Genomic DNA, 46,091 nt, shown 5'->3' on the forward strand with positions numbered 1-46,091 from the left:
AATAAAACAATCGGTATCAACAAACTTGGCACACTATTGAGTTCTCAAACAACAGACACAACCGGCACCACCCACACCCCACAGGGTCCAGGATCGCTCCGGAGCAACTTTTCAAACTTACCCGAACCAGCCGCACAAAGCAAACCAGAACCCGGGCCTCCCACACCAACCAGCAGCGCACCAAAGCACCACCGAAACCGGCAATTTGAAGGGAGATTGTCACCATCAATCCGCAACAGCGGCGGCGACTCGAATAACTTTACACGCGCCCCACCCCCACACCAAATCCACCCCAACACCACCCAAAAACCCCGCAAACACAAGGAAAACAACCCCAAAAAGACGCCAACCAGCCCAAAAACCGACCAGGTGAAGCCCGTCACACCTGCGAATCCCGGCCAGCAGGCCCCAATCCAAGCCCAACCCCAAACGCCAACCACCGCCGTCGGGCCCTCAACCGAACTAGGCAGCCGGCACTCAGCCGTTAAACAACAACGCTCCCCCAGCAAAGTGAGAGAGCGTTGTTCATATCCAGCGGATAGGTGAGAGAACGGTGCTTGAAAACGGCGAAAAGGTGAGAGAGCGTCGGAAGGAGGAGGCTGGCGACTAATGCCAACCAACAGAAGCTCAGTGACCTCCGTGGCCTCCGGCGCCGTCGGTCTTGCGCATCATGGCGCCGAGGACAACCGCGGCAACCGCAATGACAGTCGCAGCCAGGAACGCAGCCTGCATACCGGCCACCAGGCCGGACGAGGCAGAGACCACCGCGTAAATGGACACGAGCAGCGCTGTGCCGGCTGCACCTGAAACCTGCTGCGCGGTGCTGATGATCGCCGAGCCATGTGAGTAGAGGTGCGGCGGCAGCGGGTTCAGGCCCGTGGTGAAGGCGGGGGTGAACAACAGCGCCAAGCCGAGGCTCAGGGTGACGTGAAGCGCGATCACCCATCCAAGCGCACTGGCCTCGTCAAGCCGTGAGAACTGCCAGAGGGTCAGGACCATGAGCACCGAGCCGGACACGGTCAGCGGCAGGGGACCCACCTTGTCGAAGATCCTGCCGATAACCGGACCCAACAAACCCATGGCCAAGCCACCGGGCAACAACGCCAACCCGGTTTCCAGCGGCTGCAGGTGCAGGGTGTTCTGCAGGTACAGAGGCAACAGGATCACGCCACCGAACAGGGCCATCATGGCGACGACCATCAGCAGCGTGGACACCGTGAACATGCGGAACTTGAACGCGCGCAGGTCCAGCAACGGGGAGTCGGACTTCTGGAGCTTCAGCTGCCGGAAAACGAATAATGCCAGGCTGACGAGACCAACAACCAGGGCGATCACTGGAACAACTCCGGCGTCGGCGCCACCAATTTGGCTCAGGCCGTACACCAGGCCACCGAAGGCGGGCACCGTGAGGATCACGGATGCGACGTCAAGGGTAGTCTTCTCGCGCTCCCCCACGTTGGTCAGGTACTTCGCACCAATCGCGAAGGCTGCCAAGGCTACCGGCAGGACGAACACGAACATGAAGCGCCACGAGAAGTTGTCAAGGATGATGCCGGAAACGGTGGGTCCCATGGCAGGTGCAACGGAAATTGCAATGCTGACGTTGCCCATGACGGCCCCGCGCTTGGACATCGGCACCAGCGTAAGGATGGTGGTCATCAGCAGCGGCAGCATGATGGCGGTACCACCAGCTTGGACGATTCGTGCCAGCAGCAGCACCAGGAACCCTGGCGCCAGTGCGGCCAGCAACGTTCCGCCGCTGAAGAGTCCCATCGCAAGCATGAAGGCCCCGCGCGTGCTCATCCTCTGCAGGATGAAACCGGTGGTAGGGATGACGACAGCCATGGTCAACATGAATCCAGTGGCCAGCCACTGCACAGTGGAAGCACTCACCTGAAGATCCGTCATGAGCCGCTGCAGGGCGACGTTCATGATGGTTTCGTTCAGGATCACCACGAACGTGGCCACCAGCAACGTGACAATGACAGTCACGGATTCACGTGACATCTTCCCGGACACAGGCGTCTGGTGCACCCGCGGTGCCGCCTCTGTGGAGGCGGCAGTGCCGGAAGCGCCGGATTCGGGCTTGCCGTTGGCGTCGGACGTGACGTCGGTAGACATGAGGGTTCCCCAAGGTTTGGATTTGGTGTCCGGCGAGCTGTGCCGGTGAAGACTAAAACAGTCTAAACGCCCATCCAATTCCCGTCAGCAGAAAAATTCCAAACGTTAGGAGAACAACGGAACGTTGTCGATGAGGCGCACCGGCCCCACCTTGGCCGCGATGATCGCCAGCCCTTCGCCGCGGAACGGCGTCTCCTTGCAGTTCTCCGCCAGCGGCTCCAGCGTGGCGGGATCCACGACGTCGAAATAGTCCAGCTCCACCAGTGGCTGGGATTCGACAAGCGCGACGGCGGAATCAAGGTCGAGCGGTTCGTTCGCGTTTGCGCGGGACTCAATAAGGCGCAAAGCCCGCGACAGCACCAACGCCGCTTCGCGTTCCTCATCGGAAAGGAAGCGGTTGCGGCTCGAGAGTGCCAGGCCGTCCTCACTGCGGACGGTGGTCACTGGAACAATCTCCACGGGGAAGTTCAGGTCCGAGACCATCCGCTTCACCAAGGCCAACTGCTGCGCATCTTTCTGGCCGAAGTAAGCACGGTAGGTTGCGGTCGTGCCGTCCGCTGCAGCACCTCCGGGGAGTCCGTAGTGCAACAGCTTGGCCACTACGGTGAGGGCGCCATCGAAGTGGCCAGGGCGCGAGGCGCCTTCCCACTTCTCGCCAAGCGCGCCGGATGTCACCCGCACCAAGGGCTGGCCGCCGGGATATACCTCCTCCACGGACGGGGCGAAAACCAGGTCGACGCCTTCGGCATCAAGCAAGGCCATGTCCGCGTCGAGCGTGCGTGGGTAGCGGTCGAGGTCCACAGCATCGCCGAACTGCAGCGGGTTCACGAAGATGGTGGCCACAACGACGTCGTTCCCGGCCACGGCAGTCCGGGCCAGTGCGGCGTGGCCCGAGTGCAGCGCGCCCATGGTGGGCACCAAGCCTTGGGAGTGTCCGCCTTTCATGGCCAGGAGCCGGGCGCTTTCGGCGCGCAGGTCCGCCGCAGTGGTCACGAGTTTGATGGCCATGCTGTTCAGTTTCCTTCCGGCGCCTTGGGCTCGGCGCCCAAAGCCTCGTCAATCTCGTTCAGTTGTTCCGGGCGCAGCAGTCCGCGGTTTACCGCCCGGCGGGCAGTTGCCTGCGCCATGGCCCGGTAGGCCGCGAGGACATCGCCGCCCGCACCGCCGTCGTATTCCGCCAGCGCCTGGGCGTGGGCAGAAACGGTGCCTACGTCCCCGCGCGCCACGGGACCCGTCAACGCCGATTCGCCGGAGGCGAGGGCGTTTTCAAGCGTTGCGCGCAGCAGCGGACCGAGCATGGACTCCGGGGTTTCGACGCCGATCTCCCGCAGCATCTGCGACGCCTGCGCCACCAAGGTCACCATGTGGTTCGAGCTGTGCGCGAGGGACGCGTGATAAAGCGTGCGGTCGGCTTCGGCAATAGCCACCGGTTCGGCGCCCATCTCCACCACCAACGCTTGGGCGATCGGCAGCATCGCAGCATCGGCTGTGACCCCGAACGTGCAGTCCATGAGCCGGGTCAGGTCCAGGCTCATGCCGGTGAAGGTCATGGCCGGGTGCAGTGCCAGCGGGATCGCCCCAGCCGCGCGGACCGGATTGAGGATTCCGACGCCGAACCGGCCTGACGTATGCGCCACCAATTGGCCGGGCTGCCAGGCTCCCAGCTTGGCCAGTCCCGCCACGAGCTCGCCAAGGGCGTCGTCGGGAACTGCCAACAGCACCAGTTCCGAGCGCTCCACGATGTCCTGGATTTCAAGGATGGGAACACCGGGCAGCAGGGTCCCGGCCCGCTCACGGCTGGCCTCGGACACAGCAGAAACCCCGACGACGGCGTGCTCGGCCGCACGCAATGCGGCACCCAGCACGGCACCCACCTTGCCGGCGCCGATGATCCCGACTCCGAGTCGTCCTGGCCTAGCCATCGTGGCGGTCCTCCTGTTGTGGTGAAATTTGGGGTTGTTCCGGTCGTTCCGGCGGGGTTGGTCCTACCGCTGGAGTTGCTTCTTCCGGGCTGGCCCCGGCCGCGGGTTCCGGAGCCTGCGGGGCTACCTGTGCCAGCCATTGCTCGCTGGTTTGCCTCTTCCTTGCTTCCCGGGCACGGGCTGCCTGCTGGTCGAAGAGCTCCACTGCCTGCTCCACTCCCGCTTGGAACACCCGGGGCGAAACCGGTCCGGCCGTGGTGTGGAGGACCAGATCAGCCACGCCGAAACGCCTGGCCAACGGACCCTGGTGGAGCGCCATGGATTGCGTCCGCTGGTGCGGAACGAGGACCAGCGTGTGCCACCACCGGCCTGATCGGATCAGCAAAGCAGTGCGGGTGGCGAAGAATCCGTTGCGCCTCCGGCCAAGCGGCGCCAGCAGCCGTGCGCGGCGGGGAGTGGTGATGAAGCCATCGTCCGGGGCGGATTCAGGCCCGGCCGGCGCCAACCCGTCCAGCCCCGCCGTGAATACCCGCTCCGGATCCTCAGTTCCCGGATCGGGCAGTACCAATGACATCATCCGCATGACATCCGATTTCAAGCCAACGGGCAGAAGCATGGTGCGGGCAGCACCCTCGGAGCTCGCAGAAACACCGTAGCCTGCGACATTGACGTGCATCCGGTACCAACCGAAGATCCTCCACAGGGGCGGCTGGGTGACCATGAGGGCCTGGATACGTCCCGGCGGCACCGTCTGGGCCTGGGTATCCAGGAGGCCATAGCGAAGGCGGATGCCATCCGGGGAGATGGCAGCGGTGAAGTTGTAGCCCTTGTTGAACGAACTCCAATAAGCGGCGCCAATACCCAGGATGCCGGGGATCAGGGCCAGGAAGATCGCATTGTTTTCGAAGATGACGGAGGTGGCGACAACTACTGCAGCACCGATCAGAATTCCGATGGTTTGCTCGCTCAGCAGCAGCGAACCGATGAGCCGCGCCGGGGGCACGGACAGCACCACATGCTCCGGAGCCTCTGGAATATCTTCTGTCGTCCCGGACTCGCTGACCACCCCGGCCGCCCGCGCCAGGATGGTGGCCCGCAGCTGCTTGGCTTGGCCGAGCGGAAGGTAAGCCAACCGCACTGCCGACTCTCCGGCGTCGGCCACTTCAAACTTGAGTTCAGCAAGCCCGAAAATCCGGGCCAACAGCGGCTGCACAATGTCGATGGCCTGAACGCGGTCCAAACGTGCCTGCCGTTGCTGCTTGAACAGGAATCCGGTGTTGACGCGGACATACCCCTCAGCAACCTGGTAGCGCGTGAAGTACCAGCTGAGGATGAACCCGCCGACGGTCAGAAGCAGCACCACGGCACCGCCGGCCAAAAGCCACAGCACCCTGCCGTTAAGGTTTGCGTCCAGGAAATCCCGGCCCTGCAGCATCCGCTCGAAAGCGTCGCGGCCAAAGAAGAATCCGACGGCGGCAAGCGCCACCCAGCCGCGAACGAACGGTGACGCTGGATGGACGCGCTTCCATTCGCTGTCCACCGATGCTTCGGGTTTGTCCGGCAGGCTCACCGCAGCACTATCCGCCGGGCTCACAGCCCGGCCAGCCTGGCTTCTCCACGGGCCGACAGTTGTTCGCGCAACCGTGCGCCTTCCTCGGCGGGAAGTCCTGGGAGGTGCGCGTTGGTTCCGGCGGACGCCGTGTGCAGTTTCAAGGTGCAAAGTCCCAGGCCACGTTCCACGGGCCCAACGGCAACGTCCACGTACTGCATGCGGCCGTACGGAACCACCATGGTGCGCTGGAAGAAGATGCCGCGGCGGATGAGGAGGTCGTCGTCGCGTTCTGCGTATCCGATGGCGCGTACCTGCCGCGGGATCAGCACCAGCCGCCATAGTGCAAGGACGAACATCACTGCGGGAACGGTGATGGCAAGCCACAACGGCGGCCAACGCCACCAACCCAGAAGCACGAAAATGAGCGGCAAACTCAGGACCACCAGCATCAAGACGTTGCCGATTGCCCACTCCACCAAGCGGACCGTGACGTATTTCGGGGAAACCCGCAGCCACTGAACGCCGGGAGGATCAATCGCCTCGGTACGCATATTCGCCTTCACCTTTAGTTTCGCCGCGGCGGGTTTCCGGTCCGGCGGTGCCACCTTCAAGATCTTCGGGTGGGATACGGCAGAAGCGCTCAACCACGAGCCCGACGACCACCATCACCACGCCACCGCCGCCCATCAGCAGGGCGTTCCACAGGATTCCTTCGCCGCTCCGCAAGCTGCCGATGCGGAGGAGGTCAACCGAGATTCCGGCATGCCAGCCAAGGAGCAGTGTCCCTGCGTAGGCGCAGGCCTGGGCCAGGATCAGGGTCCTTGCCGCCAGGATGGGGTTGAGCATGTTCTTCTTCTTGCCATTGCGCCAGCGCAGGACGCGCACGCCCATGACGAGTGTGAGCCCGACGATGACGCCCATGGTCACCAGCGCAGACACCGGCAAAACAGGCGTCGGCATACTGAAGCGGTTGGTGGTGGCAGTGGCCAACCAACCGATGATGGCAGCGATGACTGCGATGAGCACCAGAACCACGGGGCGCATTGCTTTCATGGTTGCTCCACTGCCCCTGTCGCGGGCACTCCGGCGACGTCGCCGTAGCCGTCAAATCGCCGGATGTCCGGCATATCAGCGGCGACGGCAGCCAGATCGGCAACGCTCTGCCCGTTCAACTGCGCGTGCGGTTCCAGCAGGGACCACGGGTAAAGCACAAAAGCCCGCTCAGCAGCCCGGGGGTGCGGAATGGTGAGGATGGGATCGTCACTGACGGTGTCGCCAAACACAATAACGTCAACGTCCAGAGTCCTGGGCCCCCAGCGCACCTCACGGGTGCGGTGGTGTTGCTGTTCAACCTCGTGGCAATGCTTCAAGAGCTCCAACGGCGACAACATGGTTTCGATGGCCATGACCATGTTCAGGAAGTCCGGCTGTCCTTCCGGACCGCCGACTGCCTTCGTTTGCACCACAGGCGAGACGCCCAGGAGCCGCACCTCGGGAGGGTCCACCAGGGCGGCCACGGCCGTGGAAAGTGTGTCGTTGCGTTCGCCCAGGTTGCTGCCAAGCGCCAGGATGGCTTTGGTATAGCCGGACGTCATGATCGCTCCCGGTGGACGCTGACCGTGACGTCGCCGAACGGTACCTCGATAGGAGCCTTGGGCTTGTGGATGGTGACATCGACGGCGGCCACGCTGTAGTTCGCCAGGATGCCCTCGGCAATCCTGACAGCCAGGGCCTCGATGAGGTTCAAGGGCTCACCCTCGATGTGCTTGGTGATCAGTTCAGCGACTTCGCCGTAATGCGCTGTGTACTGCAGGTCATCGGTCTCGGCAGCCTTGGTGAAATCCGTGTGCAGCACGGCGTCCACCACAAAAGGCTGGCCGTCACGGCGTTCGAAATCGAACACTCCGTGATAACCGACGGCGGTGACGCCGGTCAGCGTGATCCTGTCCACAGCGTTTTCCTATCAGCGGGCGATACGGGCGGCGACCTTGACGGCGTCAAGGCTGGGTCCGACGTCGTGGACGCGAACAGCCCAGGCGCCCTTGGTGGCGCTCAAAGCGGTGATGGCTGCAGTAGCGGCATCGCGTTCCAAAGGCGCGGCCGACTTCCCGGACACGGTCAGGAGTGAGCCGAGGAACCTCTTGCGGGAAGCAGCCACCATCACCTTGTGGCCCAGCGTGAAGAGCTGGTCCAGGTTCTTGAGGATCTCCCAGTTCTGGTCCTCGTTCTTGGAGAACCCCACGCCGGGATCGATGATGATCTGCTCAGGAGCCACGCCCGCTGCGTAGAGCTTGTCGCGGACTCCGCTGAGCTCAGCCACGACGTCCTCAGTGACATTGTTGTAGTCCGTGAGGCTGTCCATGGTCAGGGCGTCCCCGCGGCGGTGCGTGAGGATGTACGGGACCTTGGTGCGGGCTACGAGCTCGGGCATGTCCGGCTCGATGGTCAGGCCGGACACATCGTTGATGATGGCTGCCCCGGCCTCTACCGCTGCGGCGGCTGTGGACGTGTGCATCGTGTCGATGCTGACCAGCGCACCGGCTTTGACCAGGGCCTGGATCACCGGAATGACCCGGCGCTGTTCTTCCTCGGGGGAAACCGGTTCGGCACCTGAACGCGTGGACTCGCCTCCGACGTCGATGATGTCCGCGCCGGCGTAGAACATACGCAGGCCAAGCGCGATTGCTGTGTCCGGCGTACGGTGGGTGCCGCCGTCGCTGAAGGAATCCGGGGTGACGTTGAGGATTCCCATGACCAGCGTGCGGTCCGTTGGCAGGTCCTCGAACCTGGCCGCGGGCCGCGGCTTGCGGAGAACCGGCAGCGGGCTTGTGGCCGGGCCGGTTCCGGGTGCTGCAGCGAGGGAGTCCATAATGCTTACCTTCCGAGTATGAGGCTCATGGCCTCGGCGCGGGTGGCCGGGTCATGGAGTTGACCGCGCACCGCACTGGTGACGGTCTTCGCGCCGGGCTTGCGGATGCCACGCATGGACATACACATGTGTTCACATTCGACGACGACAATCGCCCCACGCGGGTTGAGGTGCTTCACGAGCGCCTCCACGATCTGGGTGGTGAGGCGTTCCTGCACCTGGGGCCGCCGCGCATAAATATCCACCAACCTGGCCAGCTTGCTGAGCCCGGTCACCTTGCCGTCATGTGACGGAATGTAACCGACATGCGCGACGCCGTGGAACGGCACCAAATGGTGTTCGCACGTTGAGTAGAAGGGGATGTCCTTCACGAGGACAAGCTCTTCATGGTCGAGGTCAAACGTAGTGGACAGGACGTCTGCCGGGTGCTGGTGAAGTCCCGCAAAAACCTCGGCGTAGGCCTTGGCCACGCGCTTGGGCGTGTCCAGGAGGCCGCCACGGTCAGGGTCCTCACCGATAGCCAGGAGGATCTCACGGACGGCCGCTTCAATACGCGGGCGATCCACTTTATGGCCGTGCTTGGCGCCCGCGGCGGAACCGTGGGCGGCGGCGAGGTCGTCGTCGTCGTCGAAATGAGTCACGGCAGATAGCTTAGCCGTGATGCGGGTGGTCGTTGCCGCCGTCAGGTCGCGGGGCCTGGAACGAATCCTGGCTGCTTACTCCTTGGGCATGCGGGGCTACGACGTCCAGCGGCTCGTCCAAACGGGCCTTCTTGGCCTCTTCCTGGGCCTGGCGCTCAGCCTTTTCGGCGCGGCTCTCCACGGGCGGAATCGACTGGACCGGACGCGATTCCTTGGACAGCCAGATCTCGCGGAAATCGCGCTTCCGGATGTCATGGAAAATCTCGGCGATCTCGGCCTGGTTCAGGGTTTCCCGTTCCAGCAGTTCCAGCGCCAGTCGATCCAGGACGTCGCGGTTTTCCGTAAGGATGGCGTAGGCCTCGTCATGTGCCTGATCGATCAGGCGGCGTACTTCCTCGTCCACGACGTAGGCAATCTGGTCAGAGAAGTTGCGCTCCTGCGCGGCGTCGCGGCCGAGGAACGGCTCGCCGCCACCCTGGCCCAGCTTCACAGCGCCGACGCGTTCGCTCATGCCGTACTGCGTGACCATCTTGCGGGCCGTGGAGGTGGCCTTCTCGATGTCATTGGAAGCGCCGGTGGAGGGGTCGTGGAACACGATTTCCTCCGCCACGCGGCCGCCCATGGCGTAGGCCATCTGGTCCAGCAGTTCGTTGCGGGTGACCGAGTACTTGTCGTCCTCGGGAATCACCATGGTGTAGCCGAGGGCACGGCCGCGGGGCAGGATGGTGATCTTGGTGACCGGTGCCGAGTTGCGCAGGGCAGCGGCGACCAATGCGTGGCCGCCTTCGTGGTACGCGGTGATCTTGCGCTCAAGTTCCTTCATGACACGGCTGCGCTTCTGCGGGCCGGCCATGACACGGTCGATTGCCTCGTCCAGCGCACGGTCGTCAATGAGGTTGGCGTTGGAACGAGCGGTCAGCAGCGCGGCCTCGTTCAGGACGTTTGCCAGGTCGGCACCCGTGTAACCTGGCGTCTTCTTGGCCACGGCCTTGAGGTCGATGCCCTGGGCCATCGGCTTGCCTTTGGCGTGGACGTTCAGGATCTGTTCGCGGCCGATCATGTCCGGGGCTTCCACGGTGATCTGGCGGTCGAAACGTCCCGGGCGCAGCAGGGCGGGATCCAGGACGTCCGGGCGGTTGGTTGCGGCGATAAGGATGACGTTGGTCTTGACGTCGAAGCCGTCCATCTCCACGAGGAGCTGGTTCAAAGTCTGCTCGCGCTCGTCATTACCGCCGCCGATGCCGGCGCCACGGTGACGGCCCACGGCGTCGATTTCATCCACGAAGATGATGGCCGGGGAACTTGCCTTGGCCTGTTCGAAAAGGTCGCGGACACGGGAAGCACCAACACCGACGAACATTTCAACGAAGTCCGAGCCGGAGATGGAGAAGAAGGGTACGCCGGCTTCACCGGCAACAGCACGGGCAAGCAGCGTCTTACCGGTACCTGGAGGGCCGTAAAGCAGCACGCCCTTGGGAATCTTGGCACCGACGGCCTGGAACTTTGCGGGTTCCTGGAGGAATTCCTTGATTTCCTGGAGCTCTTCCACAGCTTCGTCCGCACCGGCGACATCGGAGAAGGTCACCTGCGGCATGTCCTTGTTGACCAGCTTGGCCTTGGACTTGCCGAACTGCATCACCTTGGAACCGCCGCCCTGCATGCGGGAAAGCAGGAACCAGAAGAGGACACCGAGGAGCAGTACCGGGATAAGCAGCGAGAACAGGCCGGAGAACCAGTTGTTCTCGACCGGCTGGTCAGTGAAGCCCTTGTCCGGGTTGGCGTTGGTGACAGCCTTCACTACATCCGGACCGCGGTCCGTGACGTAGAAGAACTGAACGTTCTTGCCTTTGTCCTGGCCGTCCAGGTTCAGGTTGTCCTTGAGCACCAGGTCAACGCGATTCTCGGCGTCGAAAATCTTGGCCTGCTCAACCTTCCCGCTCTGGGAAAGGAGTTCGAGGCCATCCTTGGTGTCAATGCGCGTTGAACCGCCCGGAGCCAGTGTTGCGAATGCCACCAGGAGCAAGCCAACGACGACAACAATCCAGATGCCCGGGCCCTTGAAGAAACTCTTAGCTTTCATCTGATCGGGGTTTTGCCCCGTCCCTCCTGGTAGTGCTGCAAGGCGCAACTTCTGCGCGCGAGTGGTGCTGCTTCAGTTTCAAGCTATACACCGTTCCCAGTAATTCACGCATCGGAAAGTCCAAAAGTTCCCTCTGGGCGTACACAGGATACTCGCGTCGGGAGCGCTGGAACAGGGTTTATTGCTCTTGCGGTGCGTCAGGCCGCGACCGGGAGCACCAGCAAGTAACCGGTGGGCAGGTCCGTGCTCCAACGCCGGGGCTCACGGACCACGAACTGCGTGGCCAACTGCTCGGGAGTAAGCAGGCTGTTGGGCTCCGGCGAGGGACCCCACTGCCCGCTGCCGTGAGGATAGAGCGGATCCAGAACGCGAACCCCCGTTACCTGGAACTCCTGGAACTGGGCGGGATCACCCACGGATTCAAAGCCGCTCATGACCCAGGCATGTCGTCCGCTCCACATAACCAACCCCACCGGCCGGCCGGTCTCGGCGATGGCACGCGCCGCCGTCTGCAGCGTGTCCTCGTAGTTTGCGACGCTGACTACCGCGTATGGGCCCATTCCAACCTCGGTCAGCACCTGCGCCCAGCCCCGGGGGTTGGCACCGTTGAATGAATTCGATGACCGCGCACGGGCCATCTCCCACAGCTCGCTTTGCTGTGCGGAGGATGCCCAGGTTCCGCCTCCGGTGTCATCGATGAGGTTGTGTGCCATTTGGATGCTCGCGGCCACACACCAGTCAAAGGTGTACTGGGGGACGAAGTCCCCGTCTTGGTAGAGGTTCAGGGCGAAAGCCTGAGGCACAGCGGGCAGAGGTGCGGGCTGCGGTGGCTCGGGAGCCTGCGTGGCGTTCGCGGACGGAACCGCTTCAAGGTCACCCGTCGTTGGCGCAGCAGATGCGGACGCCATTGGTTGACCGGAACCGGGCTCAGTGGGATCGACCGCAGGAGTGCAGGCCGTGAGAAAGGTCGCCATGACGGCGAGCCACGCCAGAAGACGGGCAGGAGCACCGGTCATGGTCCAGTTTAGCGCGAGGGTTTGGCGCGGCGGCAGGTTCAGGGCCCGATATCTGCACCCACGACCGCCCATCGCACCCCTTAAGCACCAACGCCGCGTTATACACGAACGCTGCACCCACACCCGCCACACGCACCTGAGGTTACGGGCGCGAACGGCGGAAAAGGGCGCGGCGGCGTGGAGTTAAGAAGGGCGCTTACTCGTAGACGTGCGGGGCAAGGGTGCCCACGAAGTCCAGGTTGCGGTACTTCTCGGCGTAGTCGAGGCCATAGCCAACCACGAATTCGTTGGGGATGTCATAGCCGACGTACTTGACGTCGATTTCCACCTTGGCAGCGGTCGGCTTGCGGAAGGCCGTGCAGATCTCGACGCTGGCCGTGCCGCGGGACTCGAGGTTGGACTTAAGCCAGGAAAGGGTCAGCCCGGAATCGATGATGTCCTCAACAATGAGCACGTCTTTGCCCATGAGGTCGGTATCGAGGTCCTTGAGGATCCGGACAACGCCGGAGGACTGGGTACCCGAGCCATAGGACGAGACGGCCATCCAGTCCATGCTCACGTGGCTGTGCAGCGCACGGGCAAGGTCCGCCATGACCATGACGGCGCCCTTGAGGACGCCGACGACCAAGATATCGCGGCCCTCGTAGTCCTTGTCGATCTGCGCCGCGAGTTCTGCGATACGCGTTTGGATCTGCTCTTTGGTGTAAAGAACGTGCTTGAGATCTGCCTGGACGTCGTTTGAATCCACCAATGGCTCCTGTTTTGATGCTCGGGTGCGGCTACTGTTGGGACGGTTTCTGATGCCGGAATACTAGCTTCCCACAGCGCGCGGCTTCGCGGGGACCGGCGTCGGCAGGGTCACCCGCCGCACCGGTGGTCGAAGCATGCGTCAGAGCAGCCCGTTCCTGCTCCAAATCGCTGAGGGACAAACGGTACACACTGACGTGACCGGGAAGCTCCACGGGTCCGGCCGAACCCTGGCGCCGGAGCAACGCTTCCGCGGCTTGGAGGCGGCCGTAGCCGGGTTGTTGACCCCCGACGTCGGCCGCTGCCTTGGCGATCACGCGAAACCTGAGCGCTGCGGGCAACTCACGGACGGCATCTTCAGGAAGCCACGCATCTCCGTCTTCCCGCTGGACCAGTGAGAGATAGGTCTCGTTGGCCAAGTCCTCAAGGAAATCGGCGTCCTGCTGCAGGATTGCGGCGGTCCGGGCGAGGGATTCAGCGACACCCGGGCCGAGCTTTTCTTCCAGGACGGGCATGACTTCCACACGGGTCCGGGATCTCGCGAAAGCAGGATCGGCGTTACTCGGGTCGTGCCAAGGATCCAGTTCCTCAACCTCGCAGATTTCGTGGGTCTCATCGCGGCGCAGGCCCAGGAAAGGGCGGAGCAGGCGTCCGCGGGCAGGCCTCATTCCAGCCAAGGACCGTGTTCCGGAGCCGCGGGCCAGGCCGAGGAGGACCTGTTCGGCCTGATCGTCCAACGTGTGTCCCAGCAGGATCGCCTCACAGTCGAGGTCATCTGCAGCGGACTCCAACGCGGAATGGCGGGCGTCCCTTGCAGCGGCTTCGGGGCCAAACCCTGTGGCCGCAACGTCCACAGCGCGCACTTGCACCGGCGACAGTCCCAGCTCACGCAGAACGGCGGCAGTCCTGGCTGCGACCTCCGCGGAGCCGGGCTGCAGCTGGTGATCCACCACCACGGCGGCAACGGTTACTGGATGTCCATCAACGTGCCCGCGCCTGCCAAAGTAAGCCGCAATGGCTGCGAGCGCCAAGGAATCCGGCCCTCCACTGCAGGCGACAAGCACACGCTGCGGGTAGCCCGCGGCGGCCAATGCGTTCTGCAACTGCTTCCGCGCCTTGCCTACGACAGGAGCCAAACGCCCAGGCCGCCGTCGACCCTTACCGGCGGACCCACCAGCGGAACCGACACCGGACCCGGCAGCGGAACCCGAGGGAACGCTCAAAGCCCCATCCGCTCAAGCCACAGCTTGGAGTTGTGGATCTCTTCTTCGGTGGGGAGATATTCGGCGGCCTCCCAAACCTTGTTGAAGCCCTCCATGCCCGCTACGGCAACCACTTCGCGCACGAATTTGGCGCCATCGGTGTACTGGCGCATCTTGGCATCGAGGCCCAGGAGGTTGCGGATGAACTTCTCCACCACGCCGCGGTCCTTGCCGCGCTCGTTGAAGCGCTGGCGGATGGTCCTTACCGAAGGGACGATGCTGGCATCCACGGCGTCCATGACCACGTTGGCGTGGCCCTCAAGGAGGCTCATGACCGCTGTGATGTGGGACAGCGATGCCTTTTCTTCGGGGTTCTGCAGGAGATCCAGGATGGCGCCGCGGCCTGGGGCTTTCTCGGAGGGGTTGCGGTCGCGCAGGGACTTGGCCACCGCGCCGGCGCGTTCCACCAAGGAATCCATATTGCCCAGGAGGTTGCCGCTGAGCTTCTCGATTTCATCCAGCATGTGGTGCCTGAGCCATGGCGCGGCGGCGAACTGCACCCGGTGCGTTTGCTCGTGCAGGCAGACCCAGAGGCGGAAGTCGTCCGGGTGGACGTTGAGTTCGCGCTCCACGGACATGATGTTCGGGGCCACGAGCAGCAGCCTGCCGCCCGGTGGAACGTTGGAGTCTGGGGCCAGGGCAGCAAAGGGGTCGTACTGGCCAAGGACTTTGCTGGAAAGGAACGCGAGAACAGCGCCGAGCTGCGTCCCCGTGATGGCACCGCTGGCGGCGGCCGCGGCAGGGGTCATGGCCACGCCGCTGCGGCTCTCCAGCATCTTCTTCAGCGCGGGTTGGAGCATCACCGAGAAGCTCTGCGTATTTGCCTTGGACCACGAGGCACGGTCCACCACCAGGACGTGCGAATCCCGCAGGTCCCGGGCAGCGTCCAGGCCGGTGATGTCGTGGACGTGCGGGACGGAGATATCCGCGTTGAAGCGCAGGTTCTCCACCGCCTTGCCGATCTCCCCGGCACTAAGCTCCGGACCGGGAGGGGCAAGCCGGGCAGCCGTAGAGGCGGCCAGGTCCCAATTGATCAGGGACGGGGCCCCTGCTGACGAATCGCGGGCAGATGACACCATACGGACCATCACACCACACCAGACTGACAGTGGGCTCTTAAGTTCGCTCCACGCGGAGCACCTAGCCCTGGCATCCGCATGATGCCAGCACCGACGCTGAACGGTCCATTGCCACCTTGTTTGCGGCGGCACCGGGTTCAAGGCCGTTGCCGATGAAGGAGAACACCAACAGCCGTCCGTCGGCGTCCACAACGTAGCCACTCAATGCGATCACCGTATTCAGCGTTCCGGTCTTGGCCCGGACCAGTCCGGCTCCCTCGGCGGTGCTGGCGTCCACGTACCTGTCATCCAGGGTGCCGGTCAGCCCGGCTACCGGGAAGCCATCGAGCGCCGTCCGAAGCGCCAGGTCCGGTCCGCTGGTGATGGCTCGGACGACCTCGGCAAACTGGCGGGCGCTGACCTGGTTTTCCAAGGCAAGCCCGGAAACATCGGCCAACTGCATCGAATCCGTGGTGATCCCCAACTCCCCCAGCCGTTGCCGCACGGCTGCGGTGGCGCCGTCGTACGTGGCCTTTTGACCGGAGGCCAAGGCAGTCATCCGTCCCAATGCCTCGGCCAGGAAGTTGTCCGAGGACTCAAGCATGAGGTCCACCTGCTCGCTGACTGTGGCCGATTCCGCGGCCGCCAGCACCTTGGCGGGGATGCCTTTGCCGCGTTCGACGCCGGGACTTACCGCCACGCCGGCCGCCGCCAACTGCTCGGCGAAGGCCTGGGCCGTAGTGGCGGTGGAATCCTGGGGCCTCGGCCCCGTCAGGACATCGGCCGAGTAGCGCCCCGAGTTCAACGCAAGGGAGAACAACGGAGCGGTCTCGCCGGCGGCCACGTCATCCAGGCTCCAGGCCGGGTTGAGGGGCGCACCGGTGAAGAGGGAGTCGTCCACCTGGACAGTAACAGGGCCCTTGACTCCGGCTTCAGCCAAGGCAGCGGCGGTATCGGCGGCCAGGGAAGCCAAGCCGGCGCGGCCCATGACTGCAGACGGATCGGACGCGGAGGCACCCAGCAGGACGTCCCCTCCCCCGGTCAGCACCACTGTTGAGGGATCCTCACCGGCGAGCACGCGCGTGGTGAAGCGGGATTCCGGACCGAGCGCCTTCAAAGCAGCGACGGCGGTCAGCAACTTCATGTTGGAGGCCGGAATCCGGTTGGCGTCGGCGTCGCGGTCGAAAAGGACCTGGCCGGTGGAGGCGTCCATCACCACACCGCTGATGCTGCCGCCGCCAGCGGGTTTCAGCGTGGCGTCCAGCAAGCGGGCAACTTCAGCGGGCACCGGAACAGGGGCGTCAGCGTTCAAGGGAAGCACACCGCTGGCGTCGGCCAGGCGGTCAGGCTCCTGCTGCCATGCTGGGACCGAAGGTGACGGCTTGGGCGCGGCGAGCAGGCCCGGCACCATGCCAACCACCACCACCGCACCGAGGCACAGCAGGACCGTGGCCAACAGCACCGGCCATTTCAAGCGCCCCCACGCCGAAGATACCCAGCGGGCACCCCCGTTTTTAACGCCCTTCATGCAGTTGCTTGGTCCTGTCAGTCCTGAAATGTCCCCGCCGGTTCAAGAAACCCGGGCCTCTCGCTATATCCTCAATAGTAGTCGGCGGCACCGGCTGTCCTTTTGCCTGCCGCCAGCCCCGGGTTTAGCAGCCTGCCTGAGGCACCGTCACCCGTGACGGCCGCTTCGGCGGGGCGACGCCCCACCCACACCCGTCAAGGAGCATTCCATGAAGCACGACGTGACCATCGAGATCCCCAAGGGATCGCGCGTCAAGTACGAAGTTGACCACGAAACCGGCCGTGTCCGCCTGGACCGCGTCCTGTTCACCTCCATGCAGTACCCCACGCACTACGGTTTCTTCGAGAACACCCTGGGCGAGGACGGCGACCCGCTGGACGCACTGGTGCTCCTGCAGGATTTCGACCTCCACCCGGGCGTCATTGTTGAATCCCGCCCCATCGGCGTCTTCAACATGACCGACGACGGCGGCGGAGATGCCAAGGTCCTCTGCGTCCCCGTTGACGCCCGCTTCGACCACATCCAGGAAGTCAGCGACGTCAGCGAATTCCTGATCAAGGAAATCGAGCACTTCTTCACTCGCTACAAGGACCTGGAGCCCGGCAAGTGGGTCAAGGCCGAAGGCTGGGGCGACCGCGCCGCCGCCGAAGCAGAGCTGGAAGCTTCCATCAAGCGCTACGTTCCGGCAGCACACTAGTCCGCCCGAGGGGGGGGGGGGGGGGGTCTCCCCCCCCCCCCCCCCCCCCCCGTCGTGCTTTAACGTCCTGATTTTGTGCACATGGGCATGTCTCCCCATCGCGGCAGCTTGCAGGTCGGCCTAGGCTGGGACGAGACTTTTCGACGCTTGTACACAGGGGGTTCCACATGGCTGGGTTCTACGGCGCAGACATCGCGCAGCTTCGCAGTCTGGCCGGCGTGATGGGCAAGGCTGCCGATGCCATCAATCTGGAGAGCTCGCAGCTGTCCAACGCCATTAATTCGACGACGGCGTGGCAGGGCAGGGACGCCACTGTGTTCAAGGGCGATTGGAATTCACAGCACCGGCAAAGCCTGGTGAAGGCCGCCAACATGTTGCGCGAAAACGCGAGCCAACTGAAGAAGCACGCCAACCAGCAGGAGTTCGCCAGCCACAATGACGGCTCGGGGACATCGGTGGGCGTCCTGAAGGACGTCTACGACACCGGAATGGGCGTCAAGGAACTCGGCGCCCAGCTATGGACCGCTTACAAGTACGGCAAGCTCGGCCATGCGGAATGGGTCAAGACCCGTGAGGTGCTCACCAACTGGCGCGCCGGCGGCACCGTGGTCCGCGATGCCCTGACCGCGCTCCGCAACGGCGAGAAGGTCACCGACGTCATCACAGACCTCAAGGCCAATATCCCCTACAGCCAGGCATTCCAGGATGCCAGCAAATTCTCCAAGGGACTGCGCATTGCCGGAGCCGTGGCCGCTCCTTTGAACATTGTTGGTGGCATCAGCGACATGATCAACCCCGAGCACGACGGCTGGCGCGGCACCGGCGACCGCGTTGCCGGTGGGTTGTCCGTGGTGGGTGGCGTGGGCAGCATCATGCTCATGACAGCCGGTGGCGCCGCGCTGCTTGGACCCATTGGGGCGCCGATCGTCATCGGCGCCGGACTGGTTGCCGGGGCTTGGGCCTTGGGCAACCTCGTGGCCGATAACTGGGACTCCATCAGCAACTTCGCCCGCAACCCGGGCAGCTACATCGCCGATGGCGCCAAGGAGGTGGCGGGCTTCGCCAAGGACGTAGGCAGTAAGGTGGCAGACGGGGTCAGTGACGCCGCCAAGTCAGTCGGAAACTTTGTCGGAGGGATATTCGGATGACCACCAGCACCATGAAATTGACCCAGCGGGACATCGAGGCCGCGGCCAAGGTCCTGGCATCAGCCAGCGCAACAGGGGCCGCGCTGCCCACGCTGACTGATGAAGAAGTGGTGGCGCTGGACGGCGTCCAACACGAACAGTTGGTGGCCCTGCCTTGGCTTTCGGCCCAGGACGGAAGCAAGGAACTGATGTGCGCCGTCGCCTTGCGCGGACTACTCGCCAAAGAGCTGGTGTATCCGGTGGTTTTCGTGGGTGAAACCGAACCTTCCCGTCTGCACGCCACCGAAGAAATAACCGGTGCGCTCACCCTGCGCCGCAGCGGAAGCAGCGTTGTTTCCGTGGAACGCACAGTCTCCACTGGCAAGCGCTGGCTCTACGGCTACGTCCACGACGACGGTGTTCTTTTGGAGGAAGTGGACGAAGGCGGCCTGCACGGCTTCACCGTGGTCACCCGGGATCAGCTGGTTCCCCGCCTGGCCGACTTCGTAGATCCTGAGAAGGCTGCCGCCAAGGACACCGACCCCGCACTCTACACAGAGGCCCAATTCGAGGCACACGCCGCCACAGCACTTGCCGACACCCAGGCCGCCAGCAACGTGGTGGCTTTCAACTCCGACACCGATGAATTCCCGACGGTCACCGTGTACACCGGCCCGTCCGGCGTTAGCGTGCTGACGCCTCAGGTAGCCGGCGATTCCGTGTCGTTTGAGCTCCAGGAAACCTCCGCAGCTTCCTTGGCCCGGATCCTGGGCGGGTTGGCCGGACTGGGCTGACGTCCGCTCGCAAAGCCCCCCCATCGCCGTCGAGCTGAAAGCCACTCATGAGCACTCCTAAATCCACAACCTCCACCGGCTTGGTCGATCCAGTCACCGGACGCGCTGTTCGCCGCCACACCGACACCGGCGCGTACTTCGTCAAGGCATCCGGAACCGCCCACTTCTGGGGCCGCGTATTGGATGCAGTGGTGTTCCTGGTGGGCTACGTCATCCTGGCAGCGATCGCCGCAGTGGTGCGTGAGTCGATGATGTCCAACGGATCCCTGCTGGGATACAACGACGGTTTCTGGCTGACTCTCTACATTGTCCTGTGGTTTGCGGGCCTGTTGGTCTACGGCATGATCTGGGGCACCGCCGGCAGCGTTGGAGACGCGGCCGCGGGCATGCGCTCCGTGCGGATCAAGGACGGCACGACGGCGGGAGCCTGGTTGGGCGGATGGCGCTCCATCTGCTGGTCCTTCTTCCCGTTCTTCGTGGTGATGGTCATCGCCTCAGCGCTCAGCGGTGGGGGCGGCGACACTTGGGACCCGAAGTTTGCTGCCATTGATCGTCGTTCAGGCATTGCCCGCGGCCAGCAGCCGGTTCCCGATCCCAAAGTTGTGGCAGCTGAAAACGCCGCGGCCGGGGAGCGTCAGGACCTGCCCAACCTCTATGGCCGGCGTCCGGATGCGCGGCCGTAATTGGCTGGTTCGCCGCGTTGAGCGCGAGTTGGGTCCCCAGCTGGGGCAGCTCCGCTATGTAGCATTTTCCCGGCGCATCTATTGGAACGTCCTGGCCCCCTGCTTGCTAATCGGCTTCGCCTTCGGGGCCATTGCAGAGTTTGTCAGCCCCATCCGTTCCACCAGGGAAGCCGGACACTTCAACGATCCCGCTTTCTTTGTGATCACCAGCATGCTGACGGGCCTCGTACTGTGGGCAATGACCTTCCTGGGCAGCTTCCGGAAACTCTTGGTCCTCGATGGCGGAATCGTGGCCAAGTACTCGCAGAAACACACCCGTTTGGTAATCCCCTGGGCCGAGATTGTCCCCGGGACCCTCAAAGCTGTGACCACTGCCGACGGCACCGATCCCGAGCGCCGGCTGGTGGCACGTCGAAAAGTTTCCTTGGGTGCCGGAGGCAGTAACGCAGTGGTTTTCCAGGCCCGCGACACTTTCTGGATATTCGCGTCAAACCAGGATCCCGCCCCTTTGGTCACAGCCATCCACGGGGCCATGAACGACGCCGGAACACCGGGCGCCGCGCAGGCAGCGGCAGGTGCGCTGCCCGCCGTCGTACTGACCGGGCGAATGACGCTCGACTGACCAGCTTTGCCCGGCAAAGGGCAAATTTGGCCCTTGCAGACCGTCTACCAGCCGGTAGCATGTGATCCACTATGTTCACTCTCACCATCAACCAACGCGACAGTCGCCGCGACGGCGATCTTGTGCCGCAGCTGCTCAAGGACCTGCGGCATATTCCTGCCCGGCTCGACTTTGACCGCTCCGTTGAGGATGAGGTGCAGGGAATCGTAGAGTCCGGCCACCAGGCCGTGGAGACTGCGTTGATCGCCCTCAGGTCCAGCCAGTGGTACGTGGGAATCGGCGTGGGACCCATCAATGAGCCGCTGCCCAACCTGGTCAAGGATGCCTCGGGCCACGGCTTGGTGTACGCGCGCCGGGCCGTCGACAGGCTGCGCAACGGCAAAGAGCGGATCCCCGTCGCCGTGGACGGGCCGTTGTCCGCGTTGGCCTCGGAAGCCGAGGCTGTACTGCGGCTCCTGGGACACATTGTCCAACACCGCAGCGCGGCGGAATGGCGGGTCCTTGACCTGCTCACACCCGGGGTCCGGGGCCAGCAAAAGACGGTGGCGCAGGAGCTCGGCATCACCACCCAGGCCGTCAGCAAGGCGCTGGCACGGGCTCAGTGGGCGGAAGAACACGCCGCCCGTCCGGCCGCAGCGCGCCTCCTGCAGCTGATCCTCGAAGTACGCTGAATCATTTCCGTGCCTGACCGCACCCCAACCGGAGGGCTTATGCCGTACACCGTTGACTTCGAGGCAGTTTCGACCGTCGGTTTGGAATCGTCCCCCGTGGCGGAGACCGCCGCAGGATTGCGCGCCAACGAAGCCCGCTATTTCCGGACCAAATACAAGCACATCTTCACGGTAAGCCCCGCGGAGGAAGTCCCCGCGGTGGTGGAGCGCGTAAGCCGGATCCTTCGGGAAGAGCGCGACATCGTCATTGAGTCCCGTCCGCTGGAAGCCACCGCCTTCCAGGTCGAAGACCTGCACATGGCTTACGTGTTCTACGAATCAGGGCTGTCGATCAACGTGATGTACAGCCTCGACGACGGGAAGCGGGCCGTTGGTCTGAAGTTGGCCGAGGGGATGGACATCCCGGCCGAGTTGGAAGCCAAGTTCAAGTTTGCCCGACAGAAATCCAAGCTGGCCGGGGTTATCCGCGGCTCCTTCTTCCTGATCAAGGGCGAGTACCCGCCCAACTGAGTCGCAGTTAATGCCGCTTTAAGGGCTCAAAAGGGCATCTGCTGCGACTCAGCTGGGTCAGCGGGACACTCTACTGGTTGCTGACGTTGTCCCTGGCCGTCTGCACGCGGTCCTGGACGTCGGCGGCTGCTGCCTGGCCCTCGTCCTTGACGTTGGCTGCGGCGTCCGTGGCGCTGTCTTTGACGTTCTGCATCGCATCCTGCGCGGGCTCGCGCAGGTGCTCGGCAACTTCCTGGGCAGCGTGGCTCAGCTCATCGGTCAGCGGCTGGGCAGCGTCCTTAACTGCTTGGGCAGCTTCGCGTTCCTTCTCTGAGGCCGGGAACAGGGAGGCCACCAACAAGCCCGCTCCGAACGCGATCAGGCCAGCTGCGATCGGGCTGCCTTGTGCCTTGCGGGTGATTGCCTGCGGTGCGTCGCCAATGTCGGAAACAACCCCGGAAACGGCATCATGTGCTTGGTGCGCGGCGTCGCCGGCCCTGTCCTGCACGTCATCGCGAGCGCCGAAGACTGCAGTCTTGACCTTGTCCACACGGCGGTTGACGATGTGCGACGGCGTGACCTTGTCAGCCACCGCATCAACGTTGGTGCTCAGCCGCCGGCGTGTTTCTTCGATGTCGGCGCGCAGGGCGTCGGGGTTCTGCGTCATCGTGACTCCTCAATGTTCGGTTTCAAAGCCGGGGGTATTTCCTTGACCGTCTGGGCGGTCCGGGGCATGCCCTTGATGGTGTTCAGTTCCTTGCGGCCCAGCGTGGCCAGGACCGCAGCGATGATTCCCCAGATGACCCCAACAATGACGGCGGACCACCCAAGGCCAACAAGCTGGCCCAAGGCCCACCAAAGGGCGATGGACAGGAACAGCACGGTGATGTGGCCCGCATAGGCCGCTCCGCCCAGCATTCCCGCGCCTTTGCCTGCTTTGGTGGCAGACTCCTTGAGTTCGACCTTGGCCAGTTCCACTTCCTGGCGCATCAACGTTGAAACGTCCCGCGTCAGGTCGCCCAACAGCTCGCCAAGGGGAAGGGTTTCCGCCTTCACATGGGCCTCTGTGGGTGGCAGATTGGCGTGACTGCCTGCTGGACCAAGTCCGTTGCGACGCCGCCGTCCTCCGTTGAATTGGCCATGGTGGACAGCTCATCAGAGATTGACCGCAAACCCTCGGCAACCCTTTGCTGCTGGGCTTGGGCTTGCTCGGACAGCTCGCCTTTGGTTTGAGTGAGCAGCTGGCGGGCGTTCACCTTGACCTCGTGGGCCACGTGACCAGTTCAACGTCCGGCGAGTCCAGGTAGCTTCCGGTGAAGGGCTGGGTCCCGGCGTGGGCCCCACCCCTTGGCGCTGCGAAGCTTCCGTCCTGCGGAGATTGGCTCTCAGCCATTGTCGCTCTCTTTCCACAGTTGGCAGGCTGCGGACAGCAGCCGGGATAGTAAGTATCGTTACTATCAATGGTTGTGTACCCGCTTGCGGCGGTTCCAATCACAATCACAGAGGAAATTGATGCTTCGCTCACGTTCAACACTTTCGGCTCGACAGGTGACGACATACCTGCGAACGTTGGCTTGATGAGCCAACTGCCAAGCAGGCGGCGGCTGATCCCCGCGCTTCGAAAAACCGTCACACGCCACCGACTCCTCTTCGCGGCCAAAACGGCCGTTGCAGCCGGACTCGCCTGGTACCTCGCACCCTTCATGCCCGGGTCCGCGGCCGCCTATCCGTACTACGCCCCGCTGGGCGCCTTGGTCAGCATGCACCCCACCGTGGCGGACTCCGCCAAGCATGGGCTGCAAAGCCTGGCCGGATTGGTCCTGGGCATCGGCATGGCCTTTGCCATCACCACCGTGGCAGCACCAACGGCCCTCGCTGTCGCTTTGGTGGTGGGACTAGGCGTTCTGATCGGCGGTCTTCCCCGGCTGGGCACTGCGTCCGAATGGATTCCCATGGCAGCCCTGTTCGTGCTGGTGTTGGGAGACTCAAATGCCGAAGGCTTCTCCTTTGCGTACGTCCTCCAGATGGCCCTGGGCGTTGCCGTAGGCTTCGCCGTGAACTGGCTGGTTTTCCCGCCTTTGCACCTCGACGACATCGACCCCGCAATCGCCGGCCACCAAGGCGCGTTGTCCCGCCAGCTCAAGGACATGGCCAAGGCAATGCAGGAGTCATGGCCGCCCAACCATGAGGCATGGGCCACCCGCAGCGACGAGCTGTCCCTCACGGCCGCAGCCGTGCGGACTGCGGTGCACCAAGCTGAGCTGAGCGCCAAAGCGAACCCCAGGTCCCGCCGTCGAGCCACCCGCCTTCCGGGCGATTTGGCTGAACTGCGGACGCTTGAGCGGCTCACGTTCCATGTCCAGGACATCACCGACGTCCTTGCGAGCGCCATCTGGGAGGAAGGCGCCGGGACAGTCGTCCCCGATGCCGTGGTGGGCAATCTGGCCGAGTCCCTGAATGCCGTTGCGGCCGTCATTGACCACTGGCGGGATGCGGAATCCGGCGAATTGGCCAGCCGCTTGGCGGAGGCCAAGGACGGCATCACCGCCCTCAGCGATGCCGTGGCCGAGGCCGCTGCAAATCAGTCCCCTGTCAACGCACCGGCGTCAGTGGCCATGAGCCTGCGCCGGATCCTTACGGTTGTCTTGTCCGTGGACTAATGCCGTCACCGAGGTTCGAGCGCCGGGGAGGAACCCCGGCCCCTCCGGCACCCATTCCGTCCAGCAACCGGGCCTGGAGGTCCCCGAGGATTCTCGAGAGCCTGCGTGAGACCTGCATTTGGGACATCCCGAGAGCTCCGGCGATGGTGGACTGCGTTTCCTCGCGGTAGTAACGCCGATAGAGCAGGTGCCTGTCCTCTGCGCTCAATTCCCGCATGGCATTTCGCAGTGCCAACACATCCTCAATCCGGTCAGTCGGGCACCCCAGGGCCGAAAGGGTGCCCTGAAGGCCTTCACGCCCCTCGGATGCCGGGGCATCCAGGGAGTCGGGCCGCTTGCTGGTACCAGCCATCAGGGCTTCACGAACCTGACCGGGATCCAGACGCAGGTCTGCCGCAACTTCGTCCGGCGTAGGAGTCCTCTGGAGAGTCTGCGTCAGCTCTTCGGTCCGCGCCAGCACTTGGCGCCTAAGGTCCTGGATGGTCCGCGGCGGGCGTACTACCCAGCAGTGATCACGAAGGTATCTCTTGACCTCCCCTGCGATAGCGGGCGCCGCGTAAGCAGGGAAGCTTGCGCCCTTTGACTCGTCATAGACTCCACCAAAAGGAAAGCATACTTACTATTGGCATACAACCGGGTTAGGCTCACAAGGTAGCCATGTCCACCGGATCGGAGATCTCCATGGAAGACCCACAGCTCGCAGAGCCGACTACGGTGCTGTCCGATATTCAGGATCTGTTGCTCAGCACTCCGGATGTCGAAGCGTTTCTTGAAGAGCTGGCCCGCCACTCGGCAACCATGTTCAGCAGCCCTGACGCAGAGGTTTACTGCGGGATCACACTGATGCGCCACCGCACAGCCGGCACCGTGGCGAGCAGCAGCGAACGTGCACGGCAATTGGACGAGGTCCAGTACGCTTACCCGGACGGTCCTTGCCTCCATGCTTGCCGCGAAGGCACCCAGGTCCACATCCCCGACTTTGAGAAAGACAACACGTGGCCGGACTACAACGAGGCCATCACAGGCCATGGGCTCCGTTCCGTGTTGGCGGTTCCTTTCCCGCTTCCGGACAACGCCTCGATGGCCGGCCTCAATCTGTACTCAGACCGTCCCAACGCCTTTGACCAAGCAGCCGTGCAGCGCGCCAACGACTACGTGGAGCAGGCGTCCAAGGGTCTTCAGCTGGCAGTCCTGATCGCACAGCACAGCCAAACCGCCGCCAATCTGCGGGCTGCCATGGAGTCCAGGACGGTGATCGACGTAGCCACAGGCATCATCATCGCCCAGAACCGGTGCACCCAGGTGGAGGCCATCGAGCTTATTAAAAGGGCCTCCAGCAACCGCAACGTCAAACTGCGGGTGGTGGCGCAGGCCATCGTTGAGTCGGCCGGCGGAGGGCCGATCCAGACTGTCTTCAAGTAGGTCGCTACCCCTGCATGGCACCGATGATGGCGCCCATGGCCGTGAAAGTGACCACGTTGTAGCTGCCATTGATGGCAAACAGCGTCAAGCTGCGGCGCTCGAACAGATAGTTCACGCCAAGCGCCGTGGCCACCCATCCCAAACCGGCAGCCAACCCTGCAAAGGTCCCGAACGCGAAGCCGCCACGGCCAATGAACGCCGCCAGGAAGACGGCCATCACCACGGCGAGGATGAATGAACCCACAAAAACCCGCGCAGTTCCGGACTTCAACTGCTCATCGCTCACGCCGGCGGCTTTCTGCCACGGCTTGGCGAAGAGCAACGAATACCAGAGCCCACCCACCACGAATGTCGCCAAGGCAGCCAACAGCACCGCAAGCCAATTGATCTGAATCTCCATGGGGGTCCTCTCCAAGGTGTGCAGTTCCTGAATGCACAGTACGCCCGGGAAGGTGAGGGGGCTTGTATAAAACCCGCACGTTATCGGGAGACTTCCTCCAGCGGAACAAAAGTGGCGTATTCAGCGCCGTAACTCCGCACCACCTCAAGGTACTCGGTGGGCGTAAAGCCGCTGAAGCGCCTAAAGGCCCGGATCAGGTGCGGCTGATCGTAGTAATCGGCCAGGTGCAGAAGTTCACGGCCCGGCACCGAGCCTTGGGGCAGCGCTGCCGCCTGGTTGACGATCCGGTTGAATCTGCACACGTCCGAGTAGGCCTTGGCGGTGGTCCCGCAGTCCCGCATCATGACCCGCTCCAAGGTGGAGGAGCTGACCCCCAACCTTGCCGCAAGGACGCTGATCTCCACGTCTTCCCTGGCGAGGGTTTCGACAGCCTGCACGGTTCTCGGGTCCGCTCGGTAGCCGGGCCTGATCTGTTGTTGCAAGAACCCTGCCAGGGCCGCGAATGCTTGCCCGGGCTCGGCTCCCCCAAGATGCGAGCGCAGTTCCGTAAAGCCCGGGAAGATGATCTCGGCATCCACCACGCGGTTCTGAAACCCCGACGGCGGTTGGCTGGTGAACGCCGCAAGGCCGTAGGGAGTCAGGCGGGCACCAACGTTGAAGAGCTGATCCGGGTTCTCGCTGATGACGTAGCTGCGCTGCAGGCCGGCATAGAAACCTGTGGCAACTTCCGTTGCCGTGGGTTCGCTGGCGTTTCCGGACGGCCTGATCAGACGGTACGGCTCCGAGAGGTTGAGAATCAGGTGCGATTCCGGCCCGGGGAGGATTTTCTCGTACCGGGCCTGAGGCTGGGCGCGGACAAACCAAAGGGAGGTGACGAACGGCTGCAAACCCGGCGGCGCGGGACACTCTTCGTAGAACACAGCCCCAGTCTAGGTAGCTCCGCGACAAATCCCGCCGGGGCCCGCGACAGTTACAGCAGGCTGCGCAACACCTGCGCCGCGCCGTCGTCGAGCACTGACGCAGTGACCTCATCCGCAACGGCGAGTACCTCGTCCGGAGCCTGACCCATGGCGACACCGCGACCCGCCCAGGTGAGCATCTCAATGTCGTTGCGCCCATCACCCACGGCTACTGTGTTGGCTTGGTCAGTACCCAGTTTCCGCCGCAGTGCCTCCAGGGCGCTGGCCTTGGTGACTCCCTCAGCGGCAATGTCCAGCCATGCCGTCCAGCCCACCGAGTAGGTCACGCCGGAAAGCCCGATGTGCTTAATGGCCTCGTTGAATTCGTCAGAGGTGTTCTCGCTGCTGAAGACCACCACGCGTACCGCCGTAGCATCCAGCATGGTCTGGAAATCGACGCCGATGGACTCCACGCCAAAGCTGGCGTCCTGGAAGCGCTCGGTGGAGAGGAAGTTTCCGTCCTCGTCCTCCAACGCGTACTTGGCATTGGGCAGCCGCTCGCGCAGGGCCCTCAGAGCTGGCGCGGGATCGAAGGTGGCCTTGTGGATGATCTCGTAACCCTTGTCCAGCGAAGGATCCAGTCGAAGTGTCACGCCGCCATTGCAGCAAACGGCGTAGCCTCGTTCAAGGCCGATCTGCTCGATGATCGGGAGCGTCGCATTGAGCGAACGGCCGGTAGCGATCATGACGTCGTGTCCGCTGGCAACCACAGCCTGGGCAGCGGAGCGAACGCCCGGTGACATGTGGCCATCGTGGTCAACGAGCGTGCCGTCAACGTCCAAGGCGACCATGAGGTTGTTGTTGTTATTTGGCTGGTCATCGATGCCAGCAACTGGAGTATCAGTCAAAATAGTCATGCTTACAGTAGAGCAGACACCTCCGACACTGAACTAGGACCGGCGCCACAGCGGGGGATTAACGGACGATGAACAGTGGTCATTTGGATGCTTGCCCGCCGCTCCGGAGAATCACAAGCTGCTGGGTGGCCCGGGTCATGGCGACATACCGGTCCACGGCGCCCTCTACGCCGGCGCCTTCGTGGCCATCCCCGAATTCCTCCGGGTCCAGCAGGACCACGAGGTCGAACTCCAGGCCCTTGCATAATTCAGGGGTGAGCCAGCTGACGCGGTTCAATGTCGCTTTGGGTGCTACGTCGTCCCGCCGGCTGATGACACAAGCCGTGCCCTCCGGGTTTTCGGCGAGCCAGGTTTCCAGGAAGGAGCTGAGCTCCTGCGTTTTTCCATGGACCACGGGGAGGCCACTGCTGCGGACCGAGGTGGGAACGTTGGCGTCCGGGAGGGCTGCCCTGATGACCGGCTCCGCTTCCGCCATGACCTCCTCAGGCGTGCGGTAGTTGATGCTCAGGCTGGCCAACGTCACGTTGCCCAGGCCCACGCGTTCCAGGCGTTCTTCCCACGACTCAGTGAAGCCGTGCCTGGCCTGGGCACGGTCCCCCACCACCGTGAAGCTTCGTGACGGGCAGCGAAGCAGCAACATGCGCCACTCCGCGTCCGTCAGTTCCTGTGCCTCATCCACCACAATGTGCGCGAACGGTCCTGCGAGGACATCCGGATCCGGGGTGGGCAAGGCGTCCAGGTCCACCAGTTTGTCCCGCATGTCATCGCCGCGCAGCATGTACATCTCCATGTTCTCGGAGTCGTCCGCTGCAATCAGGTCATCCACCACCCGATCCATGAGCTCCCGTTCAGCGGCGAGTGTTGCCTCCTGGCTTCGCCTTCGCCGCGCGGCTTCAGGGTCACCGAGCCGTTGCCGGGCTGCGTCCAGGAGTGGCAGGTCCTCGACCGTCCACGCGTCGGGGAATTCACGCTGCAGCGTGGTTCTTTCATCAGGCTGCAGCCATGGTGCGCACAGGCGCAGGTACGCCGGCACCCGCCACAGCTCGGCCACCAACCCTTTGTAGTCGAGCAGCGGCCACGCACGGTTGAAATTCGTGTGCAGCCCAGCGTTATGGGTGAACGCCCTGCGGAGCAAACTCTCCGGAAGATCGTGCCCGGCCAGCTTATCCATGAGGATTTCCAGCAGCGCCTCCCACACATCATCACGCGCTTCATTGTGCGGGGTCCCTGGTTCTGCGGCATCAAAAGCCTCGGCCCAGTCCTCGGCGCTGAGCCAGACGTCGGCGTAGGGGGTCTCGACCTCCATACCCTTGGCCGGCGGCTCCTCGTAGAACTTCACGGCGCGCTCCACCGCCGTGACCATGTCCACGGACGACTTGAGGCGAACCACCTCCGGATCGCTTTCGACGGCGGCCGTGGCACCTTCGGGGACCAGATCCCGTAACGTGCAGGTCTGCACACCCTCCTCACCCAGGCTGGGAAGAACATCGGCAACGTAGGCGAGGTAGGGCTGGTGGGGGCCAACAAACAGAACATCACTCTTTCGATGGCTGCCGCGGTGGCTGAGTCGGGGATCCGAATAGAGCAGATAAGCCGTCCGGTGCAACGCAACCACAGTCTTTCCGGTACCTGGACCGCCGTCGAGCACTAAAGCCCCGCGCGAGCCCGCGCGAATGATCTGGTCCTGGTCCGCCTGGATGGTGCCCAAAACGTCGCGCATCCGTGGTGAGCGGGTGCTTCCCAGGCTGGCGATGAAGGCAGACTGGTCATCAAGGGCCGCATTTCCCTGCAGCCCGTCAGCGGTGAACACTTCGTCCCAATAGTCACTGATCCGGCCCTGTGTCCAGCGGTACCGGCGCCGGCTCACCAAGCCCATCGGATTGGCGTGGGTTGCACCAAAGAACGGCTCGGCAGCAGGCGAGCGCCAGTCGATCAGGAGCCTGTGCCCTTGGCTGTCATTGAGTCCCAGCCGGCCAACGTACACAGGATCCGGACTGTCCGCGCTCACCATCCGGCCCAAGCAAAGGTCCAGACCGAAGCGCCGCAGGGCCCTAAGCCTCGCGGTGATCCGATGAATCTCCTGGTCACGGTCCAAGGCAGCTTGGCCACGACCCCCTGGCTGCTTTCGCGTGAGGTCGAGGCGGCCCGACAAGTCCGCAATGGATTCCGACAGGTTCTTGGCGATGGCTTCGAATTGCCGCTCGTCGCTGCCTATCAGCTGCGGATCGGCCTTACGTGCACGCTGCTCCGGCAGGGCAAATGCACTGGATTTCAAGGGGCTGATTTCGGGCATTCCACGACTCCCTTTTCCGTTTGTTGTGGGGTTCGTGGATCAATTGTTCGGCATCAGGGGGGCCTTGCCGCAAGCCCCCATGTGCGTTATAAATTGAATATGGAAGGGATCATTCCCTTCTTTTTTTGTGCGCAAATGCCCGCCGAAAGGCAACCCCGGAACTGTAGGGTAGTCGGATGTCTTCCCGAATGACCGGCGCCCGGCTGTCAGCCCTCTACGACGCAGAGAACATGTGGGCCGCGGATGACGACTTCTTCCTGGCGTTCGTGAATGAGCGGTCGAACAGCCGGGTGTTGGATCTGGGCTGCGGCACGGGCAGGATGACCCTTGCGGTTGCTGCGGATGGTCATGCCGTTGTTGGCATCGACCCAAACCCCCACTCCCTTGCGGCCGCTCGTGGGAAGCGCGGCGCCGACCACGTGACGTGGATCGAAGGTACGTCAACGCAAATCCCTGAAGGGACCTTTGACGTCGCGATCATGACGGCGCACGTGGCCCAGGCGATCAACGACGACGGCGACTGGTCGCGAACGCTGGCCGACGTTTACCGCGCGCTGGCACCCGGCGGGCGTTTGGCGTTCGATACCCGCGACCCGGCGGCCAAGGCATGGGAAGGCTGGAATCCGCCGACGACGCGACGCACGCACACGCTCCCCGATGGCTCCGCCTTGGAAACGTGGATGGAGAGTGTCCTGCTGCCCGGCGGGCTTGTTGCGCTAACCGAGCACCGGCTCCTTGACGGAAGCATCGATGAAACAGAGTCGTCGGTCCTGGCGTTCCGCAGCGAGGACCAGCTGCGCCAAGACCTGGGCCTCGCGGGCTTCGAGGTGGAGCACATTCTCGGTGGCTGGGCCGGCGAGGACGTGGGCAGCGGGCAAGGCGAACTGATCGCGCTTGCCCGCAAGCCCCGTTAGAGAACCGGCAAAACCTCAAGTCCGCCAAGGTACTTCTGCAGCGCCTTGGGAACGTTGACGGAGCCGTCCGGGTTCTGGTGGTGTTCAAGGATGGCAACGATCCAGCGTGTGGTGGCCAGGGTGCCATTCAGTGTTGCAACAGCGCGGGTTCCCTTGGCAACACCTTCGTCATTGACCGCACGCTCGCGGATGTTGAGGCGGCGCGCCTGGAACGTGGTGCAGTTGGACGTCGAGGTGAGCTCGCGGTAGGCGTTCTGCGTGGGGACCCAGGCTTCGCAGTCGAACTTGCGGGCCGCGGACATGCCAAGGTCTCCTGCTGCGGTGTCGATCACGCGGTAGGGCAGCTCGCACTTGGCCAGCATTTCCTCTTCCCAAGCCAGCAGTCGCTCGTGTTCTGCAGCGGCCTCTTCAACAGTGGTGTAGATGAACATCTCCACCTTGTTGAACTGGTGCACGCGGATGATGCCGCGGGTGTCCTTGCCGTGCGAACCGGCCTCGCGGCGGTAGCAGGAGCTCTGGCCGGCGTATCGGATGGGGCCTGCGGAGAGATCCAGGATCTCATCTGCGTGGTAGCCGGCGAGGGCCACCTCCGAGGTTCCCACAAGGTAAAGGTCGTCTTCCGCGAGGCGGTAGATCTCGGCGTCGTGCTTTACGTCGAAACCGGTGCCCTGCATGGTCTCGGGACGCACCAAAGTGGGGGTAATCATCGGGACGAAACCGGCATCGATGGCCTGCTCCATGGCCATCTGCAGCAGTGCCATCTCCAAGCGGGCACCAACGCCGCGAAGGAAGTAGAAGCGCGAGCCGGAAACCTTGGCACCGCGCTCCATGTCGATGGCGCCGATCAGTTCACCGATTTCCAGGTGGTCTTTCGGCTCAAAATCGTTGAATTCGCGGGGGGTACCCACGGTCTTGACCACCACGAAGTCGTCCTCGCCGCCCTCCGGGACACCGTCCACGACGAGGTTGGGGATGACGCGGAGCAGTTCCTCCTGCTTCGCTTGAGCGACAGAGGCTTCAGCGGCTGCGGCCTTGACCGAGTTGGCCAGTTCCTTGACCTCGGCCAAAAGAGCCTGCTTCTCCTCGCCCTTGGCCTGCGCCACCTTCTTGCCGAAAGCGTTCTGCTCTGCGCGGAGGGTTTCATGGCGGATCAGCGCGGCACGGCGATCGGAGTCAGCGGAGATGATCGCGTCCACAACGGACTCGTCGGCGCCACGGGCGCGCTGGCTGGCACGGAACTTGTCCGGATTTTCGCTGAGGTCTTTTACGTCGATCACCAGACAAGAGTATCGAATCCGCCACGGATTACCGGTCCGTAGTGGGCAAAGGCCGGCCGTCCCGGGGGCGAGGCAAAGAGAGGAGTGCCCAGGAGGATAGTGTTGGAGCACCATGAGCGACTGGATCCTGTACGTGATTCTCGCTGGGGGCGTGGCGTTTGCCGTCTCCAGTTGGTGGGGTGTGCGCCGATTGAAAGCCCGGCATACCAGGAGCGCGGTTCGGGAGGACGCCCACAAGCCCGGCCCCGGGGACCAACGCGTTGCAGTCATCCTTAACCCCGTGAAAAACAACGCCGCCGTAGCCCGTCAGGCCATTACCGATGCCTGTGACCTCGCCGGATGGGACGCCCCCAAATTCTTTGAAACCACCCCCGAGGACCCCGGTTACGGGCAGTCGCGCCAGGCGCTGGCCTACGGAGCCGACGTCGTTCTGGCGTGCGGTGGCGACGGGACCGTGCGCGTGGTGGCTGAGTCACTGGCGCACAAGAACGTGGCCATGGGCCTCATCCCTTTGGGCACCGGAAACCTGCTGGCACGAAACGTGGACCTGGACGTCACAGACCTCGCTGGCTGCATCCAGACCGCCCTGTTCGGCCATCAGCGCTTCATCGATACCGCCACCATGGGGATCGACAACGAAATTACCGGCGAGTCCGCAGAACATACCTTCCTGGTGATCGCCGGCATGGGCTTGGATGCCGAGGTTGTTGGCGACACCAAGGACAACCTCAAAAAGAGCGTCGGCTGGCTCGCCTATACCGAGGCCGGCGTCCGCCACCTGCCTGGCCGCCGAAAACGGGTCACCATCACCATGGATGACCAGCCCGAACAGGCGCGCAAAATCCGCAGCGTACTGTTTGCCAACTGTGGATTGATCCCCGGCGGTATCGACTTCATCCCGCAGGCCATGATCGACGACGGCATGCTGGACATCGTGGTGATGAGCCCGCGCAGCGCCTTCGGCTGGCTGGCCATGTACACAAAGGTCCTGTTCAAGCACAACGCGAACCTGCCGATGATGAGCTTCTACCGTTCCGGGAAAGTCACCATCCGCAGTCAGGAACCGATGGCGACACAGCTCGACGGCGACCCCTCGGGCGAAGCGACAACAGTCACCGTCCAAGTGGCACCAGGATCCTTGCTGGTGCGCGTGCCGAAAGCCAAAACCGTTTAGACAGCGCCCTTTTCGGGTTGGGCTGTGTTTCTTTCGGCCTCTTCAGCCGCGGCCTTGGCGGCAGCCCTGGCCTCGGACTGCTCCTTGATCATGGCTTGCTCTTCTTCAAAACGCAGACGATCCGCCCGATCAGCATCGTCGCCGTCCCAGTCATCTTTGTTATCGATTGACGGCTTGGGATTGACGATCATGCCCTGGCCGTCTTTGTCATCGCTGTGGACAGTCATGACCCATCCCTTTCGTTTGCTATTCATCCATCGTTTATGGATCAGGCAAGCATACGCACAGAAGCATCAGTGCGAAAGGGGAATGGCATGCCCTGTGGACTGCGGCTAGGAGCCCTTCAGAATCGAATCAACCCACGCGTGCGCCGAGGCAAACGCCGCGTCTGACGTATGCGGAGCGACCACGGCCGGCTGCTTGTCAGCCCGTGCGTAGGAGCCCAGGAACCGGGTTGCCGGGCTGATCCGGTGGAGGCCGGCAAGGGCATCGGCCACCCGTGAATCGGTGGCGTGTCCATCGGCGTCGATGCTGAAGAAATAGTGGCCCAGGTACTGACCAGTGGGGCGTGATTCGATGCGGCTCAGGTTCACTCCGCGGGAGGCGAACTGGTCCAGGATCTCCATGAGGGCGCCCGGGTGATCCTCCGGCAGCGGCACAACCACGGTGGTCTTGTCAGCACCTGTGCGCTCCGGCAAGGGTCCGGGCCGGCTCACCAAGATGAACCGTGTGACCGCATCCGGGTTGTCGCCAATGTTCTGGGCCAGGATGTTGAGGCCGGGTTGCTCGGAAGCGATCAGCGGCGCACAAATGGCCGCTTCGTAAGGAGCATCCTCCTCCAGCAGCCCCATGGCGGAAGCGGCCGTCGAGGTCCCGGGAACGTAGTCAGCGTTCGGAAGGTGCTCGTCCACCCAGAGCCGGCATTGCGCCCACGCGTGGCCGTGCGTCGAGATCCTTTTGATGTCGGAAAGTTCGACGCCGGGCCTCGCCACGAGCACGAAGGTGATGGGAACAAGGGCCTCACGGATGATCCGGAGCTCCTGGCCCGTGGCGATCGCATCCAGCGTGGCCGTAACCCCGCCCTCCACCGAGTTCTCGATGGGAACCATGGCAGCATCAGCTTGGCCTTCACGGACACGTTCCAGTGCCGTATTCACGTTGGTGCAGGGAATTCTCATGGCGTCAGCAGCACCTGGTACCTGCATGAGGGCGGCCTCGGTGAAGGTGCCCTCGGGGCCAAGGAACGTGTAGGTGAGCGCTGACATCGAATATTCCTTGCTGGTTATATGCGCGGTTTAGAGGACTACCGGCTTGAGACCGTTGTCGGACACCATCGGCTTGCCTGCCTCGAACCACATATCCATGCCCCCGGCCACGTTCACCGCCGAATACCCCTGGCCCACCAGCCACTGGACAGCGCGGAAGGAACGGCCACCGGTGCGGCAGATGACGAAGAGGTCGTCGTCGGGATCGAGCTCGTCCAGCCGTGCCGGCAGCTGGTCCAGGGGGATGTGGCGTGCACCTTCAGCGTGCCCTGCCACCCACTCGTAGTCTTCGCGGACGTCCAGAATGCTGGCGTCAGCCGGAATATCGCCCACAGGCACGGTATCGAAGTCGCTCATTGCGGTCCCTTCCCATCGATTAGTCCAGCATCCAGCCTAGTCGCAGCGGCGTGCGGCCAGAACGTTCGCTTGCGTCACGAGGTCCGGACGCTAAGACTGGGACCCAAGCCCTCCCCGAACATTGGCCCGTTAGGAGTACTCCATGGCTGCTGGGCAACCCACCATTCTGGCGACATCCGGTGGCTACAAACCAGGCGAACGCACCCGGATAGAGTTCAACCACTTGATGCACTATGCCGTGGAGCTCTCCGGGGTGAGCGGCCGCCCGCCACGCGTGACACACATCGGGACGGCATCCGGGGATCAGCGTTGGTGGGCCGCGGAAATGGATCAGGCCGCACGTATTGCGGGGTTCGATTTCAGCCACCTCACCCTCTTCCCCATGCCCAATATCGAGGACCCGGAAGCCCATCTCCTGGAACAGGACGTGGTGTGGGTCAACGGCGGCTCGGTGGTGAACCTGCTGGCCGTATGGCGTGCCCACGGACTGGACCGGATCCTCCGGAAAGCGTGGGAAGGCGGCGTGGTGCTGGCTGGCGTCTCAGCAGGATCCATCTGTTGGTACCAGGGCGGCGTCACCGATTCGTTCGGCCCGGAGCTCAGGCCCGTCACCAACGCCCTCGGCTTCCTTCCCTACGCCAGCGGTGTCCACTATGACTCCGAACCCCGCCGCGCTCCTGCCATCCACAAATTGGTGGCCAACGGCACGCTCGGCGAAACGCACTGCACGGACGACGGCGTGGGGCTGGTTTACCAGGGAACGGAACTTGTGGAGGTGGTGTCCGAAGTGAAGAACAAGGCAGCCTTCCGGGTCACCGCCGGTGCCGGCGAAAGTGTGGATGCCGTTGCTGTGGAGGAACGGTTGGAGTCGCGTTTCCTTGGTTGATCCTTCGCTGCAGGCCCTTTCACGACTGACCGCTGTTGAACTCCGCGATGCCCTGGCTTCGGGCGACCTGTCCGCCCGGGAGGCCACCACCCACTTCCTCTCGGCAATCGAATCCCGGAACAAGCAACTGGGTGCCTTTGTCACAGTCACAGCAGAACAGGCTCTCAGGGACGCCGCCGCGGCGGATCGACGGCACGCCATCGTGGTCCGCGAGGGCCGCCGCGATGAGCTGCCCCTGCTTCACGGCATGCCCACCGCATTCAAGGACCTCACCGACGTCGCCGGGGTACCGACAACCCACGGCAGCGCTGCCCTGGAGCATAAACCCGCGCCCGAGGACGGCGCCCTCGCAGCAACCCTGAAGGGTCAAGGCGTCATCTCGCTGGGCAAAACCCAGGTTCCGGAGTTTGGGCTGACCGCGTACAGCGAGAACCGCATCGCACCGCCGTCGCGCAATCCCCATTCCTTGGGGCGAAGCTCCGGCGGTTCGTCAGGCGGCACAGCGGCAGCCGTGGCAGCTGGCCTGGTTCCATTCGCGCCCGGAACAGACGGAGGCGGGTCCATTCGGATTCCCGCCGGCGCCTGCGGACTGGTCGGGTTGAAGCCGGGCCGGGGCGTGGTGCCGTCAGGTGCAAGCGCCGGGGACACTGCCAAGTTGGTGGTCGCCGGACCGCTGGCGCGAACAGCCGCGGACGCTGCGCTGCTGATGGACGCGCTGGTCCCCCGGGATGAAGCGCCCGACGGCGGATATCTCGCCAATGTTGGCCGGGCGCCGGAGCCCCTCAGGATCGGCGTGAGCCTGGACAGCCCGTGGGCAGGTGCCTATCCGTTTGGGATCGAGCAAGAAGCCATGGACGCCCTCACGCTGGGGACCAAGCTCCTGGGAAACGCCGGCCACAGCGTTGCCGAAGCCGAAATCCGGTACGACAACCGCTATCCCGAAGCGTTCACAGCAGCCTGGACTGCCGGCGTCGGGAGTGCCCGGATAGCACCCCAGCGCGAAGCACTGCTGACCCCGCTGACCCGGACATTCCGCCGTCGGGCGCAACAGCGGAGCGCTTTCAAGGTGAATGAGGCACTCGGATTCCTGCGGCAATTCGAGCACGACACCATCGCGCAATACGCGGAATGGGATGTCATCCTCATGCCAACGCTCGCGCAGACACCTCGTCCCATCGGCTGGTTCACGGGCGGCGGACACAGCGGCGAGCCGTGGCCGAGTGAGTGGGCCGGCGACGCTGACGAGGACTACAAGCGGCAGTGCGAATACGCGCCGTGGTCATCCATGGTGAACGTGTGCGGGCTTCCGGCGATCAGCGTTCCTGTGCACGCAACTGCCGCTGGCCTGCCGATGGGAATTCAGCTCATTGGCCGCATGGGATCTGAGCTGTTGCTTCTCCAGCTCGCAGCCGCCCTCGAGGCCAGGTAACAGGGGCGTCTAACATATGGAAAGTGGTTGCCCCGGGCATATATCGATGTGACAATGCCCGCAGTCAGTGCCAGCATTGAGAAAATGAGCACACCTCAAACCACGGCTGAGTCCGCAAAGCCAGCGGGCGATACGTCATTCTTCGGCCATCCAAAGACGTTGGCCAGCCTCTTCTCCGTGGAAATGTGGGAGCGATTCTCCTTCTACGGCATGCAGGGAATTCTGCTCTACTACATGTACTTCACCGCTGAGCAGGGCGGTCTTTCCATTGACCAGGGCCTCGCCGCTGGTTTGGTGGGTGCATACGGTGGTGGCGTTTACCTGTCGACGATCCTCGGCGCCTGGCTCGCCGACCGTCTCTTCGGCTCCGAAAAGGTCCTGTTCGGCTCGGCCATCATGATAATGGCCGGCCACATAGCGCTGGCGCTTCTTCCCGGAATTCCGGGCTTGATCGCCGGCCTGGTACTGGTGGGCATCGGTTCCGGTGGCCTGAAAGCCAACGCCACCGCCCTGGTGGGAACCTTGTACGGCGAGAAGGACGAGCGCCGCGACGCCGGCTTCTCCATCTTCTACATGGGCATCAACATCGGTGGGCTCATCGGTCCACTGGTCACCGGTTTCCTGCAGACGAGCTACGGCTTCCACATCGGCTTCGGCGCCGCGGCCGTGGGCATGGCGATCGGCCTGGTCATCTACTCGCTGGGCCGCAAACGGCTCCCCGAGGAAGCACACCGCGTGCCGAACCCGCTCCCCGCGAAGGACCGCACCCGTTACGGCCTGATCTTCCTGGGCATCCTGATTGTCATCGGCGTCCTGCTCGGCACGGGCTTCGTCAACGCAAACAACCTGGCCCGCAGCATGGCGTACGCCGCCATCGCGGCCTCGGTGATCTACCTGTTCCTGATCTTCCGCAGCCCCCTGGTCACCAGTGTGGAGCGTAAGCGCGTGGTCGCGTTCATCCCGCTGTACATCGCATCGGCTGCTTTCTGGGCGCTGTTCCAGCAGCAGTTCACGTTCATCGCTGTCTACTCGCAGGAGAAACTGGACCGTAACCTGTTCGGCTGGGAAATGCCGGCCGCCTGGGTCCAGTCCATCAACCCGGTGTTCATCATCATTTTCGCCGGCGTCATGGCTGCCCTCTGGACCAAGCTCGGCTCCAAGCAGCCCAGTTCGCCGCTGAAGTTCTCGGCCGGCCTCTTCATCATGGGCCTGGCATTCCTGGCGTTCATCCCGCTGGCCGGCGACGGCAAGACCCCGCTGCTGGCACTGGTGGGCATCCTGTTCATGTTCACCCTGGCGGAGCTGTTCTTGTCCCCCATCGGCCTGTCCGTGAGCACCAAGCTCGCCCCGCAGGCGTTCCACACGCAGATGGTGGCACTGTTCTTCCTGTCGGTCTCGCTCGGTACGACCTTGGCGGGCATCCTGGCTGGCCTGTACAACCCCGACGACGAGCTCCCGTACTTCCTGGGCATCGGCGGCGTGGCAATGGTCCTTGCCGTTGGCCTTGCAGCTGCTTCGCCGGCGATCAAGAAGTTGATGGGTGGCGTTCGCTAGCTCGGCTGACGCGGCGGACAGCGCCTGACGCCACGCAAACGGACCAGCGTTGCCTATATTCAGGTGGCGCTGGTCCGTTTCTGTGTCGGCCGCGGGTTTGGGTCGCGCCGATGGGCCTTAACAACGACGGGGGCCCCCGGGGGGGGGGGGGGTGGGCCCCCCCCCCCCCACCCCCGCCGCCCCGGGGGGGGGGGGGGGCCCCCCCCGCCGCCCCCCGCCCCCCCCCGTCGTGCGTGTTTGCTTAGTAGTTCAACCTCGTGGACGAGGCCCCAATGGCCGCGAAGAAGATAATGCCGAAGATCACCGTCAGCGCCACGCCGATGTATCCCATCACGAGTCCGGCGGTTGCCATGCCCTTGCCCGCAGGTTCACGCTTGAGGGCGAGGTGGCCCAGAATCACGGCGGCGATCTGCGGAAGGATGAAGAACCCGAAGCCAACAAAGATGGCGATACCGCAGCACATGCTGGCGATGCTCAGGCCCTTGGGCTCGGCCTGCATGGCGTAGTACGCGGGCTGTCCGTAGGGGCTGGGCTGGCTGTACGGCTGCTGGCCATAGGGCTGCTGACCGAATGCCTGCTGCTGTTGGTACGGGCTGGGCGGCTGTCCGTACGGCGACGGCGGCTGCTGGCTGTAGTCGCCCGGGGTGTACGCACTCTGGCTGCCGGGCGGCTGAGGCTGGGTGTAGAAGTCGCTCTGGCCTTGGGCATTCTGCGTGTAAGCGTCCTGCCCGTGCGCGCTCTGCTCGTAGGACGGGAGCGGCTGCGTTGGGTTGGCACCCTGCTCGAATGGCGGCGGCACGGGGGCGCCGGGCTCGGGCGCCCCGGGCTCAGGGGCACTCTGCGCGGCCGGTTCGGGTGCGCTGAACTGTGCGGGCGGGACGTACTGCGGCGGTTCGTAACCCGCCGGCTTGTCTTCGTTGCCCTTGGCTGGCTGATCTGACATGGAAAATCCCCCTGAATTTGGTCTTTGATCCCAACACTACCGCCGTCCGCGGTGCCACAGAAGGTAGCGCAGGGCTGAAGACATGGGCACAAGGGCCCATCCGGAAAGATTCATGCATAAGCATGGAATTTTTCCGAGTCTGACTCGGTTTACGTCAACAGCGACTTAAACAGCGCTCACCACAGAAATCTGCGGGATCCGTCCCGCGAAGGAGGAATCATGGGTAACTTCGAAGGCAAGACCGCGCTCGTCACCGGCGGCGGCTCAGGACTCGGGGAAGCGATCAGCAAGGACCTCGCAAAAAACGGCGTCAACGTCGTGGTTGCGGACGTCAACTTCGACGCCGCCACCCGCGTGGCCAACGAAATCACGGCCGACGGCGGCACTGCAGTTCCGTTCCAAGGCAACACGGCTGTGGCCGAGGACAGCAAGAAGGCCGTCGACTTCGCCGTGGAGACCTATGGCGCCCTCAACTACGCCGTGAACAACGCGGGCATCGGCGGGGCCAGCGCACCTGTGGGCGACGTCGACATCGAGGACTGGGACCGGGTCATCGCCATCAACTTGAGCGGCGTCCTCTATGGAATGCGCTATCAGATCCCGGCCATCCTTGCCGCCGGCGCTTCCGAAGGTGCCATTGTGAACATGGCCTCAATCCATGGAGCTGTCGCCGCCCCCGGCAACGCCGCCTATACAGCTGCCAAGCACGGCGTGGTGGGCCTGACCAAGAACGCAGCGGCCGAATACGGCGCGCAGGGTCTCCGCGTCAACGCGATTGGACCCGGCTACATCGATACTCCCCTGCTGTCAGCTGCACCGAAAGAAGTGATTAACGGGCTTGAGGCCAAGCACTCGCTGGGCCGGCTGGGCAAGGCGGAGGAGATCGCCAACGTCACTACGTTCCTCCTCTCCGACAAAGCCAGCTTCATGACCGGCTCGTATGTGCTGGTCGATGGCGGGTACACCGCCGTCTAGCCTTTGGCACCCTTGCTATTGAATTTCGCTCCGACCCGGTTTTCGACAACCGGGGCGGAGCGTTCTCTTTCACTAGCACCTGTTCCTGAACGTGACGTGAAACCTGCCTGTTCATGGCGTGCCCCTGCCGCCTTCCAGCGTCACAGGGGCCAGATCCCGGACATTTCCTGTCAGCGGGCCGTGTGGTCTGGCATGCTGGACCCCATGGCTAGCCGAGCGGGCACAGTTGCCCTTCCCCAGGACCTTGTTGACATCACAGCCCTGCTGGACGCGTATTTCGACGTAGCTCCGGATTTGGGCGATCCCGCGCAGCGCGTGGCGTTTGGAACGTCGGGACACCGCGGCTCCAGCTTGAAAGCGTCGTTCAACGAGCCGCACATCCTTGCGATCACGCAGGCAATCGTTGAATACCGCGGACGCCAGGGCATCACCGGGCCGCTGTTTATTGGCCGCGATACCCACGCCCTCAGCGAGCCGGCGCAGAACTCCGCTTTGGAGGTGCTGGCTGCCAACGGCGTGACTGTCCTGGTGGACGCACGCCACGGCTACACCCCGACACCGGCATTGAGCCACGCGATCCTCAAGTACAATCGCGAAGCCGCGCCCGGCACTCCCCAGGCCGACGGCATTGTGGTCACCCCCAGCCACAACCCGCCAGGCGACGGTGGCTTCAAGTACAACCCTCCGCACGGCGGACCCGCCGATACGGATGCCACCGGTTGGATCGCCGACCGCGCCAACCAGCTCCTCGAAAACGGCCTCCGTGGCGTCAAGCGCATCCCCTTGAACGATGCTCTCGCCGCCGACACAACGGGCAAGTTCGACTTCCTCAGCAGCTACGTCGACGACCTCCCCTCCGTTCTCAACCTGGACGCGATCCGCAACGCCGGCGTCCGCATCGGCGCCGACCCCATGGGTGGCGCCTCCGTTGACTACTGGGGCGAGATCGGCGAGCGCCACCAGCTCAACCTCACGGTTGTGAACCCCACCGTTGATCCGCAGTGGGCCTTCATGACGCTCGACTGGGATGAGAAGATCCGCATGGATTGCTCGTCGCCGTCGGCCATGGCGTCGCTGATCAAGCGGATGGCTGCGGGCGCCGACGGCACCACTGCTTATGACGTCGCCACGGGAAACGACGCCGACGCCGACCGGCATGGCATTGTCACACCCGATGGCGGCCTGATGAACCCGAACCATTACCTCGCCGTCGCCATCGACTACCTTTACCGGAACCGCAGCGGCTGGAACCCGGAGTCCGTGGTTGGCAAGACCCTGGTATCTTCCTCGATCATCGACCGCGTCGCAGCCGGTCTGGGCCGCAAGCTGGTGGAGGTTCCCGTTGGCTTCAAGTGGTTCGTGCCCGGCTTGCTCTCCGGCGAGGGCGCATTCGGTGGCGAGGAATCGGCTGGCGCATCCTTCAACAAGCTGGACGGCAGCGTGTGGACCACGGACAAGGACGGCATCCTGCTGGCGCTGCTGGCGTCCGAGATCACGGCCGTTACGGGTCAGTCTCCGTCGCAGCTCTACAAGGGACTCACTGACCAGTTCGGCTCACCCGTTTACGCCCGCATCGACGCTGCCGCCACCCGCGAGCAGAAGTCCAAATTGGGCAAGCTCTCCGCCGCCGACGTCACCGCTACCTCCTTGGCCGGCGAAGAGATCACGGCCAAGCTCACTGAGGCTCCGGGCAATGGCGCTTCGATCGGCGGCCTGAAGGTTGTCACCGAGAATGCCTGGTTCGCAGCCCGCCCCTCAGGCACCGAGGACGTGTACAAGATCTACGCCGAGTCGTTCAAAGGCGCGGACCACTTGAAGCAGGTGCAGGAAGAGGCCAAGGCGCTGGTGGACGGAGTCATCGCGTAGGTTCCTCAGTGGCTCTGGGCGTCCCGGGTCCAGAGCTTGAGGATGCGCCGGATGGTGTGGTCGCCCTCCGGCGCCATGTCCACCAGGGCTATGTGGTCAAGCACGACGACGTCTCCTGACTCGGGGCGCCTGCCGTCATGGTGCGAGATGTGCGGCCGATAGTGGTCAAGGATGTAGTTCGGCGTAGCGATCCTCCCGCCGATGCTGGTCACGGCATCCACCATCTCTTCGTGCAGTCCCTGCAGCAACGGGTTGTGGTGGATCAAGCTCACCGGGATGGACCCCATGTGCCCAAACCCCGCCTCTTCACCCACGGTTAGCCTCGTTCCGAGGGCTCCCTTGACTGGCGCTGCCGCCAAGTCCGTCAGAACATCGGCGACGTCGGCACTCACCTCAGTGCCGACGTCGAACCTTAACAGCGTGATGTGAAGCGGCCAGTCGCTGCGCGGAAAAACCAGCCCCGGCTGCACGGGCTCCGTGAACGCCACCCAAATGAGGTTCCGCATAGGCATAGTTTGCCACCCCGGCTTCATCGCCCTCTCACCTCCCGCGGCAATTTCCCAAACCCTCTCTCACTTCCCCATAGGGTCGGGGCAAGCGCAATCTGAACGACCAAGATCCGGGCGCATTCGCACGCCGGAAGTGATCGAGCGTTTCCGGAAAGGCGACGAAAGGTGAGAGAGCGTCGGAAGGACGGATGCCCTCTTTACTTACGCACCTCGGGAGTCGAGCAGGACTCGGAGGACTTGCTCAAGGGGCTCCGTCAGTTGATCGGCGGAAGCTGAGACGAGGGGCTGCACTTCCGTGGCCGTCCGCAGCATCACCAATCCCAGCATCAGCGCGATAGCCATTTGGGCTCGAAGGAGAAGCGGCTGCGAAGCGGAGTCATCCGCACTCCAACCTGCGGCTGCGGCGAGTTGTTCGGTGAAGCGCTCCAAGGTCCTGCGGCGGATCGCATCGGCGTTCTCGTCGCCGGATGAACGGAGCAGGAGCAGGAGTTGCAGGGGGTCGTCGGCGTTGGGAGCCTCGACGACGTGCGCCAGGAGCCGGGCGATCACCTCGTCAACGCTGGCCGCGCGAGCCTGGGTTTGGGGATCCAGCTCATCCACAGTGCGGTTCATGCACGCTTCGAAGAGGCCCTCTTTGGAGCCGAAATACCGGTTGATGAGGGCTACGTTGACGCCCGCATCCGCTGCGATGTGGCGAACGGTGGTGGCGCGATAGCCCTCGGTTGCGAAGCGCCTGCGGGCGGCTCGAACCAGCGCCCGCCGGGTGACGTCCGCGTCCCGACCCGAACGAATCAATTCGTCGTCCGCCAAAGCTGCCCCGCCGTCGAGATGTTTTGGTTCCTGTACTTCGTTGCCCACTCCCCCACTCTAGCCCGGCAAACCCGCAAGTAAACGATTGTTGACATAGGTAACTAAATTGATTTACGCTCTAAGTAATCAATCGTTTACATGCCGAGGAGAACCATGTCCAGCACCATTGAGCGCCCGACAAGCGCACCGGCACCGGGTACGGAGGCTCACCGCAAACGCGGCACGGCGATCATCGCCTATCTCTCCCTCGGCGGCCTTTCATTCGCGGTCCTGCAGTCCTTGGTCGCACCCGCCCTGGGCACCATCGGGAAGGACCTTGGCGTAGCAACAAGCGACGCAGGCTGGGTGCTGACGGCTTACCTGCTCTCCGCTTCCGTGCTGACTCCGATCCTTGGGCGCCTCGGCGACATGGTGGGCAAGCGCAAGGTCCTGATCGTGGTGCTCTCCCTGCTTCTGGTCGGCGCGGTTCTCGCCGCTATTGCACCCAACCTGACGGTCCTGATCATTGGCCGCGTGCTTCAAGGCGCCGCGGGTGCGGTGATGCCACTATCCATCGGCATCGTCCGCGACGAGCTTCCGAAGGAACGCGTCAGCGTCACCATCGGCCTGCTGTCCGCGATCTTCGGCATCGGCGCCGGTGTTGGAATTGTCGCTGCTGGTCCGATTGTTGAGGCACTGTCCTGGCACTGGCTGTTCTGGTTACCGGCCGGGCTCGTACTGATCGCCCTCCTCGGAGCTATCTTCGGAATGCCCGAATCTCCCGTCAAAACCCCCGGCAAGCTCGATCTCCTGGGCACCGGCATTCTTTCCGTCGGCCTTGTAGCCGTGCTGCTGGCCATCAGCGAGGGCCAGACCTGGGGCTGGGGCGACGGCAAAACCATCAGCCTGCTCCTCGGTGGCGGCATCGCGCTGATCGTGTTCGTGTTCGTGGAATTGCGCGTGGCAGAACCGCTGATTGACGTGCGGCTGTTCCGCAACCGTGGCGTGTGGACCGCGCACATCGTGGCGTTGGCCTTCGGCTTCGCAATGTTTGGAACCTTCGTCCTGGTTCCCACGATCCTTCAACTGCCAACGGTCCTTGGCTACGGGTTCGGCAAGACCGTCAGCGAAGCTGGCATCTACCTGCTGCCGACCGTCGTCGCTATGGTGATCTCCGGCGTCATTGCCGGCGCCCTCATCCGCAAGGTGGGGCCCAAGATTCCGATGATCCTCGGCGCTGTGGCCGTCACCGTCGCGTTCATCATTCCGGCATTGGGACACGGTGAAGAGTGGCAGATTGTGGTCTCGGGCATCCTCACCGGCATCGGCATTGGGATGGCACTGGCCGCGACATCAAATGCGATTGTCGAAAGTGTTCCTGCGACCCAGACCGGCGAGGCCATCAGTGCCAACACTGTGCTGCGCACCGTCGGCAGCAGCATTGGTACGGCCGTCATTGCCGCGCTCATCTCCTCAAACATCACCCCGCAGGGCGCGCCTTCGGACGATGCGTTCACCATCGGCTTCTGGGTATCCGCCGGGGTTGGCGTGCTGGCGCTCCTCGCTGCGCTCGTTGTTCCGTCCCGGGTGCAACGGCGCCGCAATGCGGAAGCTGCGGGGATCGACGACTTCGACGAAGCTGCCTGACCGCCACGAACGCAAAACGCCCGCTCACCTATGGTG

General features: G+C 63.7%; 47 protein-coding genes and 1 pseudogene. 17 read left to right on the top strand and 31 right to left on the bottom strand.

Annotation, left to right across the window (positions count from 1 at the left end):
• Positions 1-627: 627 nt before the first annotated feature.
• The 16 genes from LN996_RS14895 to dacB all read right to left on the bottom strand — a co-directional run bounded on the left by LN996_RS14895 (position 628) and on the right by dacB (position 16,796).
• Positions 628-2,121 carry a DHA2 family efflux MFS transporter permease subunit gene (locus LN996_RS14895; protein ID WP_231341145.1) on the bottom strand — a complete coding sequence of 498 codons (1,494 nt, stop codon included), beginning with the start codon at positions 2,119-2,121 and terminating at the stop codon, positions 628-630.
• Positions 2,122-2,226: 105 nt separating this feature from the next.
• Positions 2,227-3,129 carry a pantoate--beta-alanine ligase gene (gene panC / locus LN996_RS14900; RefSeq protein ID WP_231341146.1) on the bottom strand — a complete coding sequence of 301 codons (903 nt, stop codon included), beginning with the start codon at positions 3,127-3,129 and terminating at the stop codon, positions 2,227-2,229.
• A 5-nt stretch (positions 3,130-3,134) separates the two neighbouring features.
• Positions 3,135-4,043 (bottom strand): Rossmann-like and DUF2520 domain-containing protein, encoded by a 909-nt coding sequence (locus LN996_RS14905; RefSeq protein ID WP_231341147.1) that lies wholly within the window; start codon positions 4,041-4,043, stop codon positions 3,135-3,137.
• Positions 4,036-5,613, bottom strand: coding sequence for a PH domain-containing protein (locus tag LN996_RS14910; RefSeq protein ID WP_231341148.1), 1,578 nt, complete (start codon positions 5,611-5,613; stop codon positions 4,036-4,038). The genes LN996_RS14905 and LN996_RS14910 overlap by 8 nt, the downstream gene beginning before the upstream one ends.
• 20 nt (positions 5,614-5,633) lie before the next feature.
• On the bottom strand, positions 5,634-6,146 hold the full coding sequence (locus tag LN996_RS14915) for a PH domain-containing protein (RefSeq protein ID WP_231341149.1): 513 nt from the start codon (positions 6,144-6,146) through the stop codon (positions 5,634-5,636).
• Positions 6,127-6,648, bottom strand: coding sequence for a DUF3180 domain-containing protein (locus tag LN996_RS14920; protein WP_231341150.1), 522 nt, complete (start codon positions 6,646-6,648; stop codon positions 6,127-6,129). Before LN996_RS14920 ends, LN996_RS14915 begins: the two co-directional genes overlap by 20 nt.
• Complete coding sequence (gene folK, locus LN996_RS14925) at positions 6,645-7,190, bottom strand: 2-amino-4-hydroxy-6-hydroxymethyldihydropteridine diphosphokinase (protein ID WP_231341151.1); 546 nt, start codon at positions 7,188-7,190, stop codon at positions 6,645-6,647. Before folK ends, LN996_RS14920 begins: the two co-directional genes overlap by 4 nt.
• On the bottom strand, positions 7,187-7,546 hold the full coding sequence (gene folB / locus LN996_RS14930; RefSeq protein WP_159699993.1) for a dihydroneopterin aldolase: 360 nt from the start codon (positions 7,544-7,546) through the stop codon (positions 7,187-7,189). Before folB ends, folK begins: the two co-directional genes overlap by 4 nt.
• Before the next feature lie 12 nt (positions 7,547-7,558).
• Entirely contained in the window at positions 7,559-8,464 is a 906-nt protein-coding gene (gene folP, locus LN996_RS14935) for a dihydropteroate synthase (RefSeq protein WP_231341152.1), read from the bottom strand.
• Between the two features lie 5 nt (positions 8,465-8,469).
• On the bottom strand, positions 8,470-9,105 hold the full coding sequence (gene folE, locus LN996_RS14940) for a GTP cyclohydrolase I FolE (protein WP_231341153.1): 636 nt from the start codon (positions 9,103-9,105) through the stop codon (positions 8,470-8,472).
• A 10-nt stretch (positions 9,106-9,115) separates the two neighbouring features.
• Positions 9,116-11,185: an ATP-dependent zinc metalloprotease FtsH gene (gene ftsH / locus LN996_RS14945; protein ID WP_231341154.1), complete on the bottom strand. Its 2,070-nt coding sequence runs from the start codon at positions 11,183-11,185 to the stop codon at positions 9,116-9,118.
• Positions 11,186-11,382: 197 nt separating this feature from the next.
• Positions 11,383-12,201: a hypothetical protein gene (locus LN996_RS14950; protein ID WP_231341155.1), complete on the bottom strand. Its 819-nt coding sequence runs from the start codon at positions 12,199-12,201 to the stop codon at positions 11,383-11,385.
• Positions 12,202-12,397: 196 nt separating this feature from the next.
• A complete protein-coding gene (gene hpt / locus LN996_RS14955; RefSeq protein ID WP_026540856.1) occupies positions 12,398-12,949 on the bottom strand; it encodes a hypoxanthine phosphoribosyltransferase in 552 nt (183 codons plus the stop codon).
• A gap of 31 nt (positions 12,950-12,980) precedes the next feature.
• Positions 12,981-14,051: a tRNA lysidine(34) synthetase TilS gene (gene tilS, locus LN996_RS14960; RefSeq protein ID WP_308102731.1), complete on the bottom strand. Its 1,071-nt coding sequence runs from the start codon at positions 14,049-14,051 to the stop codon at positions 12,981-12,983.
• 116 nt (positions 14,052-14,167) lie between these two features.
• Positions 14,168-15,289 carry a zinc-dependent metalloprotease gene (locus LN996_RS14965; protein WP_231341186.1) on the bottom strand — a complete coding sequence of 374 codons (1,122 nt, stop codon included), beginning with the start codon at positions 15,287-15,289 and terminating at the stop codon, positions 14,168-14,170.
• Positions 15,290-15,350: 61 nt separating this feature from the next.
• Complete coding sequence (gene dacB, locus LN996_RS14970) at positions 15,351-16,796, bottom strand: D-alanyl-D-alanine carboxypeptidase/D-alanyl-D-alanine-endopeptidase (protein ID WP_231341156.1); 1,446 nt, start codon at positions 16,794-16,796, stop codon at positions 15,351-15,353.
• A 208-nt stretch (positions 16,797-17,004) separates the two neighbouring features.
• On the opposite strand from dacB, the gene LN996_RS14975 reads away from it, so the two are divergent.
• The 7 genes from LN996_RS14975 to LN996_RS15005 all read left to right on the top strand — a co-directional run bounded on the left by LN996_RS14975 (position 17,005) and on the right by LN996_RS15005 (position 21,900).
• Positions 17,005-17,493, top strand: coding sequence for an inorganic diphosphatase (locus LN996_RS14975; protein ID WP_024818962.1), 489 nt, complete (start codon positions 17,005-17,007; stop codon positions 17,491-17,493).
• A gap of 167 nt (positions 17,494-17,660) precedes the next feature.
• Complete coding sequence (locus LN996_RS14980) at positions 17,661-18,641, top strand: hypothetical protein (protein WP_231341157.1); 981 nt, start codon at positions 17,661-17,663, stop codon at positions 18,639-18,641.
• Complete coding sequence (locus LN996_RS14985; protein WP_231341158.1) at positions 18,638-19,414, top strand: hypothetical protein; 777 nt, start codon at positions 18,638-18,640, stop codon at positions 19,412-19,414. Before LN996_RS14980 ends, LN996_RS14985 begins: the two co-directional genes overlap by 4 nt.
• Positions 19,415-19,461: 47 nt before the next feature.
• Positions 19,462-20,097: a hypothetical protein gene (locus tag LN996_RS14990; RefSeq protein WP_231341159.1), complete on the top strand. Its 636-nt coding sequence runs from the start codon at positions 19,462-19,464 to the stop codon at positions 20,095-20,097.
• The gene (locus LN996_RS14995; protein ID WP_231341160.1) at positions 20,069-20,719 is read left to right on the top strand and encodes a hypothetical protein; all 651 of its coding nucleotides are present in this window, start codon (positions 20,069-20,071) and stop codon (positions 20,717-20,719) included. Before LN996_RS14990 ends, LN996_RS14995 begins: the two co-directional genes overlap by 29 nt.
• 71 nt (positions 20,720-20,790) lie before the next feature.
• The gene (locus tag LN996_RS15000) at positions 20,791-21,390 is read left to right on the top strand and encodes a hypothetical protein (protein WP_231341161.1); all 600 of its coding nucleotides are present in this window, start codon (positions 20,791-20,793) and stop codon (positions 21,388-21,390) included.
• A 39-nt stretch (positions 21,391-21,429) separates the two neighbouring features.
• Positions 21,430-21,900, top strand: coding sequence for a phage tail protein (locus LN996_RS15005; protein WP_231341162.1), 471 nt, complete (start codon positions 21,430-21,432; stop codon positions 21,898-21,900).
• A gap of 70 nt (positions 21,901-21,970) precedes the next feature.
• Here LN996_RS15005 and LN996_RS15010 read toward each other — a convergent pair whose 3' ends face one another.
• The 3 genes from LN996_RS15010 to LN996_RS15020 are packed head-to-tail and all read right to left on the bottom strand — an operon-like array spanning position 21,971 to position 23,153.
• The gene (locus LN996_RS15010) at positions 21,971-22,546 is read right to left on the bottom strand and encodes a DUF3618 domain-containing protein (protein ID WP_231341163.1); all 576 of its coding nucleotides are present in this window, start codon (positions 22,544-22,546) and stop codon (positions 21,971-21,973) included.
• Positions 22,543-22,956, bottom strand: coding sequence for a phage holin family protein (locus LN996_RS15015; RefSeq protein WP_269215746.1), 414 nt, complete (start codon positions 22,954-22,956; stop codon positions 22,543-22,545). Before LN996_RS15015 ends, LN996_RS15010 begins: the two co-directional genes overlap by 4 nt.
• Complete coding sequence (locus LN996_RS15020; protein WP_231341165.1) at positions 22,932-23,153, bottom strand: hypothetical protein; 222 nt, start codon at positions 23,151-23,153, stop codon at positions 22,932-22,934. Before LN996_RS15020 ends, LN996_RS15015 begins: the two co-directional genes overlap by 25 nt.
• Positions 23,154-23,456: 303 nt before the next feature.
• On the opposite strand from LN996_RS15020, the gene LN996_RS15025 reads away from it, so the two are divergent.
• Positions 23,457-24,539: an aromatic acid exporter family protein gene (locus tag LN996_RS15025; protein WP_231341166.1), complete on the top strand. Its 1,083-nt coding sequence runs from the start codon at positions 23,457-23,459 to the stop codon at positions 24,537-24,539.
• On the opposite strand, the pseudogene LN996_RS15030 reads toward LN996_RS15025, so the two are convergent.
• Positions 24,514-25,116, bottom strand: a pseudogene (locus LN996_RS15030) (sigma-70 family RNA polymerase sigma factor); the annotation flags it as partial. The gene LN996_RS15025 and the pseudogene LN996_RS15030 overlap by 26 nt on opposite strands.
• A 104-nt stretch (positions 25,117-25,220) precedes the next feature.
• Here LN996_RS15030 and LN996_RS15035 point away from each other — a divergent pair.
• Positions 25,221-25,961 carry a GAF and ANTAR domain-containing protein gene (locus LN996_RS15035; RefSeq protein WP_231341188.1) on the top strand — a complete coding sequence of 247 codons (741 nt, stop codon included), beginning with the start codon at positions 25,221-25,223 and terminating at the stop codon, positions 25,959-25,961.
• 4 nt (positions 25,962-25,965) lie between these two features.
• Here LN996_RS15035 and LN996_RS15040 read toward each other — a convergent pair whose 3' ends face one another.
• From LN996_RS15040 to helR, 4 genes are all read right to left on the bottom strand, one after another.
• Positions 25,966-26,361 (bottom strand): DUF1761 domain-containing protein, encoded by a 396-nt coding sequence (locus LN996_RS15040; RefSeq protein ID WP_231341167.1) that lies wholly within the window; start codon positions 26,359-26,361, stop codon positions 25,966-25,968.
• Positions 26,362-26,441: 80 nt separating this feature from the next.
• Positions 26,442-27,281 carry an AraC family transcriptional regulator gene (locus tag LN996_RS15045; protein ID WP_231341168.1) on the bottom strand — a complete coding sequence of 280 codons (840 nt, stop codon included), beginning with the start codon at positions 27,279-27,281 and terminating at the stop codon, positions 26,442-26,444.
• A 50-nt stretch (positions 27,282-27,331) separates the two neighbouring features.
• A complete protein-coding gene (locus LN996_RS15050) occupies positions 27,332-28,177 on the bottom strand; it encodes an HAD family hydrolase (protein WP_231341169.1) in 846 nt (281 codons plus the stop codon).
• Between the two features lie 79 nt (positions 28,178-28,256).
• Positions 28,257-30,470, bottom strand: a complete 2,214-nt coding sequence (gene helR, locus LN996_RS15055) for an RNA polymerase recycling motor ATPase HelR (protein WP_231341170.1) — start codon at positions 30,468-30,470, stop codon at positions 28,257-28,259.
• Positions 30,471-30,646: 176 nt separating this feature from the next.
• Between helR and LN996_RS15060 the strand changes: the two genes are divergently transcribed.
• Positions 30,647-31,384 carry a class I SAM-dependent methyltransferase gene (locus tag LN996_RS15060; protein ID WP_231341171.1) on the top strand — a complete coding sequence of 246 codons (738 nt, stop codon included), beginning with the start codon at positions 30,647-30,649 and terminating at the stop codon, positions 31,382-31,384.
• Here the strand turns inward: LN996_RS15060 and serS are convergent.
• Positions 31,381-32,661 (bottom strand): serine--tRNA ligase, encoded by a 1,281-nt coding sequence (serS, locus tag LN996_RS15065; RefSeq protein WP_231341172.1) that lies wholly within the window; start codon positions 32,659-32,661, stop codon positions 31,381-31,383. The two genes, LN996_RS15060 and serS, sit on opposite strands and share 4 nt — an antisense overlap.
• A gap of 112 nt (positions 32,662-32,773) precedes the next feature.
• Between serS and LN996_RS15070 the strand changes: the two genes are divergently transcribed.
• Positions 32,774-33,835, top strand: a complete 1,062-nt coding sequence (locus tag LN996_RS15070; protein ID WP_231341173.1) for a diacylglycerol kinase family protein — start codon at positions 32,774-32,776, stop codon at positions 33,833-33,835.
• Here the strand turns inward: LN996_RS15070 and LN996_RS15075 are convergent.
• The 3 genes from LN996_RS15075 to LN996_RS15085 form a co-directional block, all read right to left on the bottom strand.
• Positions 33,832-34,062 carry a hypothetical protein gene (locus tag LN996_RS15075; RefSeq protein WP_231341174.1) on the bottom strand — a complete coding sequence of 77 codons (231 nt, stop codon included), beginning with the start codon at positions 34,060-34,062 and terminating at the stop codon, positions 33,832-33,834. The two genes, LN996_RS15070 and LN996_RS15075, sit on opposite strands and share 4 nt — an antisense overlap.
• A gap of 105 nt (positions 34,063-34,167) precedes the next feature.
• Positions 34,168-35,100 carry a prephenate dehydratase gene (gene pheA, locus LN996_RS15080; protein ID WP_231341175.1) on the bottom strand — a complete coding sequence of 311 codons (933 nt, stop codon included), beginning with the start codon at positions 35,098-35,100 and terminating at the stop codon, positions 34,168-34,170.
• 30 nt (positions 35,101-35,130) lie between these two features.
• The gene (locus LN996_RS15085) at positions 35,131-35,457 is read right to left on the bottom strand and encodes a rhodanese-like domain-containing protein (RefSeq protein WP_026540906.1); all 327 of its coding nucleotides are present in this window, start codon (positions 35,455-35,457) and stop codon (positions 35,131-35,133) included.
• A 142-nt stretch (positions 35,458-35,599) separates the two neighbouring features.
• On the opposite strand from LN996_RS15085, the gene LN996_RS15090 reads away from it, so the two are divergent.
• Genes LN996_RS15090 through LN996_RS15100 form a run of 3 tightly spaced genes read left to right on the top strand, consistent with a single transcriptional unit; the run spans position 35,600 to position 39,326 of the window.
• Positions 35,600-36,343: a peptidase E gene (locus LN996_RS15090; RefSeq protein WP_231341176.1), complete on the top strand. Its 744-nt coding sequence runs from the start codon at positions 35,600-35,602 to the stop codon at positions 36,341-36,343.
• The gene (locus LN996_RS15095) at positions 36,336-37,772 is read left to right on the top strand and encodes an amidase (protein WP_231341177.1); all 1,437 of its coding nucleotides are present in this window, start codon (positions 36,336-36,338) and stop codon (positions 37,770-37,772) included. Before LN996_RS15090 ends, LN996_RS15095 begins: the two co-directional genes overlap by 8 nt.
• A gap of 54 nt (positions 37,773-37,826) precedes the next feature.
• Entirely contained in the window at positions 37,827-39,326 is a 1,500-nt protein-coding gene (locus LN996_RS15100; RefSeq protein ID WP_231341178.1) for a peptide MFS transporter, read from the top strand.
• A gap of 241 nt (positions 39,327-39,567) precedes the next feature.
• Here the strand turns inward: LN996_RS15100 and LN996_RS15105 are convergent, their stop codons facing one another.
• Positions 39,568-40,269: a DUF4190 domain-containing protein gene (locus tag LN996_RS15105; protein WP_231341179.1), complete on the bottom strand. Its 702-nt coding sequence runs from the start codon at positions 40,267-40,269 to the stop codon at positions 39,568-39,570.
• 219 nt (positions 40,270-40,488) lie between these two features.
• Here LN996_RS15105 and LN996_RS15110 point away from each other — a divergent pair, with 219 nt between their 5' ends.
• Together LN996_RS15110 and pgm are read left to right on the top strand one after the other, a co-directional pair.
• Entirely contained in the window at positions 40,489-41,244 is a 756-nt protein-coding gene (locus tag LN996_RS15110; RefSeq protein WP_231341180.1) for an SDR family NAD(P)-dependent oxidoreductase, read from the top strand.
• Between the two features lie 204 nt (positions 41,245-41,448).
• On the top strand, positions 41,449-43,110 hold the full coding sequence (gene pgm / locus LN996_RS15115; protein ID WP_231341181.1) for a phosphoglucomutase (alpha-D-glucose-1,6-bisphosphate-dependent): 1,662 nt from the start codon (positions 41,449-41,451) through the stop codon (positions 43,108-43,110).
• Positions 43,111-43,115: 5 nt separating this feature from the next.
• Here the strand turns inward: pgm and LN996_RS15120 are convergent, their stop codons facing one another.
• Both LN996_RS15120 and LN996_RS15125 read right to left on the bottom strand, forming a co-directional pair.
• Positions 43,116-43,616, bottom strand: a complete 501-nt coding sequence (locus LN996_RS15120; protein ID WP_231341182.1) for a 2'-5' RNA ligase family protein — start codon at positions 43,614-43,616, stop codon at positions 43,116-43,118.
• A gap of 204 nt (positions 43,617-43,820) precedes the next feature.
• The gene (locus LN996_RS15125) at positions 43,821-44,477 is read right to left on the bottom strand and encodes a TetR/AcrR family transcriptional regulator (RefSeq protein WP_231341183.1); all 657 of its coding nucleotides are present in this window, start codon (positions 44,475-44,477) and stop codon (positions 43,821-43,823) included.
• Positions 44,478-44,582: 105 nt separating this feature from the next.
• Between LN996_RS15125 and LN996_RS15130 the strand changes: the two genes are divergently transcribed.
• Positions 44,583-46,055, top strand: a complete 1,473-nt coding sequence (locus LN996_RS15130) for an MFS transporter (protein WP_231341184.1) — start codon at positions 44,583-44,585, stop codon at positions 46,053-46,055.
• Positions 46,056-46,091: the final 36 nt, after the last annotated feature.

Source organism: Arthrobacter sp. AK01 (assembly GCF_021109375.1).
Classification (GTDB): Bacteria; Actinomycetota; Actinomycetes; order Actinomycetales; family Micrococcaceae; genus Arthrobacter.

Bases quoted from the DNA above. Each gene is read 5' to 3' on its own strand.
- LN996_RS14895 (WP_231341145.1), bottom strand. From the start codon at position 2,121: ATGTCTACCGACGTCACGTCCGACGCCAACGGCAAGCCCGAATCCGGC.
- panC (WP_231341146.1), bottom strand. From the start codon at position 3,129: ATGGCCATCAAACTCGTGACCACTGCGGCGGACCTGCGCGCCGAAAGC.
- LN996_RS14905 (WP_231341147.1), bottom strand. From the start codon at position 4,043: ATGGCTAGGCCAGGACGACTCGGAGTCGGGATCATCGGCGCCGGCAAG.
- LN996_RS14915 (WP_231341149.1), bottom strand. From the start codon at position 6,146: ATGCGTACCGAGGCGATTGATCCTCCCGGCGTTCAGTGGCTGCGGGTT.
- LN996_RS14920 (WP_231341150.1), bottom strand. From the start codon at position 6,648: ATGAAAGCAATGCGCCCCGTGGTTCTGGTGCTCATCGCAGTCATCGCT.
- folK (WP_231341151.1), bottom strand. From the start codon at position 7,190: ATGACGTCCGGCTATACCAAAGCCATCCTGGCGCTTGGCAGCAACCTG.
- folP (WP_231341152.1), bottom strand. From the start codon at position 8,464: ATGGACTCCCTCGCTGCAGCACCCGGAACCGGCCCGGCCACAAGCCCG.
- ftsH (WP_231341154.1), bottom strand. From the start codon at position 11,185: ATGAAAGCTAAGAGTTTCTTCAAGGGCCCGGGCATCTGGATTGTTGTC.
- LN996_RS14950 (WP_231341155.1), bottom strand. From the start codon at position 12,201: ATGACCGGTGCTCCTGCCCGTCTTCTGGCGTGGCTCGCCGTCATGGCG.
- LN996_RS14965 (WP_231341186.1), bottom strand. From the start codon at position 15,289: ATGGTGTCATCTGCCCGCGATTCGTCAGCAGGGGCCCCGTCCCTGATC.
- dacB (WP_231341156.1), bottom strand. From the start codon at position 16,796: ATGAAGGGCGTTAAAAACGGGGGTGCCCGCTGGGTATCTTCGGCGTGG.
- LN996_RS14975 (WP_024818962.1), top strand. From the start codon at position 17,005: ATGAAGCACGACGTGACCATCGAGATCCCCAAGGGATCGCGCGTCAAG.
- LN996_RS14980 (WP_231341157.1), top strand. From the start codon at position 17,661: ATGGCTGGGTTCTACGGCGCAGACATCGCGCAGCTTCGCAGTCTGGCC.
- LN996_RS14985 (WP_231341158.1), top strand. From the start codon at position 18,638: ATGACCACCAGCACCATGAAATTGACCCAGCGGGACATCGAGGCCGCG.
- LN996_RS14990 (WP_231341159.1), top strand. From the start codon at position 19,462: ATGAGCACTCCTAAATCCACAACCTCCACCGGCTTGGTCGATCCAGTC.
- LN996_RS14995 (WP_231341160.1), top strand. From the start codon at position 20,069: ATGGCCGGCGTCCGGATGCGCGGCCGTAATTGGCTGGTTCGCCGCGTT.
- LN996_RS15000 (WP_231341161.1), top strand. From the start codon at position 20,791: ATGTTCACTCTCACCATCAACCAACGCGACAGTCGCCGCGACGGCGAT.
- LN996_RS15005 (WP_231341162.1), top strand. From the start codon at position 21,430: ATGCCGTACACCGTTGACTTCGAGGCAGTTTCGACCGTCGGTTTGGAA.
- LN996_RS15010 (WP_231341163.1), bottom strand. From the start codon at position 22,546: ATGACGCAGAACCCCGACGCCCTGCGCGCCGACATCGAAGAAACACGC.
- LN996_RS15025 (WP_231341166.1), top strand. From the start codon at position 23,457: ATGAGCCAACTGCCAAGCAGGCGGCGGCTGATCCCCGCGCTTCGAAAA.
- LN996_RS15035 (WP_231341188.1), top strand. From the start codon at position 25,221: ATGGAAGACCCACAGCTCGCAGAGCCGACTACGGTGCTGTCCGATATT.
- LN996_RS15040 (WP_231341167.1), bottom strand. From the start codon at position 26,361: ATGGAGATTCAGATCAATTGGCTTGCGGTGCTGTTGGCTGCCTTGGCG.
- LN996_RS15050 (WP_231341169.1), bottom strand. From the start codon at position 28,177: ATGACTATTTTGACTGATACTCCAGTTGCTGGCATCGATGACCAGCCA.
- helR (WP_231341170.1), bottom strand. From the start codon at position 30,470: ATGCCCGAAATCAGCCCCTTGAAATCCAGTGCATTTGCCCTGCCGGAG.
- LN996_RS15060 (WP_231341171.1), top strand. From the start codon at position 30,647: ATGTCTTCCCGAATGACCGGCGCCCGGCTGTCAGCCCTCTACGACGCA.
- LN996_RS15070 (WP_231341173.1), top strand. From the start codon at position 32,774: ATGAGCGACTGGATCCTGTACGTGATTCTCGCTGGGGGCGTGGCGTTT.
- LN996_RS15075 (WP_231341174.1), bottom strand. From the start codon at position 34,062: ATGACTGTCCACAGCGATGACAAAGACGGCCAGGGCATGATCGTCAAT.
- pheA (WP_231341175.1), bottom strand. From the start codon at position 35,100: ATGTCAGCGCTCACCTACACGTTCCTTGGCCCCGAGGGCACCTTCACC.
- LN996_RS15085 (WP_026540906.1), bottom strand. From the start codon at position 35,457: ATGAGCGACTTCGATACCGTGCCTGTGGGCGATATTCCGGCTGACGCC.
- LN996_RS15090 (WP_231341176.1), top strand. From the start codon at position 35,600: ATGGCTGCTGGGCAACCCACCATTCTGGCGACATCCGGTGGCTACAAA.
- LN996_RS15100 (WP_231341178.1), top strand. From the start codon at position 37,827: ATGCCCGCAGTCAGTGCCAGCATTGAGAAAATGAGCACACCTCAAACC.
- LN996_RS15105 (WP_231341179.1), bottom strand. From the start codon at position 40,269: ATGTCAGATCAGCCAGCCAAGGGCAACGAAGACAAGCCGGCGGGTTAC.
- LN996_RS15110 (WP_231341180.1), top strand. From the start codon at position 40,489: ATGGGTAACTTCGAAGGCAAGACCGCGCTCGTCACCGGCGGCGGCTCA.
- pgm (WP_231341181.1), top strand. From the start codon at position 41,449: ATGGCTAGCCGAGCGGGCACAGTTGCCCTTCCCCAGGACCTTGTTGAC.
- LN996_RS15120 (WP_231341182.1), bottom strand. From the start codon at position 43,616: ATGCGGAACCTCATTTGGGTGGCGTTCACGGAGCCCGTGCAGCCGGGG.
- LN996_RS15130 (WP_231341184.1), top strand. From the start codon at position 44,583: ATGTCCAGCACCATTGAGCGCCCGACAAGCGCACCGGCACCGGGTACG.